This is a genomic window from Mycoplasma sp. 394, assembly GCF_054353895.1.
Genome location: NZ_JBTHHL010000002.1, coordinates 115,344 through 160,523, shown reverse-complemented (window position 1 = coordinate 160,523; position 45,180 = coordinate 115,344). Strand labels below are relative to the sequence as shown.

The following is a 45,180-nucleotide window of genomic DNA, read 5'->3' as shown; positions in this document are numbered from 1 at the left end:
TAATCCGTCCCTTATAATAATCAGTAAAGATATACGAAAATCATGTTCTTATTCTTTGCGCATAATAATTCCCGTTTACTAAGTTTAATAACGGTATATCTTCAGGCTTCGGTTTACTAGTATCTTCTTGTTGATCATCTAAACCAATAAAATTTTTTGCAAATTTTCTAAATTCTTTATATGTATCAGCTAATATTTTCACCCCAGATTCTTCATTAGGAGTTGTTGCAAAATATCTAAGATATTTACTTTGATATTGATTATAACTTTCACTCGCAAATTTATCTAAATCACTATCACTTATTAAATAATTATTATCATCATCTTTTTTGATAAAGGTATAAGTATTTTTATCACTAGCAGAATTTAAATATGCTAAAACTTCATTATAAAAATTTTCTTTTGTTTTTTCATCGATATTTACTTTATCATTTACCACATCCATAATTAGTTGATATAAATCCCCGTTATAATTTCTTTCACTAACATCGATATTTAATGCAGTCCCTTTTAATTTCGCATCAGCAGGATGAAAATTAAATTCTTCTTTTGCTCATTTTTCAAACCTTGCTTTTTTAGTTTGATACAAATTATCACTTTGTATTTTAGCATCATACGCTTTAATAATCGTATTATAATCATTTAAATTCATATATGGATGACTAATATGTGCTCTTCAATTTTGCACATCAGATATATCATAACTTTTTAGAACATAAGAAGGCTTAGCAAACCAATAATCCCAATCTTTTAAGAACGGATTATTATTTTTATTTATCTCCCCTTTATAATATAAATCTTTTACCTTATATTGATTCAGAAAATTATTAACTTCATTTTCTTTTATTTGTTGTAGCGTTAATTCTTTTTTAACACCACCCCCGGGCACTTTTTCTTTTTCCCCAGGCGACATCTGCACAGTATTTACAAATCCACAAGAAACAGCAGCGGCAGGACTCAAAATCGATCCCATTAAAAATAAAAATTTTTGTTTAAATTTCATAATTAAATAATCTCCTATAATTTATTTCATAAATTATATACTTTTTTTATACTTTATCAACATTTTTTTTATAGTTTTTGCTCGCATTCTTCATAAAATAACAACTATAACAATATTAAAAAAGATCAATAAAGAAAAAATTATTTTAACAATGTTTTTTGTTTTTTCACTTCATTGATCATCTAAATAATTTACACCATATAAATAAATACCAAAAAACCAACTAATTAATACTAAAATAACAGTAATTACAATTAAAAATTTCTTTGATAAATACCATTTTAACTTAAAACGGTCTTTTGCTTCGTTCATCTTTTTGCGATTCTTTATACTCATATTTTTTACCATAATTTTTTGCTACCGTAGTAACTTGTAAAATTTCGATATTATATTCATTAAAATTTAAATATTCTTTTGCTTTTTTATACGTTTTACAAAAACCAATAATCTTGCGAGTTTCATTTTCAAACACCTGCAGCACTAAATAATTACTTTTTAAGTTATACATCATTTCCTTTAAAAATATTTTTATAATCTTTTAATACATATCTTTTTTTATTTAATTTATTTATATAATAAATTTCTTTAATGTTATTTCAACATTCTTTTTCAAACATTTTTATATCATTTATATCTAATATCGCTTTTTGTATTTGTTTAATTTCTGCCCAATATTCTAAAAATTTTTCTTTTACTTGCTCTATATTTAAAATATTAAACGACTTAAAAACTAAGTGTCCATCTAAATAATATTTACCTTTTATTTTATAAACAAACTTTTCAAAATTATATGCTTTTACAATTATCTTTTTAGTAGCAACACAAAAATTACATAACTTACTTATATATTTACCTCGAAAATTTTTTATTAAATAGATTCTATTTGAATCCATATGAAAAAAATATAAATATTTCATTTTTACCTTTCTATATAATTATTTTGCTATTTTAGCAGAAAGGAGGGTCTTATTTATAAACTTTCTTATAACGATATCGAATCAAAATTTGATAATTACTTTAAAAAAAGAAATATTACCTTTAAAAAATTACCATACACTAAAAAATATAACTTACAATACTTTTTACATTATCAATTATCAAATATCGATATCTTTATATATAATGCTACTAATTATGATTCTGTAAACATTAATAGCAACAACCTAAATATATGTTTTATTAATCAAAATAAAAAAGAATTTAAATTTAAGAATTTTTATAATGATATTGAAAAGTATAAATATAATTTAAAACCCTTTCTTTGAATTATTTATGCTAATACATCTAATTTTTCAAAGAACAAAACCACAAGATTAAAAATTGTTACTAACTTTTCTTTTATCAGTTGTTTAGATTCTAATTTATTTACAACAAAGTAATTACTTTGTTGTTTTTCATTCTACATAATCACACTTACCAATATTTTTTCTTAAATTAAAATCTCAAAAATAATTTTTACATGTGATCGACTTTTCTTTATCAACTAACAACAAACCACACTTTGGGCACACTCGCTCCAAATATTTAACTTCTTTTTTAGGGATCTTGATTAAATTAATTTCGTTATCTACTTTTTGCTTTAAGAACAATAAATATTCTTTTCAATCCTTTAATCCCTTTGATATTAAATCTAAATTATGTTCCATATCACCAGTAAAGGATTCGGAAATGGTATCTTTAAATTTATCTATTTCAAACCTTGCTGTTAAACGGCCATTTTCTAATAAATATATTTGTTTTCTATTATTTTCTTTCGCATAGCCTCGTTTAATATTAACTTTAGCCATACTAGCATATGTTGATGGTCTACCAATACCTTTCTTTTCTAAATAATCAATTAATTCTGCTTGCGAAAACAAAGTCGGCTTTTTATTTACATGTTCTTTAATCCAGCTTATATCTTTATCAATAACATAACTTTCATTTTCTTTAAGTTCACTACTTTCTTCTAATTCTTCTGCATCTAACTTTAAATTAAGGATTTCATATCCAGCAAAAGTTCGCACTTTATCAACACCTAAAAAAACATAATCATTATTATTAAATTTAAAGGTAGTTTTTTTATATATTGAAAATGCTAAATAACACTCAAGAGTCTTATAATAAATAAGATTATAAATGTTATACTGCATCTCATTTAAATATAACTTCATTTTTTCAGGAGTATACTCAAAATCGATTATACGTAATGCTTCATGACCATCTTGCGCACTTTCTTTTTGTTTAAGTTCGTTAAATCAATAACTATCATTTCAATATTCTCGAGCAAAATTTTTATGAACATAATCACTTGCTTTTTCATTAAATTCTGCGCTAATTCTACTGCTATCAGTTCTTGGATAACTAATTAACGCTAAATGTTCACCATTAATTTCAATCCCTTGATATAAATGCTGTAACACATTTTCAATACTTTCAGCACCATATTTAAATTTAGATCCAGCGACTTTTTGTAACTGTGAAGTTGTAAATGGTCTTTGTGGCTTTTTAATATTTTGTTCTTCTACAATTACTTCATTTAAGAAAAAATTACTTGACAATTTATCTAAAACATTTTGCGCATCATTTTTACTTTCAAAATTTATTACTTCATTATTTTCATTTACCAACTTAATTTTTAAATTTTTAATCTTATTTTCAATGCTATAAGAATATTTAGGGATGTAATTTTCTATTTCTTGCATCCTTTTTTCTAAAATAACTAATGCTACCGACTGTACACGGCCAGCACTTTTTTGCCTTAATGCTCGTTGCACAACATCGCTAGCACTAAAACCAAAATATCGATCATAAATGCGTCTAGTAAACTGTGCATTTACTAAATTTAGATCGATATCCCCTTTTCTTTTAATCGCCTTGAAAATCGCACTTTTAGAAATTTCATTAAACTTGATTCTTACTGTTTTATTTTTATATTCTTGTTTTAATACTTCTTTAATATGATATGCTATCGCTTCACCCTCTCGATCGGGATCGGTAGCAATATAAATGATATTTGCATCAGATGCATACTTATTAATATCTTTAATTACCTTTGCTTTTTCGCTATCGATTATTCTTCAAGTTAGTTCAAAAGTATTAAAATCCACCCCATAAACATTATTTTTTTCACTTATTAGATCCCTAATATGTCCACCAGTTGCGATTACCTTATAATCTTTACCTAAATATGAAGATATCGTTTTTAACTTACCATAACCTTCGATGATTACTAGATCCATTAAACACCTTTTACATTAATATCTACTTGATTTTTTGTAAAATTTTCTGCTCGCTTATCTAATTCTTTTTGCGCAGCATAATAAGAAAGTTTTTGCATTTCACATGCATCGTTATATGCTTTTATCATAACTTTAGAATCACTAAATTCTTTATCTTTTCTTCATTCTTTAAAATCTAAATTACGATCAATTTTTGCTAACTTTTCATGATCCATTTTTGCTATTTCTTGTTTATTTCTTTCTTTAAATAATTTTTGTATTTTAGAATCTTTTAATACATCATAACTTGCTAACTGCACATAATTATCAACATGTTCTTTATTTTCTTTATCTGTTCATTTTCTTTCTTTTAAATAACCACTAATAAATACCTGTGTACCTTTGGTTACTGCTTGATCAAAGTATTTCGCTTGTTTATCTCATGCAACACAATTAATATATTTAATTTCTTTGCTTTTATTATCCTTAAATGCGAACACAAACTCACTTTTTTGATATTCTTTATTTTTAGCATTAAACTCACTATATTTTTGTTTAACTACCGCTCCTTTTAAAGTAACAATATAGTTATTTACTCCAATATTTGATAATCTCATTTTACTTTTCCCCTTTATTTGCTTCATATAATTTTGTAAACTCTTCATTTGTTAATAAATATAAATTATGATTTTGGATCATTACATAATCCTTTAATTGTTTTTTATCCATATACTTTCTATAAAGTTGCGCATATTTTGCTCACGGATGATTTCAAAAATCATAAATTGGATTATTAAATTCTATTTTTACCTTTAATTGAAATTCTGCATTATCTCATATACGGTATTTTTCTTTAAATGTAATTACATCCATTATAATAACTCCTTTTGTACACATTCTGCTTTAAGTTCTTTATTTTTATTATCTATATTTTCTTGTATTTTTTCTAAAATTTCTTTTAGTTCATTTGTTATATGATATTTCATAATTACTCCTATTTAATGTTTTTGTTTGTTTTTTTATCTTGTTTGGCTAATTTTGTTTGTTTTTTAAGTTCTAATTCTTCATTAATAACTTTTAACTTATTTTCACAAAGTTCTAAAAATTCACTTCATTCTATATAAGTTGTAATATATCAATCAACTATTGCATCAACTTTAATTCTTGATCGATCTACATAAAAATAATTACGATCATTATTTTTTAAATTTAGCGCTTCACAAAAATTTTTAAAACTTTCTAAATTTGCTATATCTTCATAAAATAACCTTATTTTTGCTTGTAATATTTTATTTAGATCATTAGCAAACTTATCGATTTGATCGCTATATTGTTGCATCCGTTTAAAAGTAAGTAACGGCACAGCATATTTCGTTGTAGTTAACATATTTATTAAAGAACTATACACATAAATATTAACTTGTTGATCCATTAAAATAACCTTTCTTGTTTATATTTTTGGTAACCACATATTTTTAAAATATGTTCATTATCATAATCATTCTTAATTCAACTATTCATTAAACCATTTAATATATTGCTATAAATTCTTATAATATCTTCTTTATCGCTTCGCTCGGTAATTCATATATTTAAAACGCGTTCGTTAATTTTCTTTTCTAAAATATAATAATCAACATTTTCAATTAATAAATTTACAATATCAAGTTTTTTATAATAAATTTCTTTATAAACATTTTTAGCATTTTTAAGATTAATTTGTAAATTTACTAAAATATTTTTTAAAACTTCTTTAATTAACATTACATATTTTTAATCTTATCAACAAATATTTTCTCTGTTTCTTTTATTATTGCTTCTTCTTTTTCTTGTTGCATATAATTAATCACATTTAAACCTGTATCTTCTTTTTCTCAAACATTTTTAATTATTTCTGCTTCACTCATTTTTTCGAGTTTAAAATTATCTTCTTTAACATAACTTAACTCTCTTTTAAATAATGATGAAAAATTTTTTCATTCTTTTTCGTTCGGTAATAATACTAAAGGTAAAACATAATCAATATTTGGATCATTCATTATCTTTTCTTTTTCGGTTGAAATTTGTTTATATATTGGTAAATATCAAGAAAAAATTCCTTCTTTTTTTATGTCGCTTTCTATATTTTCGAAATAACCTGTTTTTGGCTTTATATTATTTTTTATAAGATATTCTTCTTTTTCATTTTGAAAACTTTTGCTATTTTCAATTTTTTTAATAACTATTTCTTCTCCATAAGTTTTAATATCTTCATTAAATTCTTTTAAACGATTTATTACAGGGGATATAGAATCAAAATATCATCCATATTTTTTAAATAATCTCTTTTTTTCTTTTTGTCTTTTTTCAATTTCTTTTACAAATTTATCTTTTATTTTAGTTATTTTTGGATTCTTTGATTGATTATCTCAAAATAAATCTATATAAACATCTGGAGCATATAATAATTTCTTATGATCTTCATATTTATTTAGTTCTTTATGATCATAAGAATCTCTATATTTTTGGATTTTTTTATCAGCTTCTTCATTTATTATTTCTTTTTTAAATGCATCTATTATTAACGAAAATGGAATGTTATATTCATCTTTATTTTGGTCATCAAAAAATTTATTACCTTCAACAAAATAAAATTCTGGTATTAATTTTTCTGTAGTTAAAAACTTTCATTTGTCTTCTTTTATTAAAATATATTTATTTATAAAAATTTTATTTTCATGTATATCAAAAGAAAGTTCTACATCTTTTGCACTTAAACCTTTATTATCAATAATCCTTTTATTTAAATCATTTATATAATCATTTACCATAAAAAGAAAAGGAATTTTTCTTTCTTTTATTCTTGTTTTAATTACATCATGAAAAACAATATTAATTGCTCTAGATAAATTTTTATCGTTTTGAAATGTTTCTTTATATAAATTAATAATATTTTTATCTTGTTGACTAATTTCATCACCTTGCATTAATTGATCAATATGTGTTCAATTTAATTCACTACATTTAATTTTCATTACATCTCCATCAATTTTTCTAATTTTTCATTATCTTCTTGTTCTTGTTTATTTAAATAATCTATATTAAAATTATCATTATTAACTATAAAATTAAATTCTTTTTTTGGATTTAAATGATTTTCTATCAACTCATTAGTCATTTCGTCATAATCGTATTGATTTAAATATACATTTTCATCACTTTCTATTATTTCAACAAACTTAGTTTTGTCTTTTAATTCCATAAGTTCTGGTAAAAATTTCAAATAATTACTTTTTAAACCTTCCTCCTTAATTTTATTTTTAACATTAAGTTTAAATTCATCAATTGTTCATATTTGGTTTACGTTATTTTCAATCATCATATGATGTATATTTTTTGGATCGCTATAATAATCTGCTAACTCATCTCAATCTAGATTATTTAATCTTTCAAGTTTTGCATCTGTCTCATATTGAAATTCTTTTCATGAAAGATTATTTAATTCTTTTTCGCTTAATCACCCCCCCGTTTTTAATGTTTCATTTAGCATAGAATATAAATTTTTTATTATTTCATTTCTATCTTTTGATCAAAAAAAATTAATAGGATCTTCTTTACCTGTAATAGGGTCATATAAAATCGGTTCTTTTATATTTAAATGTTTTAAAAATTCTTGTTTTTCGCTTATTTTTATTTCTTTTGCTTTTGATTCTTCTAAATTTTCTTCTTCATTTTTTTTCGGATAAATATATGTTAATTTAGTATTAGTATCTTCTTTTGAAAAACAGTATTTTAATTTATCTAAAATATTTAACTCATTGACTGCGCTAACATGTCCTAATGAAATAGTTTGCTCATCTTCATAAATATATTCTTTTAAGATTTTTGAGTTCATCCGATAAAAATTTTTATAATATAATGCTAAATTACTTTTTTTATTCTTATCATTATATAAATTAGTTGTTTCTAAAATTTTTGTTTTATCTTGTGCTCGCACTTCACCAAAAATAATATCATCCCCTATATATAAAATCGGGAGCAAATACTTAGTTTGTTGTTTATTAAAATTATCTAATGAAAAACTTAGTTTTTCTTTCATTTTGTATAACTTAAAAAGTTTAATATTTTTATCTAACATTTTTTACCTCATTAATTTTTTTTAGCAATTCGATATATTCTGCTTGAAATTTCATAATTGCTTTTTCATCTTTATCATCTTTTGCTTGAATAGCATTATCAAGTATTTCGTTATGTATACTTAATTCTTGATAAATTTCATTAACTATTTCTTTTACAGTTTTAAATAATCTTTTTTGAATTAATTTTTTTAACATTAAATGTTCTTTATTAACATTTTCTTTTTTATTTTTAATTTCTTGTTCTATACTTGCTATTATTTCTAAATTTTCTGTATTTTGTTTTTTTACTTCTTCATTTTGTAAGTTTTCAATTTCATTTTTTATATCTTCTTGTATATCTTCTTGTATATCTTCTATTTCTTCTTCGCTTACCTCTTCAATATTATTAATATCTTGTTTTGTTATTTCGGATATTTCTTTTAAAACATTTTCACTTACCGGCATTAATCCTAATAAGTTAACTCCAGTATCACCAAACATATTTTCGGTCATTTCAGGGGTAATTTCCTTTCTTTTACTTTCTTCTGCTAATTTTGCTTTTAATATTTTTTCAAAATAATCACTAGATATATCTAAAATCTTTTCAGGCAACTTAATTTCATTTTGATTATAAATATAATTATCTTTTGAAAAATTTTTATATACTAACTGCGTTTTTAAATATAACGGAGCAAGTCCTTCGATAAATACCAACATATGATCACCAGGTTTTTTAGCAAGTTCTGCCTCGTTCATTAACGGTTTATCTACATATGATAAACTCGAACTATTACCACCTGCTGCATTAGTAGAATATGAATATTTTTCATTTTCTTTTGTTCCTAATTTTGAAACAATCATTTTTTTAGTATTTTCATCAGATGTATTTAAAAATCACATAAATTGTAAGTTCGACAAAATGGTAGCATCCACTTGCGAATTAGATGGAGTATTATATTTTTTAAGTTGATTCTTATCTTGTAATACCAATGAAAATAAAATATTTCTTGATCGATTAATCGCTATCTTATTATCAAAATAAGGTATTAACGGTAAATTACCAAACTCTTCTAAAAAGAATAATAAACGAGTTTTTAATTTTTCGCGACCAGTAGTTACTAAATTCTTTTTTGCTACCCCAATAGCATTTTGATAAATATCATCAATTAACATTGAAACCAACGGATGGTAAATAGTATTTTCATCTTTATAATGTATAAATATTACAAACTTTTCATCCGAACTTAAAATATTTTCTAAATCGAAAGAACTTGTATAAGAAATTAACCTCTCGATATTTTTATCTTTGGTAAAACACCCCAAAGGGATAGTAGCATTTGCTAATACTGAAGATAAAGTTGTTTCATTAATACCTGCTAACCTGATATAATCTTTATATAACTCGAGTCAATCATTAGAAAACCCTTTAAGTTGCTCCATTGTTTGTAACATTGTAACTTGATTTTCTTTTGCTGCTTTACCAGCCTCGAGTCCTTTTGCAAACAAACCCATCGATGCATTACGTTGTAAATTAGCAAAATTAAAGTCTTCTTGAGCAACTAAATCAAAGTCATATTTTACTAATAACATAAATTTACCTAAAAACGTTAATATTTGTTTACCACCTTCTGATCAAAATGCTTCTTTACCAGAATCTCAAGGGATATATTCTATCGCCTCTGCATATTTAGCAAATGCATCAATTAATAAATCCCTATTTTGTTCATTTCTTGCTTGTTCAACAAGTTTATATACCGAATGTAACGGATTCCAATTTAGCGAATTAACAGGGGATGCAAAATCAATTACATAAATTTTATAACCTTGTTCTTCGAACCTTTTACCAGTAAAAGACAAAATTTCTTTTTTCGGATCAATAATTACCATATTAGGCCTATTGTTTACAGGTAAATTAATATTATAAAGAATGTTTGGTAATAGCACCCGTTGAGTTTTACCACTACCAGTACCACCAATTACCACACTATTTCGATCAAAATTTTCGTGCGCAACCGATAATCAATGTTGTTTTTTACTAAATTTATTTACTAATACATTTAAAACCCATGCAGTCCCTTTATTAAAACCAGAATTTACATTTTTATTAAATACCTTTACGTCCTTTTCACCACTAACTTGATTATATAACCACTTATTAGTGTTTTTATCGAAACGTTTTTTAACCTTTTTAAGATCCTTGTAAAAAAGTCACACACTTAATGCGATTATAATTACAAAATACACCCCAAAAAAGATTAATTTTTCGTTAATGTTCGTTAAATTATAATTATCAACAAACAGCCTTTTTGAAAATATTTGATTAATAAGTTGTAAAGATAAATGATTACGATTGATAAAGATATACATAATCGCTAACATTACCAAAAACAAAATAATCGATACTAAAACAATAAACAAAAACTTAAAAATTTTAATAACTTTTTTTGTATTAACATTTTCTAACATTTACATCCTTCTTATTATGTTTTCATATTCTTCGAGATCCTTTGCTTTCGCGATGCGATATGCTAACGAAATTAATTTTCGATGCTTTGCATCCAAATTTCATATATCTTTATCTACTTTGTTAAACAACTTTTGATAACCACCACCATAAATTCTTTTAGTATTTTTAGAACCATATTTAGCAGCCACTTTATTATCAACTTTAAATGTAATTAATTCTTTTACAATCGCATTATTAATTTTTTGATTAAATTCTTTTGCTTCTTTATTTAACTTTAAATCAAAGTCTTCATATAAAAATTTATCATTAATATTTTTTAACTCTTCTCTAGCATCCGTTAATGAATCGTTAAAATCATCGATAACTTTTTTAAAATTACTAGAATTTTTATATAAATCATTTCGCACTTCATCAACAAATGCTTTACTTTCTTTTGAAAGTTTGCTATATCATATATTTTTTGTTGTTTTACATTCTTTTTGTAAATTAAATACAGCATCGTTATATTCTTGTTTATTAATATTTAATAAATCTTTTTTGAACATAACTTTCATAGCACGCACATTTTTTAGTTCTTTATTAATTAAATCTAGTTCACTAGTTAACGAATCAGTAAACGATTCTAATATCGACTTTTTAAGTTCATTAAACTTTTTACCAGCAATATTTTTAGTAATCCCGTAATACTTACGACCTAAATTTCGTTTTGTTTTTGTTTCAAAAAACGACAAATGAATATGCGGATGTTCAGTATTACCATGAATTGCATAATATATTTCTAAATTTTCTTTTTCAAAACCTAAACCAGAACTTTGCAGTCACTTCATTAAATTCTTAGAAACTAAATTTTTTCATTTTTCATTACCTACCATCCCGGCAGACAACATTGCATCATTACTTGAAATTACCATTTCATACATTACACCATTAAACTTTTGCATTTTTGCTTTAAGTCCTTGAGTATTAATATTTTCATAATAATCACCGCCAATTACAGCATGCATCCCAGAATTACTTGAGCCTTTATTTTTCTTGATATTTTCTTTATAAAAATCTAACAGACTGTCCACATAACTTTCACCAAAAAGACCATTAAACTTTGAATTTTCAAAATCTACCACTTTTTGATCCTTTGTATAATAATCAACCCACGCACCAGATCGCACCCAACCATTTAAATCATGTTTATTACCTAAATCCGTTTTATAATAACGATCTTTAGCAATAAAATTAAAATCAATAAATAATTCTTGCACAAAACCCCTTAGTTATAAATGCTATTTAGTTTAGAAATTAATTCTTTTTAGTTACTTTTTTAACAAAAAGAGCCTTGTTTACATATTAATCCCCAAAGCTAAAGCTTTATTTATAAATTGGTTGCTCAAGGCTGTACGGCATATCGCCGTATTTTATATGGTGACTTTTAGTTTTTTATTTTTTATATACATACATATTTTAGTTTAGTTAAGGGATTAAAGTAAGGTATAAGTTTGATTCTTAGTTAGTTTTGAAAACAATATAAAGTATTACCTACTTAGTTAATCTTGAGCAAAACAATATCTAGTTATAGATTAGTACGAACATATAACCTAGCATATTAAAATCCCGTTTATTAAGTTTATAAACACTATTTAGTTTGGAAATTAATATCTTTTTATATTAAACACCAAATAAACCGTTAAAACACCCCACAACCCTTAATTTTATATATACATATAAAACATATCTTAGTATATATTTCATATATACATCATATATAACCCCATCCTATCATCATCCATCATCCTCCATCCACCCTCTCACTTCTTTCTTAAGCATCATTTTAATGCCACAATTTCGGACTACAGGTATTTTTTTTTAAGAAAACCGTTTAGTTTTCTTAATTTATTGCTATTTTTAATAACAACTTATACAAGAAAATAGCAACTTTATATAAATTGCTCTTAAAGTTTTCTTATAAATACTAAAAATCCTTTATATCAACTTTAAGAAAAAAACCTACATTTTTAACAAAACAACTATAAATAAACAAAGTTTATATGAAAAAACATTAATTATATGAAAGGAAACCAACATAAAATAAATAAAGAAGAATGTATATTGAAAAAAACAAATATTAATATGTTAGTTGTTTTGTTAAACGATTAATTAGATAACTTTTATCAATGCAGGTTTTTTTCTTAAAGCATGTTTTTAAAATTTAATATAAAGAATTTCTAATGATTCTATAAGAACTAAATACACCATCGTTCTTTGTTCTTAAATGATTAAAGAAATTTTTATAACTTTGATTAAAATGCATCAAAGTATATTTTTCTAACATTTTTTTAATTGTTGTTTTAGAATTTGCTATTTGTAAATTCATAAAAACTTGATTATTGAAAACTTGTAATTTTTTAACTTTATCTTTAACTTTAACTTCAAGTTTGCTTAAAGTTTTAAATTTGCGTAATGTTAAGTTAATAAATAAACTTGTTTGAAGTTGTTTGTAACCAAAACACAAAAACTCGATTAATTCTTTTGTTCTTAATGTATAGTTTTTTGTTTTCTTAGATCCTTTGATCCCTTTAATAACTCATAGCATTGCATACTCACCAAAAATTGTTAAGTATGGATGATCTAAATTAGCTAAACCTAATTTTGCTAATTTTGCTAAAAGTTCAAAACTTGTTGATCGTTTAAAACCAAAAGTCATTAATCAACTTGTTCACTGCACCTTAGAATAAAACTTGTTTAAATTATCTTTCAAACGGATTCGCATCAAAACATAAACTACTCCAAGCATCCCATTTAATTTTTTGAAATTACTAGTAGACCCAGTTAATGAAAATCTATTTTCTAAAATGTAGTTTGCGATCATTAACCAATTTAACTTTTTATATTTATCAAATTTACCGTAACAACTTTTTGCGATCTTGATACATTTTTCAATATAGTTTTTTTGTTTTAAAGATATCGATTCTTGTTCTTGTTCTTGTAATTTTATTTCTGCTAACTTAGACATAAACCAACTCCTTTCAACAAAATTAAAAATGCTAGCCCGTAACGGACTAGCTTTTATATACCTTAAATTCTACGCTCTCCTTTAAAATTGAATCAGGAAGTGCTTCAAATAAAACAGATAATAAGGATTTATCGACATATATTCCATTTGGAACAGGTAATTATGACAAAGATGTAGTTATATATCCGATTAACAATAATGATATCAACCGTATTAGAAATAGATATTTTACTTATTATTATGACTTTAAATTAGTTGGAAAAAGAGGTTTAAGTTTTAGAATCGGTTTTATTGATAAGCAACATCAAGATTGCAGATATTCACCAAATCAAACTTTTACCTTAATAAACTTTGTCAATGATTATCAACAACTGCATTATCCACAAATAATGCTTAATAACCTTACTTATGATGATATATCGGTTGATAATAATAAACTTGTAAAACACACTATTTCATACTATCAATCACACCTAGATGATTTAAATCAAATTATCAAGATTAAAAGTAATAACGGAATTTTAACCTATCGCAACTTTGATTTACCAGCCTCAGAAATAAGAATCGATGAAATTCAAGCAATTGATGCAACATCTGCTTATATTCGCTTCGGTGTTAATACTTTCGATGGAAGCAATGCTTCTGGTCATGTAAAATCATTAAGTTGATTTAAAATAAACGGTTTTCAAACAGAAAATCCAAGAAGTCCACATCAAAATCCTGTTTATTCAAATAATGATGCAAATTCATTAAGAACAATTTATAATGCACCTAATAATGTTCATCGCGAAAGGGTTCTTGAACTTTATTGAAAAGATGCATTGTGAAGTATAAATAAAGATACAAATACAATTTTTTGAACACTACAACACAAAATTCTTGATCCGATGTTTACACAAAACACATCGAATCGGAAATTAATTCTTAGTTTCAACGGTGGAGCAATAATACAAAATGGATATAATATTAGTATTACAGAAAATCCTGCTTTTGATGTTGAATTTGATTATGATGAAATTAAAGAAAAGCAAATTGTAAATGTTGCTGTAGATGTAACTAAAAATAAAAAGAAATTTACATTTATGGTGCAAGCAAGTTGAAATAATAATAATATCGATTTTGCCTTATGAACCAAGAATCCAGCAAATAAAATTATAATTGATCCCAGAAATGCAACATCATCGGTAACAAAAGAGCTATCTGGATACAAGTTTTTATTTGCTAACGGTGCTGCTACTTTAAAAGTCAAATATGATTCAACACAACAAACTGAAGATTTTCATTGAAATACCAATTCATTTGATTATTCTAAAATAATGGCTAATACTTTTAATCAACCCTATTTATTCTATAATAAACCTGAATATCTTTTTGATCATAATATCTATAATCCAAACCAAAATGTTACCTTTAAATTTCATGATGGGTATAAAATGCAACTTGAATCAATTCGTTTAAACGAATATGGTAAATACAGTGAATTAGTTCGTGCAATTATCGGTAGATCAATTGCTTATAGCCCTGGAGGAGCAATTGCTACTGCATCAATGCTTGGTAAGGTTAATAACGATCCAAACGATGGAAGATTTTATGTAATCACTAACCATCATGCCCAATCAAGTGGGATTTGAGATTTTTCGCTAATATCAGGTAAAAACTTGTTCTTTAGAACTAGTGATATCACAATATCTGCTCCATTTTTACAGGAAGTTACATATGCAACTCGCGGTCGCTATGGATGAACCGATTATACAAGTGCAGGTAGTAATGAAGCAACCACCATATGAATCGGGATTCAACAATATAACAATAACGGTGATCCACTATTAAACACTAATCGTACCCCTGAACGACTCGATGCTACTATTATTATTGTAGATATTAATAAACAAATTGCAAAAGCAAGAAACGAAGGCAAATTTGATTTAGCCTTATATTTAGAAAACTGATTTAAATTAAATAATGCAAAAATTGATTACACCTGAAAATATAACAATATGAATTCACCTGTAACAAAAGATGTTGCATCAATTAGTTATCCAAGAGCAAATCAAACAGCTATATTAGATCACCGTCCGGCTCGATACTATGTTGATTCAACACTAGGGATGGATGTTGGATACCAACAAAATTATGCTCCATTTTACTCAGGTGCTGGAGCATCCGGAACTGGTAGATATATCGGTGATGATTCATTTGCTACCTTATGAAATTCTGGTGTTGGTTTTCTCTACTCGGTAAGTTGAAACTATGATGCATTAAATTACAACTATTTTGGAGTTAACTGAAACGGTGAACACCCATTTGAACTTAAAAACAAACACTCATTTGCTTCTCAAATTATTCGTGCAAATGCAGTGAATCCAAACAAATATGCTTTGCCTTGGTTTATGAAGCAAATAAAGGAGAAATAATGAAAATTCGTAAATTTAAAAAACTATTTCCATTTCTAGGACTTTCTTCTTTATTTTTTGTTTCTGCTTCGTATACACAAAATCATACATCGCATGTTAGTTATAACATTGATCCAGAAGTTAAAGAAATTAATTATTTATACAAAAATTACGTTTTAAACAACCAAATCAACTTGGTTGTTGAAGATGGTATTTCTAATGGTGCTATTGATTTATTGCAAAATTCTTTTAAAGCCAAGAATTATCAAGTTTCCTTAAGCAAACAAATTGAAGTTGGCAAAACTAATATTCTTATCGGAAATTCAGGTAATTCTGATAAATTAGTAGATAATATGATTGCAAATGATATTGATTTTAACAATGATATTCAATTTAAAAATGATGCGTATTTATTAACAAGTAGAGATAATATCATAACTGCTTTTGGTTTTAAACAAGGATCAGAATTTTATGCAGCCGCAACATTTACTCAAATCTTTAACCAACTACAAAACCGCACCATTGAAAGTTTTATCATTAAAGATTATTCAGATTACAAGGATCGCGGAATCATTGAAGCTACAGAAAATAACAACTGAAGCAATAATGAACGCTTTAAATACCTTGATTATGCTCAAAAACACAAACTTAATATGTATTTTTATGGTAATTATTACGATAAATACCTTAATTCTGATTGAAAACAATTATATGATGATAAACAACTTAATGAATTTTTAATTCCTTTTGTTAACAAGAGTTTACAATCTAACATACAACCTGTTTTTGCTTTCAATATATTTAAAAAAAATAAGATGACTAGTGAATCATTAAGTAGTGATTTTGAGAACTTCAAAGCAAAAATACAGCAACTAATTGCTAATAAAATAACTAAATTTGGTTTTATTATTAATAACAGCAGTGAGATAAATTTAAATATATACCAAGAGTTCTTTAGTAGATTTAACGATTGATATCAAGGCTTACAGATAGATAATAAAGATATTTATATCTTACTTGATAACCTTAATATCATCGATAACTTTGCTAATAAAGTTGCAAATTCTCCAGCTGATGTAACAAACTTTTTTGCAACTATTCCAAATAATTTTAAGATTATAACCACCACAAAAGATTCATATGATAAAGATTTTATTGATAATCTTGCTAATTTAATAAATAACAAAAATATTATTTTATGAAACAATTCTCTTAATTCAACATCTGCTCAAAATAACTTCGATCTCAGTGGATTTACAACTAATATAGATAAATATAAAAATATTAATGGGATTTTATTAAATCCATCATCATTTTTTGAAAATGCACAAATTCCTTTATATATGTTAAGTAACTACTTGTGAAATGCTGATAATGCTGATTTTCAAAAACTTTATAACACTGCTTTTAATGATATTATTGGTAATAAATTAGAAAACCAAGAACTTATCAAATTATTCAAAGATTTTGCTTCTAATATCTTTATAAAGGATCGAAGTGATAACACCGATATAGAAAACAAACTAACAAATTTACAAAGTTTATTAACTTCTCAAAAATACAATATAGAAGATGTTTTAGATATCCAAAATTATTTTAATTCATTAAATGATAATTTAAACAAACTTGTAGATTACTATTTTCAAAATTCATTTATCACAACTTTTTCTCCTTGAATTAATGCATTTATCGACTTAAATAATGCTCTTATAAATTCTTTGAATGCATTAATTAATCTTAAAACTAATTCAGATAACCAGTTTGCTAATAACCTGTTTTTAGCACATAAAAACCTTATTAAAGCAAATACTAAACATCAAATTAATGTAAATCAAACAACAATTAATCCTCAGATTAGTCCGAAAATTTTACAACCTTTTATAAATTATCTTTTATCTACCTTAGATGATATCCAAAATCAAAAACTTCATTTTCATCAAAAAACTATAAATGATGTACAACAAACATTTATAACTAGTCGAACTGATACTCCAAACACTGGTGCTGGAAATATTTTTGATCCACAAAACAAAGATCAAATGTTATTTACTAACCCTAATAGAATTAATAAAAATGACTATTTTGGTGTTGAGTTCTCTAAACCATTAACCTTAAATTCTATTTATATACAAATGAAAGATGGTCGCGATCATTTCTTTTATTCTAAATTACAATATCGATCAATTAATGGTATCTGAACAGATGTTAATAATCAAATTTATCAAAGATTTCATGATAACATCGAACCTATTCAGTTAAATAACTTAAATATCAAAAATGTAAGTGCTGTAAGACTTGTGGCAACCCAAAATAACCCTGAAGAGGCTTGATTAGGTATAACAAACTTATTAATTAACCAAGAGCAACTTGATACAAATAAAAACAATTACAATGATTATACCGAAGATACAGCCGATGAATCAAGCGATTTATGAAAACGCGAAGGAAGCATCGATTCAATTAAGGATGATGATTTTAATACCAACTGAGCATTTTCGGCACATAGTAATACATCGGCATTCTTACAAAATCAATCTGTTGCATTTATGCTTCCAGAAAAAAGATTAATAACCAGAATCGATTTAATCCAAGGACAACCTAACGGAAGAGATCGCCTAAGTAACTTTAAAATAGAATATTACGATGATGCATCGCATTCATGAAAACTTTTTAGTTCAAAAAATGATTATGGTAATTCATTTAACATCCACGCTCACGGATATGCAATGACTAACAAATTTAGATTTGTAAATAACACTACTGTTAATAATTCTTGATGAAGAATTGCTAGATTAAGGGTAGGTTATGATGACCTAAATCAAAAACAAGTTTTAACACCAGGATTCGAAGGGACTAGAATTTTAGGTCGAGAAAATGTTAGAAGTTCAAATCAAAACAATTCTATTGGTTTTATTACTGATAACACTGAATTTACTTCAGCTGTTTTAGCAAATGCTACAAATAATGGTTATATAAATGTAAATCAAGGTTTTAAAGTAGATTTTAAATATCCAAGTAAAGTTGCTTCAATAAGTATCTTACAAAATCCTAATAACAAACTTTCAAATGTTAAAGTTCAAGGGATTTTAAATGGTGAAACTGTTAATATTTTAGATAATGTTTTTTTAAATGATGATCTGACAAAGATAAATTTACCTATAAATACAGGTATTTTGACCGGAATCAAAGTTTTATCAACTCAAAATACACAGAGTTTTTGAGAAATAAAATCTTTTGATGTCGAATTTAATGGTGATAATACCGATCAGTATTTATATACATCATTAAAAAATTCTAATAATATTACAACTTCTGAATATAATGGAACATTTAGATTATTTTCTTTAGATACTCAAAGTCAAAATCATAATTATCAACTTAATAAGGGCGATTATATCGGAATTGACTTAAAGAAAAATTATCAAATAGCAAATATTGACTTATATTGATCTGAAAATAAAGATATTAGTTTGCTTACATCTGTTAATGGTATTGATTGAACTGAATACAAACCAAATACTGCTGCTAGATACATAATTTTATTTAACAATAGCGATAAAATTGCAACTGCAGCATTTAATCATATGGTTATTTACACACAAAACCAAGAACCTTTTGGCAGATTAATTGACACTAACATTAGCAATAATTCAACCGATACTTTCAAAACTAATGCTGCCTTTGATTCTGATTTTAATTCTGTTGTTAAAATTAGCAAAAACTTACGCAGACGCGACTTTTTAACCTATGATTTAGGTTCAAACATTAATTTACATTCCATAAAAATCTTTTCAGATTTGAATAATATCAACTGATTAAGAAATGCAGATATCCAAGTGTCAAACGATAATATAAATTGAACTACAATCTATTCAACACCAACTTATGATACTAAATTTACCTTTAATAAGTTATCTGATACAGATTATGGGTTCTATGATGCTAAATATCCAAATTATCGTTATTGAGGTGTAGATAAATTAAATATAAATGCCCGTTATATCAAAATCTTTATTAATGATAACTATCCAGAAAATCACGGATTAAACTTTAACGAAATAGTTATTAATGATGGTAAAAATATTTTAAATAATAAAATCGAGGGTTTTTCTGGAACAAATATAGATTCACAAAAAGATTATGGTGTTTTAAATCTGCTTGACCAAAACTTAGATACTTTTTATAAACCTATTTCTGAAAATGGCAGCTTAACATACGATTTTAGTTATGATACATACACAAACAAAAATCTTGAAATTTTTGCTTTAAACCCAGCAAATGCACAAATATCAGCAACCATTTATGATGAACAAAATAAAACCAAAAATACCGTTATTTTAGGTAATTTACTTGCTTATAGCACTTGATTTATTTTACCTACTGATGAACATCATAAAATAATTTCAATCAAGATAAGTTGAAGCAATTTAATACCACAAATTGCTCAGATTGTCTTTGTTGATAAACCTGATACACCGATCAATGTTGATAAATCCGAGTTACAAAATTTAGCTACAAAAAAAGATGTTGATTATCCAAATTGAACTAATGTAGATATGCAAGCATATGATGAAACATTTGCTAAGGCACAATTAGCAAATGTTTCAAAATATCTAAATCAAGATACTATTAATTATATAATTTTGAAACTTAATAATATTATTTCAAATGCTCATACAAAAGTGGATTTAACCCAATTATCAACTTTAATTTCTAATAAAGTTGATAATAACCAGCATCAATATACAAACTTATCATATGAGCAATATTTAACTATCTATAACAAAATTTTGGATATTATTAATAGCAAAACTGATATATCAATAAATGCAGCAAATGATTTGATAAATCTATATAATCAAGCAAAAGATAATTTAAAAAATTCTATTTACAATCAAGAAAATGTTCGTTTAGATTTAAGGGAATTTCAAAATTTAAATACCAATATTTATACACAAAAAAGTTTAAATGAACTTAGGGATGTTGTTGATAAGATTAATCAACAATTAAGTAAAAATACAAGTGAGGAAGAATATAAAGAGTTAAATAATACATTTATCGATAAATATCAACAACTTAAATATAACCAAAATGGTAATAGTATTCAAACATATCAAAACAGTATTAAAAATAAATTTATTGATATTTTAAAGAATCAGTGACCAAATTGAATGCAGTTATCAAAAGATTTAAATAATGAATTTATAGTTAAAGATGCAATCATAACTGATCCGAATACATCGCAGACTGCATGAGATATTAATATTAATTTTCTAAATAACTTGTTTAACAAATTTACACTAGATAAAAGTAATCAAATTCATTCATTGCAGCAAAAACTATTTATCAATCCGAACTATAAATATATTTTTTCAAATGATGTAATAAAACAAATGGATGCTTTATCAAAAGATACTGAGAATAAAATTAAAAACAATACTTTAAAATATGATGATATCGAAAAGATACTAAAACAATTAGATGTTTATAAAAGTAAAATAGACAAAGATGGTATAAATAAATTAGTGGAAGAAATTACTTTTTCGGATGAAAAAAAACTTTATTATGACATTGTAAAAACTTGAAATTCATCAGAACAATTACTCGGGATAATAGATGCTATTAAAATGTCAATAAATACAGACAATAAAATGATGGATTATTTAGATACTCTAATCAATAAAATAAATGATTCAAATAAAAAATCAGAATTTTTAAACAAAAAAGCTAATATACATACTGAATTACAATGAAATAATCTTTTAGATGATGTAAATAGCCAAATTATCAGAGAAAAACCTAATAATTTCTTGAATATTGGTTTACCGATTATTCTTGCTCTAATAATTACACCAACTATTTTATTTACCTACTACTTTGCTTATAGATATTTTTCAAAGAAAAATAATTCAAAATCTAGAAAATCAACATCCTAGGATGTTGATTTTGTGTAATTGTCTTGTGTATTACAAAGGTTTTGATAAATGTAGTCGATTACCTTGTCTATATTGCTTGTATCAAAGAAATTAATTGCAAATTCTTTTAAATTTTCAGCATTTTTAAGAATACTCTTGATTATATTTTTTTGTTCTAACTCAGTTCCGACATTTTTCTTTAAGCAACTGTGACAAACAGGACATAATTTCACCAGATTATCTATGTTATCTAGCATCTGATTATTAGAAAGTGAAATATTATGATGAATTTCAAAATAATTTCTGCTTGTTTTTCTGTGCATAAAAGTTCTATGTTCAAGTGGATATCGATTGATGCACCCATAGCAAACATCAGGAGTATTCAACAAAATGTAAGATACTAATTGTCTGTTACGGTTTACTTTTATATCTAGTGATTCTGTTTTAAATAATTGATTTCTTAGTTTTTTAACATCATATGATGATAAATCTTTATCTAAAACCAGAGAAATAAAGAAATCAATTACAGAATTTAATTTATTAGGTTTATTCTGATATGACAACTGACATTCAATGAAATTTAATTCATCTATTTTTATAGCTTTACCAAACGAATAATTACTTAAAATGATTTTAAATTTATAGTTATTTATAATCCCGATTTGATTTATATATCACTTTAAATTAATTCTTAATTATGTGTTTCGTCGATTAATATTTTCAACAAACTGCTTTTGTAGTTGTCTAAAATTTATGTTTAAAACTGATATCGGAATATTAAATACATCAGTTAATAATTTGATCTTATTGAGCTGAAATTTACTGTTATAAAATAAATCAATACTTAAAAAATTCAGCGATGTATCTATGCTACCTCTACTTTCAAAAAATCCTCTAATAAATCATTTTTTAGGTTCTGTTATACTTTCACCTTCATTAAAATCTGATGTTTGAAAAATCTTAGAATATAAACGATTAAAAAGATTATTTTCAGTTAAATTTAAATCGTTTTGTATTAACAAAATAGCTTTTTCTTTTCCATTGAAAGCAAAATTAGTATATTTATAGTTTTGTGTATATTCATGATAATCAATTCAGTTGTATCTAGTATCTAGGTTTTTAATAAATTGTAGATATTGATTAGAATATATTAAAAATTCTTGCTTTGACGAATTAACTTTCTTAGATTCTTGATAAGAACTAACAGCGGCAAAGTATTTATTGTCTTTTGAAACTAAAATTCTACTCATTAACATCCCGTATAAAAATGGATGAATATTCTGATCCAATAATTTACTAACCTTTATCATTAAATAATCTCTTTTCTGCTATCTTATAATATTTTTCATCTATTTCTACACCAATAAATTTTCGATTATTTTTTATCGCGGCAACTCCTGTGCTGCCACTCCCCATAAATGGATCTAAAATAACATCATCTATATTTGTATGAATATTTATAATTTCTTGCATCAATGCTAAACTTTTTTGAGTCGGGTGTTTACTTCTTTCATTCCCTGATACAATTGGGAAAGAAAACAAGGATCTTAAATAGACTTTATCATCGGGCTTATTAAAAACCCATTTTGCACCTTTTTTGACAGCCCAGATGGCAAATTCCATATCTTGCACATAGCGACGTTTGATGTTTCTAGGCATCGGGTTATTCTTTTGTCAAATTAAAACATCTTTAGTTATAAATCCTGCCTCTTCTAATTCTTTTATGATGAAACTTATATATTTATACGAACAAAAAATAATAAAACTTCCATTTTTATCAATTAACTTTGAATAAGGTTTAATTCAAGAAAACAAATCAAAATTAATATCTCATAATCCAAAATATACACCTTGTCGCGGGTTATTTAAGGTATTAAAATTATGCTTTGCTGAAATATTATAAGGTGGATCACAGATAATGTGATTAACTTTAATATTCTCTTTTTTAAACTGATTTATCATCTCATAAGCATCAGCATGATAGATTTTAATTTTTTCTTGCATTAATTTCTTCCATTTCTAAATCAATATGATCTGCTATCGCTTTAGCTAACATCGGCGGAACTGCATTACCTATTTGTCTGCAGATACTTGTTTTAGGACCATAAAAAATAAAAGTATCTGGAAAACTTTGGATTCTGGCTGCTTCTCTTGGAGTAATAGCGCGATTTAATACCGGATGTGAATTTCTTCCATTTGATGGAGTATCAAAACGGGTATCAATTGTAGAGGATACATCATCTCATTTTAATCTTGCTCATGTAGTGTTGAATTGTTGTTTACCTCATAGGTGTTTAGGTTAAAAACTTTTATCCCCCTGCTCAGGTATCAAAGCAAGTTTTTCTAAAGCGATTTTTGAGTGTTTGGTTGCAATATGATTATACAACTTATCTCCTCTTAGATTTTTTTGGTAACTACTTAGTGGTTTATATAGATACTCACTTTGAAAACTGCCTTCACCAGAATTCAGATAATTTAAATCAGAAATAGCATCATAAACACTTATGTGTTTATCAATATTAGATTTGGGGAGCAAAATCTCTTTATCTTTGCATCCAATAATAATTGCACGTTCACGATTTTGTGGAATCCCAAAATTCTTTGCATTTAAAACTCCATAAGAAACTTTATAACCTAAATCAGTAAACATTTGATAAATTTGCTTAATAAAATATCCTTTTTGTGCATTCAGTAGATTCTTAACATTTTCAATGATAAAAATCTCAGGACTTATATTTTTTACAATATCAAAATATTCTAAAAATAAGAAATTTCTTGGATCATCAAATCCTAAATTTTTCCCTTTAAGGCTATATCCTTGACATGGAGGACCACCAATAATCATATTAATATTAACTTCTTTTGATTTTTTTATTATCTGATTTTTGATATTTATATTAGTTATATCACCACAAATAACTTCTGAATCGGAAAAATTATTTTTAAAAGTATTAATAGCATTTTGATCAAAATCTGCTGCTACTAATGTTTTAAAATTAGAATTTTGTTCAAATCCCAACGAAAAACCACCTGCTCCACAAAATAAATCTAAGATTCTATACTTCATTTTTTTTCTTTATTTTTAATTATATCTTATTTTAATCTTGATTCTTATAAATAAGATAAATTGCATAAAATTTATCATTTTTTATGATAAATATTTTGCTACTAAATATAGATATTTTTTCGAAATTGGTATAATTACACCGTATATATATATATATATAAGTTGAGTAATTTTACTTATATATAATTTCAATATATTTATATACCTTTAATATTTATTCGAGGTAATATGAATTTAAAAAAGAAAGTTAAAACTTTACTTGCTGCTGCCGGTAGTGTTGGTTTGATAGCAAGTATCTCAGTTGGTGTGTCAGCTGGTTCACCAGCAGCATCAAATAATACTACATATGAAATTTACCCTGGAGTGCAAAGCATTACATATCAAAATTCAGATTTTTTAATCTCTAATGATGTAAATATCGTTTTTGAAGATGGTATTGATAATGCAACCATAAATCGCTTCAAGGAAGTTTTAAAACTTAAAAATCTTACTTATAGTCAAACTCGTAGGGTTATCCCTGGTAAGACAAATATTTTAGTAGGAATCAGAAATGATTCTGATAACTTGGTTGATAACCAAATTAAATCACTTGGAATCACCTTTGATACTGTATTAGATTCAAAAATTGAATCATATCAATTAGATACCAAATCAGTAAAAGATAGCAACTATACTACTAATTACATTACATTAGTTGCTAAAAATACAGAAGCAGCCTTTGATGGTGCTACAACTTTGTGACATATCTTTAAACAACTGGATGGAAGCAAAATCAGAGACTTTGAAATCAAGGATTGAGCTGATGTAGCAACCCGTGGAGTTATCCAAGGATACTATGGCGATGGATGATCATTAGATGCTTCTAAAGATTATATGAAGTGAGGAAGTTACTATAAACTTAATGCATACTTTTATGCACCCAAAGATGATTTAAAAACAAATACTCAATGATCTACATTAAACACAGAAGATGAATTAACTAAAATTAAGGATTTAGCTTCTACATCTGCTGCAACAAAGGTAAGTTTTATTTATACATTAAATCCTTTTGTAGGAACTGATGCATTTACCAAAGCAAACTATGCAGAGAAATTTGAAAAACTTAAAGCTAAATTTAAACAAGTTATCGATGCTGGTGTACGTCAAGTTGGATTAGTTGCCGATGGACCTAATAAACCGTTTGAAAGCACCCAAAGTACTAATAGTACTCCTAATCCTGCTCCTGCTGCACAAGCAACAGATAATGGTTCTGAAGGTGATTCAAGTTCAGGACAAGCTACATCTGGTGCTGTAGCAACACCAGAAAACAACGATAGTCAAACACAGCAAAAAAAATTACTATCAGATTTAGTTGCTTGATTGAAATTAGAAAAACAAGTTTATCCGAATTTAAAAGTTACTCTTCCATATTTAGTTAATGAATATTCTGGTACTGGTGAAGAATATTTTAAAGACTTTCCATCAGAAGTTCAAGTAATTATGGGTGGTGGTAGCGAAAGAACTGTAGATGATACATTTACTAACTCTTATGTTAATCATACCAATTCTTATGAATCATCTAAGTCATATACACTTAACAGTCCAATTCTTTGAGTTAATTGACCGTATACAGAAACTACACAATCTAAATTAATATTAGGTGGTTATAAAGCATTTTTAAAACCAAATCCAGATACTACTAAATTTACAGGATTATTTTTAAATGCATCTCCATATGAACAAGCATCAAAGATTGCAATGTTTGGTGGAGCAAACTATGGATGAAAGAAATGAAAAACTGATGATGAAATTAATAAGGTATTATCTGCAGCATTTAAACATTCAATTAATAACTCAGAGCAAGATTCACCAGTTTCTTTAGCATATAAAGAAGTAGCTAAACACCTTGTTAACAAAGGACAAGTTTTTAGTCCAGAACCAGATTTAGATGAATCAGCAAATATCCAACAACCTATAAATACATTAGTTCAAAAACTAAATAATGATACTGTGACAGCAACAGATGTAAATCCGCTGATTCAACCTTTTCAAACTATTTTAGATTCTTTAAACACTTTATTAACATCAAAAGATATCCCGCAACTTTTAGTTGAAATCAAACCATGATTACAATCTTTCCAACAACTTACTAAAGGAGTTTCTTCATTATTACAAGCCGTTATTGAATTTAAAAATAATAATAAGGATGAATTTGTACAACTAGTGCAAGCAGCAAAAGATGTAATTTATAATGCTCGTAATCATTACAAAGTAGTGTTATCTGGACAATTAATCCAAGTAGAACCTGCTGTTCAATACATCCAACCACTTGCTGATGTATTGATGAACTGAGCAGACAGTAAAATTGATGGATATACTTTGCAACCAACTACACATACCACTACATTTATTACCAATATGCAAAATCCATTTGGTTCTACAAACCTACAAGATGCTTTCAAACCATTTAATACTAACCAAATTATTTATAAAAATTCACATGATGGAACAATGTCGACTCTAAAAACTGGAGATTACATCGGTGCTAAGTTTAGTGAACCAACTACATTATGAGGGGTTCATCTAAGATTCTGAGCAAATAATCAAGATTATTTTCTAACTTCAAAATTACAATATCAATTAGCAGGTTCTACTCATTGAAATGATATAACATCATATACTTCACCTAATAATCAAACTACTAATATTTCTTATACAAATAATGATGTATACGGAAAAGATTTTATTTTTAGTCCAATTGATAATGTAATTGCAGTGAAATTAGTTGATCAAGAAACAGGTAATGGACGAAAAAAATGGATGCGTTTATTAGAATTTCGTCCAAACCCACAAAACCCACAAAAATATTCTAATGTAACATATAATTCTACCAATACCACTTTAATTAATAAAAATAATAATACTACTTATTTATCCGATGGACTAAAAACAACTGAATCACAATTTTCAAACCCACAAACTACTTCTGGTTCAAATGATGATAAAATTTCTGAAGGTAAAACCTTAGGTTTCTCTTTAAATGAACAACAAGTTGTTACTGAAATCCAACTACAACAAGGATGAAATACTAATACCGATGTCGTATCATCAATCACTGTTGAGTATAAAGATCCATCTGATTCTAATACTTCTACTCAATGAAAACAATTTGGTTCAACTACATTAAATACTAATAATAATAACTCTAATATCCTAGCAATCAGTGGTTATGCAAATGCACAAGATTTTAGATTTAAAGTAAATTCAACTACAAATTATTGGTGAAGAATTAATGATATCGCTGTTTATGGACCAAATTATAAGGCTAAACCACAATTATCAATTTCTTCAACCTTAACACCAGATCGTTCAAGTAGTTTTAATAATGCACTTGATTCAAATCCAAATACTGTAGCAATTATCGATCATGCTGCTAGTGATAAAAACATCCAAGTAAATGATTATTTTGATATCGAATTCACCCGTCCGGTGCAACTATCTACATTGAATATCAAACAAGACCCAAGTGGTTTAGTTCCAAATCTTATTATTCTTCCTAAGATAAATGATCAAACACCAGATACTAATAAAGTTGAATTAACATCAGTATCTGAAGACCAACAAGTATCAATTCCATCTGCATGAGGACTTGTTACCGGTGTACGTATTAAAGCAAATAAAACTATCGATGCTCCTTGGAGAATTCGTGATATTAGTTATACTGAAATAGAACAACCTACTGATAAGTATCTTGGTTCACATCCAGCATCAAATGATAACTTCTTAACCAAAAGAAATGGTGATACCTTTGAATTATTTAATAAAACAACACCACAAACCGCAACTGCTGTTAATTTAAATAAAGATGAAAGTGTGGGATTAGATCTAGGAAATGTTTATACTGTTGATACTATTAATAAAAACATCGGAACATCGCCAGATTCAGCCTTAAAAACACAATACTCAACCGATGGATACACCTGAACCGATATGACATCCAATACTTTAGCATCGCCAACCCAAATGCGTTATGTTCGTATCAAGAATACCAAAACCGATGAATCAAGTAATGCTATATCAATGCAATTTAAAGATTTAAAAGCACATATTGTCGAATATAAACCATATGGAAGTTTTGTTTCAGGAACCTTAAATGCTGATTTTGGAACCTTAAAAAATGCTTTTGATGGAGATTATAATAGCAAAGTTATTTTTGCTAAACCACCTGTTAAAGATGATAATCTAATCTTTGATTTAGGTCGCGAAGTAACTTTAAAATCATTAAAACTTTTTGCTGATAAATATACCAAAGACTATCCGAGAGATTTGGTTGTTAGTGTAGCTACTACTAATTCTTCTTCTTCTTCTTCATGAACTGATGTGTTAACCATCGGTGATTCTACTACTGATACCGATTCAAATTCGAGATTAGGTGAAACTAATAATGCAACAGATGATTCAAACCATCCAGATGTAAAATATTGAGCATCATCTAATATAACTCCAAATACTAAAGCTAGATACATTAAATTTACTATTAAAGCAAATTATCCAGCAGATCGTAAATTAACCTTTAATCAAATTTTAGTCAATGATGGTGAATATGTAGCAGCTGATAATGATCCAAGATTTACCGGAACATCATATTCAGAAACTTCACAAAATACCACACCTGATAAGATGTTAGATGCTGATATCCATAGTTATTATGAACCTAAATCAGATAATGGAAATATTAAATGATATGTTGAAAAAGATTATTTCAACCGTCGTGATCTAAGAATAGTAAGTGAAGGTGTTCCTTCAAATGCTGAAGTATATGCAAATATCATTGATACTTCTAGCACATCTACTGATACGACACAAACTAAATTAGGAACTTTATTTAATAATGTAGTTGAATTTAAAGTACCAAGAAAAAGTAATAAAGCAATCACATCAATTGAAATTAAATGAACTACTAATAAACCTAAGATAGCTGAAATAGTCGGATTCTTCAAAAATCAAACTACCGATACATCTAAAACTGATTTAGATACCATTAAAACCAATCCAGCTGAATATGATAGTTGAACCGATGCAACTAAAGCAAGTTATGATAAAGTTAAAGCATTAGCTACAACTGCTGCTGCAACTGATGAATTATTAACCCAACAAACTGTTAATGAAATTAAAGCAATGGCAGATAGTATTAAAAATTCAGCTGTCACAAAAGCAACTAATACATCTGATTTGGAAACCAAAATAAAAGAGCCTGCAACAAATACTGATAATATTTTATATACTCCAGATTCATTTGCTCAATATGATGTAGCATTATCAAATATCCAAAATGCTCTTAAAAATAAAGGTAATATTTCTACTGCTGATGTAACTAATCTTTCAAGTGCATATGATACTGCTAAAAATGCTCTAGTAAAATCTGATGTTCCATATCAACAAGCATTGCTTAATGTTAATAATTTCGGAACATTAAATAAAATTGATTATACTAATGAATCTTATCAAGCTTTAAAAGCAATTGTGGATCAAATTAATACTAAGTTAGCAACTGATGATCTCGATCCCCTTGGATACCGCGATTTAAATAACCAATATAAGGCTAAATTCACAGAACTAGTTGCTTCGAATCGTTCTAAGATGTTAAAAGCATACAATGATTATTTAGAAAATAACACCTATGCATTTACTGATCGCTACCAACATCGCTTTAGTTCACTTGCTTCAGCATTAAATGACTTAGTTGATTCGCAACATTATACTCTTGCAAATCCTAATGTAACAGCAGATCAAGTAAATAATGCTTTAACTAATTTAAAAGCATTAACTCAAAAATCAATTTCAGAACGTAATCGTTTGATCTACTACTATGAACAACTAACTCAAAAACAAATTGAAAATACTAATAATCTTTATACACCTGATTCATATGATAACTATCTAAGAGTCTTTAATCAAATTAAAAACTCTCAACAAGATATCAACCGTGTTAGTGAACAAGATATCAAAGATGCTCAAGCTCGTATGGAATTAGCACAAGAAAGTTTGGTAATTTCAGAAAATCAATTAGATGCTGCTAAAACCCTTGCTAATTCATTGCTTGCTAATTTAGATGATAAAGCTGATTTTGCAAGCAAAATATCATCTGCAACCAAAGACGATATTAGCAATATTATCAAACAAATCCGTAGTAATTTAACTAAACAACTAGCAGATAAGCGAGCAAAAGCTTACGCAGATGCTTCTGAAGCCGTAGCTAAAATTAAAGATGTTAATACACGTAATAATCTAATTAAGCAATTAGAAGCTGCTAAGGAAGTTTCAGAGTTTAATACTGTTACAGCCAATGCAAATAATGCTTATGATCTTGAAGTTCAAAACCAAAAAGCATTCGATGCTGCTAAGGCAGAAGTAGTTGATTTAAATAAACAAGTAACTGACACAAAAAAACAAGAAGCCTTTAATTTCAAAATTAATTCAATCACTGATATTAATGATTTTAAAGCAGTTAAAGATGCAATTAATAAACAATTAGCCCAAGAAAAACAAGATCGTGATGCACAAGCTGAAAAAGAGCAAAAGGAACTTGATGCTCTTGATAAACAAGTGCAAGATATGCTTGCAAAACTTCCTGCAAATAATGCACAAGCTCAAGATTTGAAAACTAAATATCAAAATCTTACCAAAACCTTACAATCACTTAGCGACTTTAAAGCAGAACTTACAAAGTTTGAAAATGATCTAAAAACAAAAAATGAGCAAGAACAAGCGCAAAAAGATAAAGCAAAAGAAGAAGAAAATAAAAAACCTGTTGGTAAATCAAGTAATACTGGTGCTATTATAGGTGCTGTTGTTGCTTCATTAGTTGTTTTAAGTATTGTTGGAATCTTTGTATGGTGATTTATGAAAAAGCGCAAGAAATAATCTCTAAGTAGCCGTATAGGCTGCTTTTTGATTATAAAAACACCACATCAGTTGTGGTGTTTTTTTAAAATAAATCAGCAGGTTGATCAGAAAAGTTTTTTGCTCCATAACGTTCTGGGAATAAATAAGAAAGTAAACGTATTTTTTCATAAAATGAATATGGGTTTTGTGGATGATGTCCGTTTCCGATATATCCAATTCTTTGGCCATCAAGTAGCATAATTGATGCAGTTCCTTCTTTAGCGGTAGCACCATATTGATCTTGGGTAACTAAACCAGCTAAATTACCTTGACTATCAAAAACATTTGATCCAGATGAACCAGCAGCTAAATCCACACTGTTTCATCCATACACAATGGTATCATTTTGATGGTTTAAAGAACCGACACTGTTAATTTTTCCTTGGTATCTAAAATTACCTAATAAATACTCACGAAAGCGTGCTTGACCAGTTCCTGTTGGTGAATCAGGGTTTTTAGAATTTTGTCCGGGCATCGAACCGACAATTCAGTTTAAATTATTATAAGCATTTTGATGTAATAATTCATTTGAGATTTTAATTGGTTTAGCATTCTTTCAATCTAAAAAGAATTTGATAATTCGCTTTTGATCCTCGGTAAGTTTTTGTCCTTGGAAAGTAAAATTAGTATCATCGATATTTTTCTCTGCAAAGTTATTTTCAAATCATGAAATATCGATAATAGCTACATCAACATCGGAATATTTTTCTCCAGTTTTAAGTTCATTACCATAATTATCTCGAAAGTCTTTAAAATATGGATCTTTGTATGAATCTTGAATATCTTTACCGTTAGCAAAAAAGTGTGAAACAATTTCTATACTTAAATTGCTAATCATATTTTGTCCTAAACCATGACCTTCTAAAATTGGTTGTTGTTTTTGTTGATTTGCATCTGTTGTATCAGTCGGTTTTTTTATAAAGATTGGTGATAATATATTATTTCTAGTTCTACGTTCAATATCTAATCCATCTAAACTCTGTCCATTTCGCGCTCATGATGCATTAGCATCGTCTAATAAATCGATATTATGTGAGTTGGATACAATATAGTAGCGATGATCACTTGCATCATCAGGTTTTACCTTGTTAAATAATCCTCATGTTCCACGACCATGATAATCAAAAGCAAAAGTTCTTCGACGTACATCAGTTAATACATTAAAGGTATCATCAGAAAATAAACGTTTAACTATGCCATCTTCACTTTTAAGTTTAGTTGTTTGTTGGAATTTATCGTATGAAGCAACAGTTTTTGCCTCTTCTTGTGCTTGTGGACGTGATTGAATAGTTTCAGTTAATGATACCGACATTGAATCTTTAAGTGGTTTTCCTTGATAAGTTGGATTTTTAGTTGGGTTATTTTTATCATCAACATAATTCATTGTTAAAAAGACATTTCCAACAAAAGCAGATGACTTATTAGCCAAAATATGTTCTGATAAAATATCGGTAAAATAAATATCTGAACGTTTTGGTATAACTTCTAATTTTAACTTCTTACTTGATTTATCATAAGTTACTTTAAATGAATAACGATCTTTCATCATTGCAAATAAAGTTTGATTAAACAATGCATCTTCATTTCTTGGAGTAATTGTAAAAGTAGCATCATTAATAGTATGTTTTGCTAAAAGTTCTTTAAAAGAAACTGAAACATTAACAAATGAAAGTAATCCTCTTGGAACCGGAACAGATGAATTACGGTTAGTTTTACTCATAATAATTTTAGTATTTTCTAATTCAAATCTAAAGGTAAAATATACATCATCTTTAAAACTTTCTCAGTTTTTATATTCATCTAAGTCTTTTTCAATTCAAATAGAATGATGGTTATTACCAAAATTAAAAATAGTATGAGAAAGAATTTCACGTGGTGTAAAGAAGAAAAAGTCAAGTTGCTTACCACTATCATCAACTAAAATAAAGTTCTTTTTTTCTTTTGTACTATCATCTTCTAATTTACGATATTTTCACATTCGCTCATATTCAACCAAAGCAAAATGATTTTGCAATGAATAAGGGATTTTGTTTTTTGTTTCATCTTTCATTCAATAACCAATTAAGTCATCAACGGTTAAGTTTTTATTTTGAGTGATTAAATCGTTATCTGAATATGTTGTTGTCATAGTATTTTCAGAATTATCAGTTAATAAATAAGGACTGCTTCCGTTTGATGAATAATTAAAATGATATCTAAATGATTTTTCGACATTAGCAGGAATACTAAATTTATCATAATACATATCCATTCTTTGTTTCTCGGTTGCATAAATTTTTGAAATAGTATATTTAGCATTCTCAAAGTATCCAGAAATTTGGAATTTTCATAATTTTTCAAATGGAACAATCAATTTTAATGTCGGCGGTAAAACATACCCGTATGCTTCAGTACTTCCTGTTTTAATCTCGGGATTTAGTTCAAAAACAATTCATTTGTTTTTGAACAACTTTAGATCCTCATCAGCAAAATCAAATTTTGCTGATCCGTATAATTTTTTATTACTTTCATCTAAATATGTTGTAAATTTAGATAAATTAAAGGTTTTAGTTGAAACACTGGTGCTAAATTTATATTTATCTAAAAATGAAAATCCTGTTTGTTCATCTCCTACTTGTGCAGCAGTAATGATATATTTAGAGATGTTTTTAGGTAACACTGATGTATCAAATGATGCAGTTTTGTTGTTTTTATCTACTGTTGCTTCGATAAGTTTTGAATATGGATCAAAAGGGTTCAAGTTTTTTACCAAGAACTTAATTGAACTTATAGTATCATTTAAAGTTTGTGAATATGTGATAACAACTTTATTATTTTCTACTTTAGAAGATAAAATATCTAAAATAGGGTTTTTATAGTTATTTGTAAGTGTTCCTGATGAATTATTAAATCCAGGAAAACCTTGGACATCGTAGTATTTGCTATCACTACCAGTGTTTTTTTGTAAAACTAAGTCAACATAATTATCAAAAATATGTGCTTCATTTGGTAGTAAATATACATTGTATTTTTTAACATTTGGTAAACCAACGATTGCAGATCTTCCGAATTGTTTGTAGTTAAATGTATTATTATATTTATATTTAATAAAATATTGCGGAAAATCTACATTTGAACTATCAGATTTTTTTGCTGCAGTAAATTCGAGAAAAACATCACCATTAGAATATCTTCTTGCTTGAAAATCATTCTCACTACTAAAACTAAAAGCACTTGATTCGCTTGTATAGTTTTTATTTTCATAAACAGTATTTAATCCACTAAAATGGTTAATAGCAGTTGAACCATTGCTTAAACCTGTTATTTTTACAAAATCATTTGTAGTTAAATTTGATATTGTAAAAGTAACTAAATTATTATTAACAGTTCCACTAACAGTTGATTCACTTGCTGAATCAAGAGAATCCTTGCTTGCTTTTTTATATTTTAAAGTAAGTGATGTATTATTTACTAAATTAACAGTCTTGATTTCTAATTTAATGGTATTATCAGCAATAGTAGACTTAATTATTTGAGTTGTTTGTGGTGGAGTTAAAACATCTTTATCAACATGTTTGTAATCACTACCATCGATGAATGAAAAATATTTAGTTAATGAATTATCTGCTTTAATTTCTGAATCAGTTGTGTTTGTATATGTATTCACATTTATTAAATCTTTGTTATACATACCAAAGATATGTGAATTGTTAAAAACTTTTTTAAAGTTATCACTTACGAATGCTTTAGCATTAATATCTAAGGTTTTAAATGTTGGATTGATGTTTGGTAAATTTAAAGCAACATTATTTAATTTAAATGATGTAAGTTGATAAGTTGTATTGGATGATAAATTTGAAAAATTTAAATACAAATTATTACCTTCGGTATAATTTGTAACTTGTAAACTTTTAGAATTAGATAATGATGCATCAAAGGTATGCACATTCGCATCATGTAATCTACTATTTGATGTGAATGAAATTCGCAACGATGCTGAAGTTTTTGAAATATCAGTTACATCAATAGAATTAATGGTAAATTCATCTTTGGTTGGTCTTGGTTTTTCGATAGGTTTACTGTTTTCATCAGGATTAGTAGTTGATGGATTTTGATTACCTGGAGCATTTTCATCAGATGGGTTTTGCTCACTTGGATTACTTGGATTTTGTGGTTCACTATTCGAACCACCTTGACTTGTTTGTGAATCACCTTGTCCGCCTTGATTTTCACCACCTGGTTGATTATCTGGTGGTGTTATAGGATTCATTGGAGTCGTTTCTGAATTATTCGAGGTATTAAATGTAACGGTTAAATTACTGTGATATTGAGTTGATGCAATTTCTAAATATGAAATACCTAATTTATTATTATCAGGTTTTGTAATGCTTGAAATATCAAAAGTAAGTAAATGTGTATTTACATCATATAGTTTCGATGTAAGAGTGCGAGCAATATTTTTAAATTTAATTTTTGCTTCATTTGCAAACATTGATGCATCAACATTAGCAAGTTTTACATATAATTTGCTATTATCATCAGAAAGAGATAATTGAGTAATCTGTGGATCAGTACTTATAGATGCTGTATGAAAGAACAATTTATTTTGATCATTATTTGATAATTTTAAAACTGTGTCATTAATATTAAGTTGGGATAAATTATAATCAGTATTAGGAGTAAGGTTGGTATATTTAATAGTAATTACATCATCTTTTGATGTAATCGATGCAGGTGCAGTAGGGTTTAAGGTAGCAGATAATTTACTTGCATCTAAATTTTTGTTTGTTAGCTTTAATGTGATTGTTGCAGTTGTAGAATCTGAATCAACACTTATGATGTTTGCATCGGTTTTTACATCATATGGATTTTTAGGTGTTTTAAATTGCAATTTAACTTTATCAGAATCAGAGAATTTTAATTCATTTCCGTTAGCAAAAATTTGGTCAATTTGATATTGTGTATCTGCTTTTATGTTTTCAAAAGTTACAGTTAAGATATTAGATAAGATGCTGATATTAGGCATATCATATTGGGTTGGTTTACTTAAATGTAATGAAATATCAGTAGCTTTATAAGTTTTAAATAACTTTATTTTTATTACTGCTGAGTTGTTATTAACATTAACTGTTTCAACTTTTCCATCAAAACTTTGCTGATTTTTAGTTTCAGGATTTCCACAAGCGATTGTTATAGCAGATACACCTGCACTAACAAATACACTGGAAATAAGTAGTTTTTTTATCTTTTTCATCATTACTCCTATTTTTTAATTGGATTTTCAAATTCATTGAAGATATCAAGCATTTTATGCTTCTTAGGATACAAACGATTCAATCGTTGCACTTTATAAGCAAATGAACCATTATTATAATCATTTAATTCACCAAAGAAATTAATTCTTTGTGAAGATAGTAAATATGAAGATGCTTCACCATTTTCTTCATTAGCATGAATTCCTAAAAAGTTTCCTTCATGATCATATAACCCTGTCCCTGATGAACCACCTGTTAGTTGATAATTAGCATTAACATTAATAATCTCACCACTAGAATTTTTAAAACGTTTAATAAATCCAACTTTTTCTGTTTTAGCATTTGGAACTTTATCACCTGGATAAAACAAGATGTCACCAATAAAATTTTGACGAACTTGGATATTCTTTTTAGTATTATATGTAGTAGAACCTGGGAAAGAAGACATATACATTGTATAATACATATATGGGTGGATGTAACGGCCCATTTTAGATACTTTATTATGTTTTAAACTCTTTCATTTGTAGATATGTTCAGCTGTTTTAAATTTCGGATCATTTTCTTTATTTACATCACTTTTATGTTGATTATAATAATTTATCAATTCAGTAATATCAATGATGTGAATTTTAAAATCAGTTCTGTTTTTAGCAGGGACATTTGATAAACTACCGTCCATACTCTTATTGTTGTTATTATCAGATGTCCAAAAAATTGAATTACCAGTATTAGATCAATAACCACCTAAAAATAAGCTAACATCTTCTTTAGAAGTATGTGGTTTTGGAGCAGATATATATCCAGGATTTAATACAGGTACATGGATATTTGTTCCAAAATAATATCGATTATCATTTTCATTATCTGGATCTACTTTACCAATCATCCAAGCTGTCCCCCATCAAGTTCCAAAAGAACGTGTTATAACATGATCTTGAACTGTATTTCGAGGTGAAGAATTTGTATATCATGTTGTAACTTCGATATTAACAGGCGTATCAGAATCACTATAACCAATACTTTTAAATTTTGTCTCTTTATCAAATTCAAATCCATCTATTTTTAATTGATTTTTTGCCTTTGTGTGTTCATTTGTAAATGAAAGTGGTTGTCCATTTTTTAAATACATAATTGACAAATAATTTCAAGTTTTATCAACAAATGTTGAATAACTTGAAGAAAGATTATGTATATACATATCTTTATTAATATGCCCTTGACGAGCTATTAACGAGATTTTTAGTTTATCACCACTTAATGATACTTGTGCTTTAAGATGTTTATTCATCAAATCTTCAAGTTGTTGGTCAGTCAATGTTAAATGATAACTGTCATTTGAATCAATTTTTCTACCAATCTTCTTCAATAAATCTTCGGTTTTTCCTAAGAATTTTATTTTGATATCAGAAATAGTTTTGTTAGCTGCTGCATTAAGTTTATTTCAACTAAAAGATACCGCTCAATCAAAACTACCAAAAGAAAATTGTCTAAAATTAACTTGTTTTGGACTTGCCACAAAAGAAAAATTAATAATTGCTTCTTTATTGCTATCTAAATTTTTGAAATTTCGGATGTCTTTTTCAACATAAACTTCAGTTCTATTAGAATTTTCATTCATTTCTTTATCTAGAACACTTTCTTTCATTGCAGCAAAATTATATTCTTTATGATTATCAAATTCTATAACAGGTAATGGATTATTGTATTGTGTATAAGCTGTTGCTACATAAGTATTAATATCACTACTATAATGTGTTAAAAACAATGTGTTCTTTAAATAAGCATTATTTAATGTTATATAGTTATGTCAATTAAAAGGGATAGATTTTGGTACATCTCCATTTGTATTATCTGTTAACTGTGATTCTTGATATTGCGAATTATTAGTTATATTTAAATTAGTTTGACTAAAAGATGTTCCCAAAGCATCTGAATAAGCATTTTTAGAAACATCTAAACTTGGTTTTAACTCAGTTGTTCCACTTTGCTGAATTAAAGATAATTTACGATGTTTGCTATCACCATCTTTTCCTTCATCATCATAATCTATAACAGATGATAAATCATATTTATTAACAATTTGTACTTGATTTAGTTTTCAAGTAATTCCTTCGGTTAGTCCAGTGAAAGAAAACTTTTTAAGTTCATCAAAGTTTAAAAACACTGATTTTGTGTTTTCTTGGCGAAATTGACGTTCAAATCAATCTCCACCGTCTGATGAATACCCATAACTGCGTTTTTGATCGTTTGTATCAGCCGGAGTATTCTTTTGCACTAAGTCTACAAAAGTAAGTTTAACATATTTGTTTTTAAATTGCTCGACTTCTGAATCGGTAGCATTAAGGTTGATTGCTCCTACATATGTATTAGTAGAAGCATCTGAAAGAGCAAATTGTATTTTTGTAATAGTTGGATTAAAGGTTTGATTTGAACTTCAAGCAACTTCTTCGGGAACATTAAAAGAATAATTGTTATTTAATGCTGTGACATCAGAAATAATGTATTTATTGTATCCTTGATTAAAGTTAATAATACCTTCAGATTCAATATGTCCGTTTTTATAAGTTCCAACAACTGCTATATCTGCATCATAGACATTTACATCAGGTTTGATGGTAATAAGATATTTATCATTGCTTTGATTAGGTAAATAACTTACATTAACATTAACTTTGTTATTGTTAATACTAAATGAACTTACATTATATGTAGCAGTTGTTCCTGTTTTATTTATAACTTTAACACTACCACTAAACTCTACTGCTTGATTTGCATACATTATGTTAGAAATAGTATTGTTTGAATTACCATTACTTACATCAACTAAAATATTTTGTGATGTTCCATTATATTTAGTTGTGTAATTTTGTCCGTTAAAGGTAAATTTGAAATCATTGTTTTTAGAAGTTGGTAAATGGTCAAAAGCAAACCACAACATTTTATTATTAATCAATGATATTTCTTTAATATGTAAGTTATCCTTAGCATTAAATTTACTTACCTGTTCATCGTATTTAGTAAATGAATCTAAAAGACTATAGTTCAATGCATTAAATTGCACACTGTTATCACTAGTAGTAAAAGTTTGATTATTCAAAGATATGTTTTGACTTCCAATTTGGATGTTATCAAGATAATATGTTGTATGTGATGCAAGATTGTAAACATCAAAAATTAGATTAGTATTATTTACAGCAGGATTGCTAAAATCTAAACGATGCCCACTTGCATCCTGTAGTGATAATGTAACATTATCTGATGCATCGAGTGATGTATCTAATGAAACATTTATTCTTGCTTTATCACTTTGGATATTAGAAATACTAGAATTTTGTATATGATATGTTTTTTGTTCTTTTGCTGGTGTGCTTGGTTCTATTTGTTGTTGCGATGTTGTAAATGATAAATTACTACTTGGTAGAGCTAAAGAATTCCCATTTAATGATACGGATGTTAAGGTATAAGTTGTATTCGGTTTAAGTGAATAAAAAGTTGTAGATAAAGTGCTAGATTCAGTTATTAAAAGATTTTGAGTATGATTTTGTCCATCTGAAATGGTTATTAAAAGATTGTTTTTTTTTGCATCAGCAAGTGTATGATTAGAAAAATTCAAATTTAATGTAGCATCGGTTGCATTAACATTACTTCACGATACATTTGAGATACTAAAATTATCTTTTTTAGGATTTGGGTTATTTTCTTTTTCTGATGAATTATTTGGTTTTTGATTACCATCTAAATTAAGGTTACCTGGTGGTGTGGTCTGTTCGACATCTCCTGGATTAGGATTTGTTTCTTGTGAATCACCAGGATTTTCTGGATTATGTTTTTTAGGATCTGATGGATTAGGTGTTGATGGTTGGTTCCCTGGTGTTGTTTCCTCACCTGAAGTTGGGGGGGGAGTTTGTTCATTATTTTTAGGTGTTTGTGGTTGTTCTACATTATCTTGTGGTTTAGTTTTGAATAAAAATTGGTTTTGTAACTTTGCTGTTTTCAATGATTTACCATTGTATTTAATATCAAAGGTATATATTTTATTAGAAAATAAACCGTTTATGATAAAAGTAACAGATTTTTTATCGACTGATAAGGTTCCGTTAACATTTTGATTATTATAAGTTAACGAAAAATAGCCATTTGAAGAAACTGGATGATCTAAAAATGCTTTAATTGATGCTGAATCTAATGTACTTTGAGTCTGTACACTTTTAAGATGTACCTGTTTTTTTTCAAATACTTCTGTGTTTTCATTAGTGCAAGCTACAGCAGAAACTGTGGTAAAACCTAAAAAAGCAGGAACTATATATTTTCTAAATTTCTTTTTTCGCATAATGATTCCTTTATAATTTAATGATATCAAAATCCTTATAATTTTTTTGTTTTTATAGCATATATAGATATTTTAATAACAATTATGTGCAAATATTTAGTTAAAATATCATTTTTTATTTGCTTTTATTTTAGATATATAAGTGATAACTTAATATCTAAAAACTATTATTGAAATTTTTGTATAGTATAATACTTTTTTATAAAAATGTTTAAATTTTTATTTGATTGCATATAAAAAATCGGATGCTAACCGACTATTTATATGCTAATTTTTCTGTATGTGTTTTTGATGAATAAGATTTTAAAAATTCTGTCATTAAATCAATTGTTGCTTGGATATCTACCAAAGATGCAACACCAATAGGACTATGTAAATATCTTTGTGGAATTGAAATAGTCATTACAGCAGATCCACCTAGTGCAAATTGTAATTCTGCTGCATCGGTTCCACCACCACCTGCTACATATTTATATGCAGGTATTTGTTTATTTTTTGCAACTTCAAAGAGATATTCAATTAATTTAGCATCTGGTAAGGTTCCAGAATCTTTTACTAAAATTGATACTCCGTTTCCACAAACTGGTGTACCAGATTTAGCACCAGTTGTATCGTGTGCAGCACCTGTATCGACTGCAAATGCTACATCTGGATTAATAATTGATACGGATGTTCTAGCTCCACGAGTTCCAACCTCCTCTTGAACTGTTCCGACTAAATAGACATCACATTCTAATTGTAAATCAGCGATATTTTTAGCTATAAATTCTAATGCTGTAACTCCAGCACGATTATCCATTGCTTTACCACCAACTAAATCATTTGCAAGTTCTACATATTCACCACTAATGAAAATTTTATCTCCAATATCTATTTTTGCATCCAAAACTTCTTGCTTACTTTTAAAACCTAAATCTACATATAGATCATCAGTCTTAACTGCATTTTTAAGTGATTCGTTTGTTTGGATATGGATGCTGGTGTGTCCAAAAACACCTGTAAATCTTTGATTTTGCGAATTCACCACAATTGCTTTAGTTCCAATTACAACAGAAGGTCACAAACCGCCAATTGGTGTTACCATTAAATTACCATTATCAGCAATTAAACGAACCATATATCCTACTTCATCCATATGTGCAGCAATCACCACTTTTGGAGCATTTTCTACTTTTGATTTTTTGTAAAAAATCACTGAACCTAATTTATCTCTAGAAACTTCAAAACCCTTAATATTTCTTTTAAGTTCATCTACTACCGGCTCTTCAAAACGCGACATTGCTTCAATTGACATATATTTTTTTAGTCTGGTAGATAATTCTTGATATTTTGCTTGCATTTATTCTCCTAATAAAAAAATCAGCAATGCTGATTATATGGTGCCTTAGACAGGACTTGAACCTGCATGGATTTCTCCGGCGGATTTTGAGTCCGCAGTGTCTGCCATTCCACCACTAAGGCAACTAACTAAATAATACACTTTTTTAGCAAATTTTAAAACAAAAGTGATGATTTTTCATTTTTATCATTTAGTAAATATAATATTTAGAATATTAAATAAATATATTTATATTAATATTGGAATTATTTACATACTTTTTTAAAACTACAAATTAATTTAATATAATCTTTTTTTTAAAAGTATAAAATATCAACATCATATATCAAGCAAAAAGGAGAAAATATGAAACTTACAGGAATCGGAGCATCTCGTGGAGTTGCTATCGCTAAGGTATTCAAAATCGAAGAATTACCTGTTGAAATTACTAAAAATACAAATAATATAGATTCAGAATTAAAAGCATATGCTAATGCAACTGATAAAGTGATTGCAAAACTTGAGCATACTAAAAGTTTAGCAAGCGATCCAGAACATGCGGCAATTTTTGATGCACATATTGGATTTGTAAAGGATCCGGCTGCTAAGGAAAGTATTGAAAATAAAATCAAAAACGAATCATTAACTGCTGAATATGCTGTAAATGAAGTATATACAGAGTTTGCGAATATGTTTGCAGGTATCGATGATGAATATATGCGTGAGCGTGTTGCAGATATCAAGGATGTGCTTAAAAAGTTATTATTTGCTTTAAACAATATCGAAGAACCAGATTTAACATCAATTAATTCTGAAGTTGTAATTGTTGCCGAAGATTTAAGCCCATCACAAACTGTACAATTAAACAAAAAATTCGTTAAGGGATTTGTTACAAATATTGGTGGACCTACATCGCATACAGCAATTATGGCTCGTAGTTTAGCAATTCCTTCAGTTGTTGGAACAAATTCAGTAATGGAATATACTAAAAACGGTGATGTAATTGCTTTAGATGGATCAAAAGGAACTGTTATTATTAACCCTACTGAACAAGAACAAAAGGTATATTTAAAAGCACAAACAGAATATCAAGAATATTTAAACAAACTTAAAAACTTAAAAGGAAAAACTTCACAAACAACTGATTTTCACCATGTTGAACTTGCTGCAAATATTGGTTCTCCAAAAGATTTACAAGACGTTTTAGATAACGATGCTGAAGCAATTGGATTGTTTAGATCAGAATTTTTATATATGGATAATGATCACTGACCAACTGAAGAAGAACAATTTTTAGCTTATAAAGAAGCAGTACAAAAAATGAATGGTAAAAGAGTAGTGATTAGAACACTAGATATCGGTGGGGATAAAACTTTAAAATACTTTGCTTTCCCAAAAGAAATGAATCCTTTCTTAGGATATCGTGCAATTCGTTTTTGTCTACAAAATCCAGATATTTTCAAAACTCAACTTCGTGCATTAGTTCGTGCAAGTGAGTTTGGTAAAGTTGCAATAATGTTTCCGATGATAACTAATGTTGATGAGTTTTTAGCAGCAAAAGAACTTTATAACCAAGCATATGATGAAGTTTATGTAACTAATAAAAACATTGCTGCAAAGGATAAAATTGAAGTAGGTATGATGATGGAAACACCTGCTGCAGCAGTACTTTCTGATATGTTTTCAAAACATGCTGACTTTTTATCAATTGGAACAAATGATTTAATTCAATACTCAATGGCTGCAGATCGGATGAATGAAAATATTTCTTATTTATATCAACCACTTAATCCATCGATTTTGAGATTAATTAAACATATCATCGACGGTGGACATAAGCACGGAAAATGAGTTGGTATGTGTGGAGAAATGGCTGGTGATCGTAATGCTTTACCTATTTTATTAGGTTTAGGCTTAGATGAATTTTCAATGTCAGCAAGTAGCATCTTAGCAAGTAGAGAATTAGTAAATCAACTTTCTTATAAACAAATGCAACAACTTGCTCAAAAAGCAATTGAATGTGAAAACCAAGAACAAGTTCAGAAATTATTAGCAGAATCTTTATCATAATTTAAAAGTTAAAATCAAGCACATATGGTGCTTGTTTTCATCCTTTTATACGAAAAATCAAGTAAATTATGATATAATAGCAAAATAAAATCATCCGAGGTAAAGATGGCAGTAAAAAATATTTCTAGGCATGCATTAAGAATAAAAAACATCGA

Annotated in this window: 27 protein-coding genes and 1 tRNA gene (1 of these 28 cut by a window edge); 5 read left to right on the top strand and 23 right to left on the bottom strand. The window is 27.1% G+C overall.

Annotated features, from left to right (window positions below; all coding sequences use genetic code 4):
* The 14 genes from ACXYRQ_RS01305 to ACXYRQ_RS01240 all read right to left on the bottom strand — a co-directional run.
* Positions 1-1,003, bottom strand: a 1,003-nt coding sequence (locus tag ACXYRQ_RS01305) for a hypothetical protein (RefSeq protein WP_458614573.1), incomplete at its 3' end; no start/stop codon positions are given.
* Between the two features lie 33 nt (positions 1,004-1,036).
* A complete protein-coding gene (locus ACXYRQ_RS01300) occupies positions 1,037-1,339 on the bottom strand; it encodes a hypothetical protein (RefSeq protein ID WP_458614572.1) in 303 nt (100 codons plus the stop codon).
* Positions 1,290-1,511, bottom strand: a complete 222-nt coding sequence (locus ACXYRQ_RS01295) for a hypothetical protein (protein WP_458614571.1) — start codon at positions 1,509-1,511, stop codon at positions 1,290-1,292. Before ACXYRQ_RS01295 ends, ACXYRQ_RS01300 begins: the two co-directional genes overlap by 50 nt.
* The gene (locus ACXYRQ_RS01290) at positions 1,504-1,896 is read right to left on the bottom strand and encodes a hypothetical protein (RefSeq protein WP_458614570.1); all 393 of its coding nucleotides are present in this window, start codon (positions 1,894-1,896) and stop codon (positions 1,504-1,506) included. The genes ACXYRQ_RS01295 and ACXYRQ_RS01290 overlap by 8 nt, the downstream gene beginning before the upstream one ends.
* Positions 1,897-2,382: 486 nt before the next feature.
* On the bottom strand, positions 2,383-4,224 hold the full coding sequence (locus tag ACXYRQ_RS01285; RefSeq protein WP_458614569.1) for a DNA topoisomerase: 1,842 nt from the start codon (positions 4,222-4,224) through the stop codon (positions 2,383-2,385).
* Complete coding sequence (locus ACXYRQ_RS01280) at positions 4,224-4,820, bottom strand: single-stranded DNA-binding protein (protein WP_458614568.1); 597 nt, start codon at positions 4,818-4,820, stop codon at positions 4,224-4,226. Before ACXYRQ_RS01280 ends, ACXYRQ_RS01285 begins: the two co-directional genes overlap by 1 nt.
* A 1-nt stretch (position 4,821) precedes the next feature.
* Positions 4,822-5,076 carry a hypothetical protein gene (locus tag ACXYRQ_RS01275; RefSeq protein WP_458614567.1) on the bottom strand — a complete coding sequence of 85 codons (255 nt, stop codon included), beginning with the start codon at positions 5,074-5,076 and terminating at the stop codon, positions 4,822-4,824.
* 121 nt (positions 5,077-5,197) lie between these two features.
* Complete coding sequence (locus tag ACXYRQ_RS01270; protein ID WP_458614566.1) at positions 5,198-5,635, bottom strand: hypothetical protein; 438 nt, start codon at positions 5,633-5,635, stop codon at positions 5,198-5,200.
* Positions 5,635-5,967, bottom strand: a complete 333-nt coding sequence (locus ACXYRQ_RS01265; protein WP_458614565.1) for a hypothetical protein — start codon at positions 5,965-5,967, stop codon at positions 5,635-5,637. Before ACXYRQ_RS01265 ends, ACXYRQ_RS01270 begins: the two co-directional genes overlap by 1 nt.
* Positions 5,967-7,217, bottom strand: coding sequence for a hypothetical protein (locus tag ACXYRQ_RS01260; RefSeq protein ID WP_458614564.1), 1,251 nt, complete (start codon positions 7,215-7,217; stop codon positions 5,967-5,969). The genes ACXYRQ_RS01265 and ACXYRQ_RS01260 overlap by 1 nt, the downstream gene beginning before the upstream one ends.
* Positions 7,217-8,320, bottom strand: coding sequence for a hypothetical protein (locus ACXYRQ_RS01255; protein WP_458614562.1), 1,104 nt, complete (start codon positions 8,318-8,320; stop codon positions 7,217-7,219). The genes ACXYRQ_RS01260 and ACXYRQ_RS01255 overlap by 1 nt, the downstream gene beginning before the upstream one ends.
* Positions 8,310-10,766, bottom strand: a complete 2,457-nt coding sequence (locus tag ACXYRQ_RS01250) for a type IV secretory system conjugative DNA transfer family protein (protein WP_458614561.1) — start codon at positions 10,764-10,766, stop codon at positions 8,310-8,312. The genes ACXYRQ_RS01255 and ACXYRQ_RS01250 overlap by 11 nt, the downstream gene beginning before the upstream one ends.
* The gene (gene mobL / locus ACXYRQ_RS01245; RefSeq protein WP_458614560.1) at positions 10,767-12,023 is read right to left on the bottom strand and encodes a relaxase MobL; all 1,257 of its coding nucleotides are present in this window, start codon (positions 12,021-12,023) and stop codon (positions 10,767-10,769) included.
* Between the two features lie 944 nt (positions 12,024-12,967).
* Positions 12,968-13,771: a hypothetical protein gene (locus ACXYRQ_RS01240; RefSeq protein ID WP_458614559.1), complete on the bottom strand. Its 804-nt coding sequence runs from the start codon at positions 13,769-13,771 to the stop codon at positions 12,968-12,970.
* A 53-nt stretch (positions 13,772-13,824) separates the two neighbouring features.
* On the opposite strand from ACXYRQ_RS01240, the gene ACXYRQ_RS01235 reads away from it, so the two are divergent.
* Both ACXYRQ_RS01235 and ACXYRQ_RS01230 read left to right on the top strand, forming a co-directional pair.
* Entirely contained in the window at positions 13,825-16,185 is a 2,361-nt protein-coding gene (locus tag ACXYRQ_RS01235) for an MGA_1079 family surface serine endopeptidase (protein ID WP_458614575.1), read from the top strand.
* Positions 16,185-22,100: a beta-N-acetylglucosaminidase domain-containing protein gene (locus ACXYRQ_RS01230; protein WP_458614558.1), complete on the top strand. Its 5,916-nt coding sequence runs from the start codon at positions 16,185-16,187 to the stop codon at positions 22,098-22,100. The genes ACXYRQ_RS01235 and ACXYRQ_RS01230 overlap by 1 nt, the downstream gene beginning before the upstream one ends.
* Here the strand turns inward: ACXYRQ_RS01230 and ACXYRQ_RS01225 are convergent.
* The 5 genes from ACXYRQ_RS01225 to ACXYRQ_RS01205 form a co-directional block, all read right to left on the bottom strand.
* Positions 22,097-22,642, bottom strand: coding sequence for an HNH endonuclease (locus tag ACXYRQ_RS01225; protein WP_458614557.1), 546 nt, complete (start codon positions 22,640-22,642; stop codon positions 22,097-22,099). The two genes, ACXYRQ_RS01230 and ACXYRQ_RS01225, sit on opposite strands and share 4 nt — an antisense overlap.
* Before the next feature lie 132 nt (positions 22,643-22,774).
* Positions 22,775-23,329 (bottom strand): hypothetical protein, encoded by a 555-nt coding sequence (locus tag ACXYRQ_RS01220; protein ID WP_458614556.1) that lies wholly within the window; start codon positions 23,327-23,329, stop codon positions 22,775-22,777.
* A gap of 46 nt (positions 23,330-23,375) precedes the next feature.
* On the bottom strand, positions 23,376-24,083 hold the full coding sequence (locus tag ACXYRQ_RS01215; RefSeq protein ID WP_458614555.1) for a DNA-methyltransferase: 708 nt from the start codon (positions 24,081-24,083) through the stop codon (positions 23,376-23,378).
* Entirely contained in the window at positions 24,067-24,216 is a 150-nt protein-coding gene (locus ACXYRQ_RS01210) for a DNA cytosine methyltransferase (protein ID WP_458614574.1), read from the bottom strand. Before ACXYRQ_RS01210 ends, ACXYRQ_RS01215 begins: the two co-directional genes overlap by 17 nt.
* Positions 24,217-24,378: 162 nt before the next feature.
* Positions 24,379-25,146, bottom strand: coding sequence for a DNA cytosine methyltransferase (locus ACXYRQ_RS01205; RefSeq protein WP_458614554.1), 768 nt, complete (start codon positions 25,144-25,146; stop codon positions 24,379-24,381).
* A 228-nt stretch (positions 25,147-25,374) separates the two neighbouring features.
* Between ACXYRQ_RS01205 and ACXYRQ_RS01200 the strand changes: the two genes are divergently transcribed.
* Positions 25,375-32,049 (top strand): beta-N-acetylglucosaminidase domain-containing protein, encoded by a 6,675-nt coding sequence (locus ACXYRQ_RS01200; RefSeq protein ID WP_458614553.1) that lies wholly within the window; start codon positions 25,375-25,377, stop codon positions 32,047-32,049.
* 64 nt (positions 32,050-32,113) lie between these two features.
* Here ACXYRQ_RS01200 and ACXYRQ_RS01195 read toward each other — a convergent pair whose 3' ends face one another.
* The 4 genes from ACXYRQ_RS01195 to ACXYRQ_RS01180 form a co-directional block, all read right to left on the bottom strand.
* Positions 32,114-37,303, bottom strand: a complete 5,190-nt coding sequence (locus ACXYRQ_RS01195; protein ID WP_458614552.1) for a hypothetical protein — start codon at positions 37,301-37,303, stop codon at positions 32,114-32,116.
* Positions 37,304-37,311: 8 nt separating this feature from the next.
* The gene (locus ACXYRQ_RS01190; protein ID WP_458614551.1) at positions 37,312-41,637 is read right to left on the bottom strand and encodes a hypothetical protein; all 4,326 of its coding nucleotides are present in this window, start codon (positions 41,635-41,637) and stop codon (positions 37,312-37,314) included.
* A 256-nt stretch (positions 41,638-41,893) separates the two neighbouring features.
* Entirely contained in the window at positions 41,894-42,976 is a 1,083-nt protein-coding gene (locus ACXYRQ_RS01185) for a M42 family metallopeptidase (RefSeq protein ID WP_458614550.1), read from the bottom strand.
* 38 nt (positions 42,977-43,014) lie between these two features.
* Positions 43,015-43,098, bottom strand: a tRNA-Leu gene (locus ACXYRQ_RS01180).
* 223 nt (positions 43,099-43,321) lie between these two features.
* Here ACXYRQ_RS01180 and ptsP point away from each other — a divergent pair.
* Positions 43,322-45,025: a phosphoenolpyruvate--protein phosphotransferase gene (gene ptsP, locus ACXYRQ_RS01175; protein ID WP_458614549.1), complete on the top strand. Its 1,704-nt coding sequence runs from the start codon at positions 43,322-43,324 to the stop codon at positions 45,023-45,025.
* 105 nt (positions 45,026-45,130) lie between these two features.
* Positions 45,131-45,180: the 5' portion of a transcription antitermination factor NusB gene (locus ACXYRQ_RS01170; RefSeq protein ID WP_458614548.1), read on the top strand. It continues 406 nt past the right edge of the window; 50 of the gene's 456 nt are visible here — the first part of the coding sequence; it begins with the start codon at positions 45,131-45,133; the stop codon falls past the right edge of the window.